Source organism: Mariniflexile aquimaris (assembly GCF_042676825.1).
GTDB classification, from domain to species: domain Bacteria; phylum Bacteroidota; class Bacteroidia; order Flavobacteriales; family Flavobacteriaceae; genus Mariniflexile; species Mariniflexile aquimaris.
Map to the genome: position 1 here is coordinate 1 of NZ_JBHTIB010000028.1, position 57671 is coordinate 57671.

48 protein-coding genes and 1 tRNA gene (1 of these 49 running past the window's edge) are annotated in these 57671 nt (G+C 34.0%); 20 read left to right on the forward strand and 29 right to left on the reverse strand.

Annotation, left to right across the window (positions count from 1 at the left end):
- Positions 1-188 precede the first annotated feature (188 nt).
- The 6 genes from nqrF to ACFQ0I_RS15995 form a co-directional block, all read right to left on the reverse strand.
- Positions 189-1496 (reverse strand): NADH:ubiquinone reductase (Na(+)-transporting) subunit F, encoded by a 1308-nt coding sequence (nqrF, locus tag ACFQ0I_RS15970; RefSeq protein ID WP_379944054.1) that lies wholly within the window; start codon positions 1494-1496, stop codon positions 189-191.
- A gap of 1 nt (position 1497) precedes the next feature.
- Positions 1498-2211 carry an NADH:ubiquinone reductase (Na(+)-transporting) subunit E gene (gene nqrE / locus ACFQ0I_RS15975; protein ID WP_379943960.1) on the reverse strand — a complete coding sequence of 238 codons (714 nt, stop codon included), beginning with the start codon at positions 2209-2211 and terminating at the stop codon, positions 1498-1500.
- A gap of 76 nt (positions 2212-2287) precedes the next feature.
- Positions 2288-2935, reverse strand: a complete 648-nt coding sequence (locus ACFQ0I_RS15980; RefSeq protein ID WP_379943961.1) for an NADH:ubiquinone reductase (Na(+)-transporting) subunit D — start codon at positions 2933-2935, stop codon at positions 2288-2290.
- Positions 2936-2938: 3 nt separating this feature from the next.
- Complete coding sequence (locus ACFQ0I_RS15985) at positions 2939-3688, reverse strand: Na(+)-translocating NADH-quinone reductase subunit C (protein WP_379943962.1); 750 nt, start codon at positions 3686-3688, stop codon at positions 2939-2941.
- Positions 3689-3690: 2 nt separating this feature from the next.
- Positions 3691-4917, reverse strand: a complete 1227-nt coding sequence (locus tag ACFQ0I_RS15990) for an NADH:ubiquinone reductase (Na(+)-transporting) subunit B (protein ID WP_379943963.1) — start codon at positions 4915-4917, stop codon at positions 3691-3693.
- 76 nt (positions 4918-4993) lie between these two features.
- On the reverse strand, positions 4994-6349 hold the full coding sequence (locus tag ACFQ0I_RS15995; RefSeq protein WP_379943964.1) for a Na(+)-translocating NADH-quinone reductase subunit A: 1356 nt from the start codon (positions 6347-6349) through the stop codon (positions 4994-4996).
- 154 nt (positions 6350-6503) lie between these two features.
- Between ACFQ0I_RS15995 and ACFQ0I_RS16000 the strand changes: the two genes are divergently transcribed.
- The 5 genes from ACFQ0I_RS16000 to ACFQ0I_RS16020 all read left to right on the forward strand — a co-directional run bounded on the left by ACFQ0I_RS16000 (position 6504) and on the right by ACFQ0I_RS16020 (position 11839).
- Complete coding sequence (locus ACFQ0I_RS16000; protein ID WP_379943965.1) at positions 6504-7757, forward strand: type IX secretion system plug protein; 1254 nt, start codon at positions 6504-6506, stop codon at positions 7755-7757.
- A 91-nt stretch (positions 7758-7848) separates the two neighbouring features.
- A complete protein-coding gene (apaG, locus tag ACFQ0I_RS16005; protein WP_379943966.1) occupies positions 7849-8235 on the forward strand; it encodes a Co2+/Mg2+ efflux protein ApaG in 387 nt (128 codons plus the stop codon).
- Positions 8236-8667: 432 nt separating this feature from the next.
- Positions 8668-9945, forward strand: a complete 1278-nt coding sequence (locus ACFQ0I_RS16010) for a glycoside hydrolase family 5 protein (protein WP_379943967.1) — start codon at positions 8668-8670, stop codon at positions 9943-9945.
- A 109-nt stretch (positions 9946-10054) separates the two neighbouring features.
- A complete protein-coding gene (locus tag ACFQ0I_RS16015; RefSeq protein ID WP_379943968.1) occupies positions 10055-10468 on the forward strand; it encodes an SRPBCC domain-containing protein in 414 nt (137 codons plus the stop codon).
- Between the two features lie 243 nt (positions 10469-10711).
- Positions 10712-11839, forward strand: a complete 1128-nt coding sequence (locus ACFQ0I_RS16020) for a TolB family protein (protein ID WP_379943969.1) — start codon at positions 10712-10714, stop codon at positions 11837-11839.
- Positions 11840-11925: 86 nt separating this feature from the next.
- On the opposite strand, the gene ACFQ0I_RS16025 is transcribed toward ACFQ0I_RS16020, so the two are convergent.
- A complete protein-coding gene (locus ACFQ0I_RS16025) occupies positions 11926-12918 on the reverse strand; it encodes a DUF6695 family protein (protein WP_379943970.1) in 993 nt (330 codons plus the stop codon).
- Complete coding sequence (locus tag ACFQ0I_RS16030; protein ID WP_379943971.1) at positions 12911-13636, reverse strand: NRDE family protein; 726 nt, start codon at positions 13634-13636, stop codon at positions 12911-12913. The genes ACFQ0I_RS16025 and ACFQ0I_RS16030 overlap by 8 nt, the downstream gene beginning before the upstream one ends.
- A 151-nt stretch (positions 13637-13787) precedes the next feature.
- On the opposite strand from ACFQ0I_RS16030, the gene pruA reads away from it, so the two are divergent.
- Entirely contained in the window at positions 13788-15413 is a 1626-nt protein-coding gene (pruA, locus tag ACFQ0I_RS16035) for an L-glutamate gamma-semialdehyde dehydrogenase (protein WP_379943972.1), read from the forward strand.
- Between the two features lie 125 nt (positions 15414-15538).
- Here pruA and ACFQ0I_RS16040 read toward each other — a convergent pair whose 3' ends face one another.
- A complete protein-coding gene (locus ACFQ0I_RS16040) occupies positions 15539-20533 on the reverse strand; it encodes a LamG-like jellyroll fold domain-containing protein (protein WP_379943973.1) in 4995 nt (1664 codons plus the stop codon).
- Between the two features lie 285 nt (positions 20534-20818).
- Between ACFQ0I_RS16040 and ACFQ0I_RS16045 the strand changes: the two genes are divergently transcribed.
- Entirely contained in the window at positions 20819-21778 is a 960-nt protein-coding gene (locus tag ACFQ0I_RS16045; protein ID WP_379943974.1) for a tetratricopeptide repeat protein, read from the forward strand.
- 16 nt (positions 21779-21794) lie between these two features.
- Here ACFQ0I_RS16045 and rsmG read toward each other — a convergent pair whose 3' ends face one another.
- Positions 21795-22424, reverse strand: coding sequence for a 16S rRNA (guanine(527)-N(7))-methyltransferase RsmG (rsmG, locus tag ACFQ0I_RS16050; RefSeq protein ID WP_379943975.1), 630 nt, complete (start codon positions 22422-22424; stop codon positions 21795-21797).
- A gap of 141 nt (positions 22425-22565) precedes the next feature.
- Here rsmG and ACFQ0I_RS16055 point away from each other — a divergent pair, with 141 nt between their 5' ends.
- Together ACFQ0I_RS16055 and ACFQ0I_RS16060 are read left to right on the forward strand one after the other, a co-directional pair.
- A complete protein-coding gene (locus tag ACFQ0I_RS16055) occupies positions 22566-23666 on the forward strand; it encodes a fatty acid desaturase family protein (protein ID WP_379943976.1) in 1101 nt (366 codons plus the stop codon).
- A 23-nt stretch (positions 23667-23689) separates the two neighbouring features.
- Positions 23690-24874, forward strand: coding sequence for a pyridoxal phosphate-dependent aminotransferase (locus ACFQ0I_RS16060; protein WP_379943977.1), 1185 nt, complete (start codon positions 23690-23692; stop codon positions 24872-24874).
- A gap of 217 nt (positions 24875-25091) precedes the next feature.
- Here ACFQ0I_RS16060 and ACFQ0I_RS16065 read toward each other — a convergent pair whose 3' ends face one another.
- Complete coding sequence (locus ACFQ0I_RS16065) at positions 25092-26585, reverse strand: TrkH family potassium uptake protein (protein ID WP_379943978.1); 1494 nt, start codon at positions 26583-26585, stop codon at positions 25092-25094.
- Between the two features lie 27 nt (positions 26586-26612).
- Positions 26613-27962, reverse strand: coding sequence for a Trk system potassium transporter TrkA (gene trkA, locus ACFQ0I_RS16070; protein WP_379943979.1), 1350 nt, complete (start codon positions 27960-27962; stop codon positions 26613-26615).
- A 175-nt stretch (positions 27963-28137) separates the two neighbouring features.
- Between trkA and ubiE the strand changes: the two genes are divergently transcribed.
- Both ubiE and porT read left to right on the forward strand, forming a co-directional pair.
- Complete coding sequence (gene ubiE / locus ACFQ0I_RS16075; protein ID WP_379943980.1) at positions 28138-28863, forward strand: bifunctional demethylmenaquinone methyltransferase/2-methoxy-6-polyprenyl-1,4-benzoquinol methylase UbiE; 726 nt, start codon at positions 28138-28140, stop codon at positions 28861-28863.
- 4 nt (positions 28864-28867) lie between these two features.
- Positions 28868-29596: a type IX secretion/gliding motility protein PorT/SprT gene (gene porT, locus ACFQ0I_RS16080; protein WP_379943981.1), complete on the forward strand. Its 729-nt coding sequence runs from the start codon at positions 28868-28870 to the stop codon at positions 29594-29596.
- Positions 29597-29705: 109 nt separating this feature from the next.
- Here porT and ACFQ0I_RS16085 read toward each other — a convergent pair whose 3' ends face one another.
- Positions 29706-30428 carry a TrmH family RNA methyltransferase gene (locus tag ACFQ0I_RS16085; RefSeq protein WP_379943982.1) on the reverse strand — a complete coding sequence of 241 codons (723 nt, stop codon included), beginning with the start codon at positions 30426-30428 and terminating at the stop codon, positions 29706-29708.
- A gap of 270 nt (positions 30429-30698) precedes the next feature.
- On the opposite strand from ACFQ0I_RS16085, the gene tamL reads away from it, so the two are divergent.
- The 3 genes from tamL (at position 30699) to accD (ending at position 35566) form a co-directional block, all read left to right on the forward strand.
- Positions 30699-33230 carry a translocation and assembly module lipoprotein TamL gene (gene tamL / locus ACFQ0I_RS16090; protein ID WP_379943983.1) on the forward strand — a complete coding sequence of 844 codons (2532 nt, stop codon included), beginning with the start codon at positions 30699-30701 and terminating at the stop codon, positions 33228-33230.
- Between the two features lie 135 nt (positions 33231-33365).
- Positions 33366-34433: a class II fructose-bisphosphate aldolase gene (gene fbaA, locus ACFQ0I_RS16095; RefSeq protein ID WP_379943984.1), complete on the forward strand. Its 1068-nt coding sequence runs from the start codon at positions 33366-33368 to the stop codon at positions 34431-34433.
- Between the two features lie 275 nt (positions 34434-34708).
- Positions 34709-35566, forward strand: coding sequence for an acetyl-CoA carboxylase, carboxyltransferase subunit beta (gene accD / locus ACFQ0I_RS16100; RefSeq protein WP_379943985.1), 858 nt, complete (start codon positions 34709-34711; stop codon positions 35564-35566).
- A gap of 64 nt (positions 35567-35630) precedes the next feature.
- Here the strand turns inward: accD and ACFQ0I_RS16105 are convergent, their stop codons facing one another.
- A complete protein-coding gene (locus ACFQ0I_RS16105; RefSeq protein ID WP_379943986.1) occupies positions 35631-36740 on the reverse strand; it encodes a sensor histidine kinase in 1110 nt (369 codons plus the stop codon).
- Positions 36741-37058: 318 nt separating this feature from the next.
- Entirely contained in the window at positions 37059-38156 is a 1098-nt protein-coding gene (locus ACFQ0I_RS16110; protein WP_379943987.1) for a sensor histidine kinase, read from the reverse strand.
- Positions 38157-38347: 191 nt separating this feature from the next.
- On the opposite strand from ACFQ0I_RS16110, the gene rpsO reads away from it, so the two are divergent.
- The 6 genes from rpsO (at position 38348) to rpe (ending at position 43937) form a co-directional block, all read left to right on the forward strand.
- Positions 38348-38617, forward strand: a complete 270-nt coding sequence (rpsO, locus tag ACFQ0I_RS16115; RefSeq protein ID WP_379943988.1) for a 30S ribosomal protein S15 — start codon at positions 38348-38350, stop codon at positions 38615-38617.
- 158 nt (positions 38618-38775) lie between these two features.
- A complete protein-coding gene (locus tag ACFQ0I_RS16120) occupies positions 38776-41028 on the forward strand; it encodes a polyribonucleotide nucleotidyltransferase (RefSeq protein WP_379943989.1) in 2253 nt (750 codons plus the stop codon).
- A 120-nt stretch (positions 41029-41148) separates the two neighbouring features.
- Positions 41149-41523: a hypothetical protein gene (locus ACFQ0I_RS16125; RefSeq protein ID WP_379943991.1), complete on the forward strand. Its 375-nt coding sequence runs from the start codon at positions 41149-41151 to the stop codon at positions 41521-41523.
- A gap of 208 nt (positions 41524-41731) precedes the next feature.
- Positions 41732-42595, forward strand: coding sequence for a sigma-70 family RNA polymerase sigma factor (locus ACFQ0I_RS16130; protein WP_072402889.1), 864 nt, complete (start codon positions 41732-41734; stop codon positions 42593-42595).
- Positions 42596-42814: 219 nt separating this feature from the next.
- Positions 42815-43219 (forward strand): BLUF domain-containing protein, encoded by a 405-nt coding sequence (locus tag ACFQ0I_RS16135; RefSeq protein WP_379943992.1) that lies wholly within the window; start codon positions 42815-42817, stop codon positions 43217-43219.
- A gap of 55 nt (positions 43220-43274) precedes the next feature.
- Entirely contained in the window at positions 43275-43937 is a 663-nt protein-coding gene (gene rpe, locus ACFQ0I_RS16140) for a ribulose-phosphate 3-epimerase (protein ID WP_379943994.1), read from the forward strand.
- Here the strand turns inward: rpe and ACFQ0I_RS16145 are convergent.
- The 14 genes from ACFQ0I_RS16145 to ACFQ0I_RS16210 form a co-directional block, all read right to left on the reverse strand.
- Positions 43934-44350: a CBS domain-containing protein gene (locus ACFQ0I_RS16145; RefSeq protein ID WP_379943995.1), complete on the reverse strand. Its 417-nt coding sequence runs from the start codon at positions 44348-44350 to the stop codon at positions 43934-43936. The two genes, rpe and ACFQ0I_RS16145, sit on opposite strands and share 4 nt — an antisense overlap.
- 81 nt (positions 44351-44431) lie before the next feature.
- Positions 44432-44851, reverse strand: coding sequence for a CBS domain-containing protein (locus ACFQ0I_RS16150; protein ID WP_379943996.1), 420 nt, complete (start codon positions 44849-44851; stop codon positions 44432-44434).
- 75 nt (positions 44852-44926) lie between these two features.
- On the reverse strand, positions 44927-45778 hold the full coding sequence (locus ACFQ0I_RS16155) for a zinc-dependent peptidase (protein WP_379943998.1): 852 nt from the start codon (positions 45776-45778) through the stop codon (positions 44927-44929).
- Positions 45779-45887: 109 nt separating this feature from the next.
- Positions 45888-45961 (reverse strand) — tRNA-Arg (locus ACFQ0I_RS16160).
- Positions 45962-45991: 30 nt separating this feature from the next.
- Positions 45992-46441, reverse strand: a complete 450-nt coding sequence (locus ACFQ0I_RS16165) for a GatB/YqeY domain-containing protein (RefSeq protein WP_379943999.1) — start codon at positions 46439-46441, stop codon at positions 45992-45994.
- Positions 46442-46613: 172 nt separating this feature from the next.
- Positions 46614-48596, reverse strand: coding sequence for a cell division protein FtsZ (gene ftsZ, locus ACFQ0I_RS16170; protein WP_379944000.1), 1983 nt, complete (start codon positions 48594-48596; stop codon positions 46614-46616).
- Between the two features lie 63 nt (positions 48597-48659).
- Positions 48660-49973, reverse strand: coding sequence for a cell division protein FtsA (ftsA, locus tag ACFQ0I_RS16175; protein WP_379944002.1), 1314 nt, complete (start codon positions 49971-49973; stop codon positions 48660-48662).
- A 3-nt stretch (positions 49974-49976) separates the two neighbouring features.
- The gene (locus ACFQ0I_RS16180) at positions 49977-50696 is read right to left on the reverse strand and encodes a cell division protein FtsQ/DivIB (protein WP_379944003.1); all 720 of its coding nucleotides are present in this window, start codon (positions 50694-50696) and stop codon (positions 49977-49979) included.
- Positions 50686-52038, reverse strand: coding sequence for a UDP-N-acetylmuramate--L-alanine ligase (murC, locus tag ACFQ0I_RS16185; protein ID WP_379944004.1), 1353 nt, complete (start codon positions 52036-52038; stop codon positions 50686-50688). The genes ACFQ0I_RS16180 and murC overlap by 11 nt, the downstream gene beginning before the upstream one ends.
- Entirely contained in the window at positions 52035-53132 is a 1098-nt protein-coding gene (gene murG, locus ACFQ0I_RS16190) for an undecaprenyldiphospho-muramoylpentapeptide beta-N-acetylglucosaminyltransferase (RefSeq protein ID WP_379944005.1), read from the reverse strand. Before murG ends, murC begins: the two co-directional genes overlap by 4 nt.
- The gene (locus ACFQ0I_RS16195; RefSeq protein WP_379944006.1) at positions 53133-54326 is read right to left on the reverse strand and encodes an FtsW/RodA/SpoVE family cell cycle protein; all 1194 of its coding nucleotides are present in this window, start codon (positions 54324-54326) and stop codon (positions 53133-53135) included. It lies immediately after the preceding gene.
- Between the two features lie 21 nt (positions 54327-54347).
- Positions 54348-55685 (reverse strand): UDP-N-acetylmuramoyl-L-alanine--D-glutamate ligase, encoded by a 1338-nt coding sequence (murD, locus tag ACFQ0I_RS16200; protein WP_379944007.1) that lies wholly within the window; start codon positions 55683-55685, stop codon positions 54348-54350.
- 47 nt (positions 55686-55732) lie between these two features.
- Positions 55733-56974, reverse strand: a complete 1242-nt coding sequence (gene mraY, locus ACFQ0I_RS16205; RefSeq protein ID WP_379944008.1) for a phospho-N-acetylmuramoyl-pentapeptide-transferase — start codon at positions 56972-56974, stop codon at positions 55733-55735.
- Between the two features lie 7 nt (positions 56975-56981).
- Positions 56982-57671 carry the 3' end of a UDP-N-acetylmuramoyl-L-alanyl-D-glutamate--2,6-diaminopimelate ligase gene (locus ACFQ0I_RS16210; protein WP_379944009.1) on the reverse strand. It continues 774 nt past the right edge of the window, so only the last 690 of its 1464 coding nucleotides appear in the window; its start codon lies off the right edge, out of view; its stop codon occupies positions 56982-56984.

A 57671-nucleotide genomic window follows, 5' to 3' on the forward strand; every position in this document is an offset into this window, starting at 1 on the left:
GATTCTTGTGGTTCCATGAATGATTAAGTGTTAAGTGTAACACTATTCTAGGACGGGACAAAATATTGACATAAAAAAACCGACACAAACGTATCGGTTTTTTTTTGTTATTTCTGCAAAAGTAAGACTCTAATAAAGTAGATGCTTCTTTTTGCGATTGACTTACTTTTTTAAACGACGGGTATCGTCTATCCTCCAAAGTCGTCAAATCTAATATTCTCATCTGCTAGACCAAAATCTTCGCCCATTTTTTGAACAGCTTTATTCATTAATGGTGGTCCACAGAAATATAATTCAATATCTTCTGGCGATTCGTGTTTGCTTAAATAATTATCGATAACACAGTTATGAATAAATCCAACAAACCCATCTCCTGGAGAATCAATATCCGCTTTAACTTTCCAGTTATCTTCTGGTAAAGGCTCTGATAACGCTAAAAAGAATCTGAAATTCGGGAAATCTTTTTCTAATTTATAAAAATGATCTAAATAGAATAATTCGCGTTTTGAACGACCTCCGTACCAGTACGTTACTTTTCTTCCTGTTTTTAAAGTTCTGAATAAATGATATAAGTGCGAACGCATTGGTGCCATACCAGCTCCTCCACCTACATATAGCATTTCAGCTTCAGATTCATTAATAAAGAACTCACCGTAAGGACCAGAAATAGTTACTTTATCGCCTTTTTTCTGATTGAAAATATAAGACGAAGCTACCCCTGGATTTACATCCATCCATCCGTTTTTATTTCTATCCCAAGGTGGAGTAGCAATACGAACATTCAACATGATTTCGCGTCCTTCAGCAGGATAAGAAGCCATCGAATAGGCACGCTCAACCGTTTCGGTATTCTTCATTTCTAAGCTCCATAAACCAAATTTATCCCATTCCGCTTTAAATTTGTCTGGAGTTTCATGCTCTTCAGGATGCGCTGTAATATCAATATCAGAATATTTAACAACACATGGTGGTATTTCAATTTGAATATACCCGCCTGCTTTATACCCCATATCTTCAGGAATTTCAACAACAAACTCTTTAATAAAAGAGGCTACGTTATAATTACGTACCACTGTTGCTTCCCATTTTTTAATACCAAAAACCTCTTCTGGTATTGTGATATTCATATCTTGCTTAACCTTTACCTGGCAAGCTAAACGGGCTCCATGTTGTAATTCTTTTCTAGTAAAGTGAGGTGTTTCGGTAGGAAGTGCTTCACCCCCACCAGACAACACGTGACACTCACATTGAATACAAGTTCCACCACCTCCACAGGCAGATGGTAAAAATATTTTTTGATTCCCTAGAGTCGATAATAAACTTCCCCCAGAAGCTACTTCAATTTCCTTTTCACCATTTATAGTAATCTTTACAGGACCTGATGGTGATAATTTCTGCTTAACAACTAATAGTAATGCTACCAATAATAATGTAATAATTAAAAAAGCTATTACTGTTGCTATTACTGTTCCTAATGTACTTGCGGCTAAAATCATATTACTCATTTACTTTTATGTTGTTAGCTAACACTTCTTTTTCTTTTTTCGAATCGACTTTTACGGTAGTTGTTTCTTCTTTTTTAACAGCATCATCACCACCTGTTAACATCCCTCCAAAACTCATAAAACCGATGGCCATTAAACCAGTTATAATAAATGTGATTCCAAGGCCACGTAAGGCTGGTGGTACATTTGAATATCTGATTTTTTCGCGAATGGCAGCAATAGCAAGTATCGCTAAAAACCAACCAATACCAGAACCAATACCATAAGTGGTAGCTAATCCTAACGTAGGAATTTCACGAGATTGCATAAATAAAGACCCTCCTAAAATCGCACAGTTTACTGCAATAAGCGGTAAAAATATCCCTAGCGAATTGTATAAAGAAGGTGAGAATTTCTCAACTACTATTTCTACTAATTGTACCATGGTTGCAATGGTAGCAATAAACATGATGAATGATAAGAAACTTAAATCATACGCTGCATATTCAGCTCCTAACCATGATAAAGCACCCGGTTGTAATAAGTACTGATCTAATAACCAGTTTAAAGGCACTGTAATTGCTAATACAAAAATAACTGCAGCTCCTAAACCAACAGCTGTACTTACTTTTTTAGATACTGCCAGATAAGAGCACATTCCTAAGAATGTAGCAAACACCATGTTATCTATAAATATTGATTTGAAAAATAATTCTAAATGTTCCATATATTTTGGTTTTTAGTTGTTTGTTTTTAGTTTTTGGCGACATACTAGCTGCCAACAACCATCAACTATAAACTATTTAATGATCTTCTATTAATGCTGTATTTCTACTACGTTGAATCCAGATGATGATACCTACAACAATTAATGCCATTGGAGACAATAACATAAATCCGTTATTCTCATAACCTATTGCATATAATCCTGTTTTTTCGATTGGATCTCCAAGAACTTTAAAGCCTAATAAGGTTCCTGAACCTAATAATTCTCTAAAGAATCCTACGATTATAAGTATTAAACCATATCCTGCCGCATTACCAATACCATCTAAAAACGATCTCCAAGGTCCGTTTGCCAATGCAAATGCCTCAAATCGTCCCATAATGATACAATTTGTAATAATAAGCCCTACGAATACCGATAAGGTTTTACTAAGCTCGTAAGAATATGCTTTTAAGACTAAATCTACTATAATAACCAATGCCGCTACAACAACTAATTGCACGATGATTCTTATTTTAGATGGAATTATATTTCGCATTAACGAAATAACCACGTTACCAATTGCTAACACCGCCATTACAGAAATTGACATTACAATAGATGCTTTTAATTCTGCTGTAATTGCCAATGCTGAACAAATTCCTAATACCTGTATGGTAATTGGATTATTATCTGCTAATGGATCTAATATTAATTTGCTGTCTTTTTTAGATAAAAGTCCCATAAATTAATTGTTTTTTAAGTTTTTAAAGAAAGGCTCGTAAAGCTCAATGTCGCTTTTAATCATTGCAGAGACGCCGTTACCAGTAATAGTAGAACCTGCAATCGCATCTACCTCATTGTCCGTTTTGTCTTCATTTTTTGGATCGGCATTGCCTTTTGCAACAGTAATACCTTTAAAGTTTCCTTCGGCATCTAACAAATGCTCACCAATAAAATCATCCATAAAGAAACGTTGTTTAATGTTTGCTCCTAAACCAGGTGTTTCACCTTTATGGTCAAAATAAGCACCTTGTACCACCATGTTTTCATCCATAGCAACATAAGCCCAAATAGCATCCCATAATCCTTTCCCCATAATTGGTGCTATATAAAACGTTTTCCCGTCTTTTTCTCCAATAAACAAAGGCAATCTTCTAATTTTACCTTCTTTAGCTGCTGCTTGTTCTTTTTTCACGTCAATTAAATACGCCTGATCATCTTCAGTTACTTTATCACCTTCAATAATCAATTGCTTTTTAATGTATTTCGCGAATTCTCCAGCAACCTTATTAGTAGCAACAAAATTTGCACTACTCTCATCATTTTCGTTTACGCCCATCGCATACAAAATATTTTGCTGCTTTTCTAAACGTTTATTTTCATCTATGGTAGGTTTCAAAGATTCAGCTGCATATGCTAATACCGCACCTACAATTAATACCATGATAATGGCAAAAATTATGGTATATGAATTTTTATCTGTTTTATTTTCCATCGTTATGCAGTTTTTGCTTTTAGACGTTTCATTCGTTGTTTTACATTACCTTGAACCACATAATGGTCGATAGTTGGTGCAAATACATTCATTAATAAAATGGCTAGCATCACACCTTCTGGGTAGGCTGGATTAAATACGCGAATTAATATTGATATAAATCCGATGAAGAAACCATAATACCATTTTCCTTTATTAGTTTGTGATGCCGTAACAGGATCTGTAGCCATAAACACTACACCAAATGCAAATCCACCAATGATTAAATGTTCCCAAAATGGTGTACTCATTAAACCATAAAACTTACTTCCTTCGGCAATAATTCCCGCATCTACAATTTGGTTAAATATTAACCCCATTACGATAGCTCCTAATGAAGCGGATAACATAATTCTCCAACTTCCAATCTTAGTGAAGATTAAGAATAAACCGCCTAATAAAATTAAAAATGCCGATGTTTCACCAACCGATCCTGGGATAAAACCAAAAAACATATCCCAAGTTGAATAAACGACGTCTTTACCTTGTGCTAATGCACCTAAAACGGTTTCACCTGAAATAGCATCTAAATTTTGTCCTGCAGCAATTGCATTATCTCTAGCTACTGCACCTTCAACCCATACTTTATCTCCAGACATCCAGGTAGGATATGCGAAGAACAAAAAGGCTCTTATAGTTAATGCAGGGTTTAGTATATTCATTCCTGTTCCACCAAATACCTCTTTTCCTATAACAACACCAAATGCTACGGCTACTGCTAGCATCCAAAGTGGAATATCGATAGGCACAATAAGTGGCACTAACATTCCTGTTACAAGATACCCTTCTTCAACTTCGTGTTTCTTAATAATGGCGAATAAAAACTCTATTCCTAAACCAACACCATAAGAAACAATAACTAATGGAATGATTTTCCAGAAACCAATTAAGAAATTATCTAGTGTCCAAAATTCTGAGCTAAAAAAACTTCCAGCTACAGATTGAATATCTCCAATTGCTAAATTATGCTGATACCCAGCATTAAACATTCCGAAAATTAAACATGGAATCATCGCTAAAATAACGGTATTCATGGTACGTTTTAAATCGTCGGCTGCTTTTATGTGCGTTCCATTATGAGTAGTCTCATCTGGCAAGTATAAGAATGTATGAATAGCTCCAAATGCTGGTGCCATTTTAGAACCCCTTAACTTTCTTTTTAAAATATGTAATCGTGTCTTTAAATTCATCTTATATATTTTTCATGTCATTGTCTTCAATGAATAATCTTTTAAAATTTTTCATTTCATTGCACTCAATGAATAATTACCCAATCTCTTTAAGCATTACATCCAATCCTTTTCGTATGATTTCTTGATGTGGTTGTTTAGACACGCAAACAAATTCTGTTAAAGCGAAATCTTCTGGTGCTACTTCATACATTCCTAAAGACTCCATTTCATCTAAATCTTGATACATACAAGCTTTTAGAATTTGCATTGGATAAATATCTAAAGGAAATACTTCTTCATAACCACCGGTAACCACGAAAGCACGGTGTTCGCCATTAGTATTCGTATTTAAATCGTATACTTTATTTGGGTTTAACCATGAGAACGTAAGCGCTCTACTCGTTGAAATTTTATTAAATACAGGTGTAGTCCAACCAAACAATTCATAATCGTCGCCTTCAGGTATCACAGTAATTACGTTACTGTAATAATCTAAACTTCCGTCGAGATTAATTTGTCTTCCACTTAGTACGTTACCAGAAATAATTCGAATATGAGCTCTTTTAGAAATACCATTGGCATTTAACAAAGGTTCAACATCAGCTCCTATTTTGCTAACATAATATTTTGGTTTTTCTATACAAGAACCTGCTAAGGCAATAATGCGTTCTGCATTAAATTTACCAGTTAACAGCAATTCACCAATAATTACTAAATCTTGAGCAGCAACTGTCCAAACCACTTCGCCTTTATTAACTGGGTCTACTTTATTTATTAAAGTGCCTACGTTTCCTGAAGGATGCGGACCAGATACTTTATGCAATGTAATTCCAGACAAACCTGCTAAAGGTGAATTAGAATTCGCGCCTACAGAAACATGCACCTTACCCTCGGTAAGCTTGCTTAATGCCGTTACAGCTGCCTGTAATTCTGCTTCTTTACCTTGAAGCGTAAAATCTAAATCGGCCGCCAAAGGTGCGCTTGCATAACCAGAAATAAAAATAGCTTTTGGCGATTTGTCGGGATTTGCAATCACATCGTACGGACGCTGTTTTACAAATGGCCAACATCCAGAAGCTAAAAGATGAGCCTTTATTTCGGCAGGTTTAGCAGCATCTAAATTAAACTTCCCATAATCATGGTACGTTTGTTCTTTGCTTGCCTGCAATTTAATTGATAATATTTTGCGCTTCTCACCTCGTGCAATTTCTACAACTTCTCCAGCAACTGGCGAAACAAACTTTACGTTTTCATTGGATTTATCGTAAAACACAGGCTCTCCTGCTTTTACTTTCGATCCAACTTTAGAAATCAATTTTGGTATAACGCTATGAAAATCTTGGGGTCTGAGGGTGTAAAAGTCGCTTAATACTGCTTTTTCAAGAGTTTTTTCAGCTTTACCTTTAAGTTTAATGTCGAGACCCTTTTTTATACGAATGTCGTTTGACATATTTTATAATTTGAAATTAGTAGTCAAAAAATCGGGGCAAAAATACAAATTAAATGCACAGTTGCATAAATTTATTGCTATTTTTATTTGTTAAAAATTAATGTCAGAATTCGGTATCATAATTGATTATATTTACAAAAAATTCAAAGTAAAAATGTTTTCAATTAAGTTTGTAAGTGCTTTTTTTATTGTTCTTCTTCCGTTTTCGGGTCTAAGCCAAATTACGGAAGTAAATCCGCCTGACTACATTAAAACCATTATTTTTAAAGGCAACACTCCTGAAACCCAGCTACCCATTTTAAAACTAGGCGAATATGTTGTTTTAGAATTTGATGTACTTAACGGAAACGAAGACGATTATTATTATAAAATAGACCATTTTAATTACGACTGGACACCTTCTGCTTTAATGAAATCTGAGTTTATGGATGGTTTTGATAACCAGCGAATTCGTAATTATCAGAATTCATTTAACACTTATCAAATTTATTCAAACTATCAATTAACCATTCCAAACGATCAAACAAGACGCCTTAAAGTTTCCGGAAATTATTTAATAAGCATTTTTGATAGCGACAATAACTTAGTTTTTTCTAGAAAATTCATGATTAACGAAGACCTTACCGCCGTTGGAGTAGTTATAAAACGAACGCGCGACATTCAATTTATTGAAGAAAAACAGCGGGTTGAAATTAGTGTTACCTCAAATAACAATCAACTAAATAATCCATCACAAACTGTAAAAGCACTTATCGTTCAAAACAACAATTTAAATACAGCCATTTCTAACTTAAAACCACAATACACCCTTGGCAATCAGCTAATTTACAGATACGATTCAGAAAGTAGTTTTTTAGGCGGTAACGAATATTTATTTTTTGAAAACAAAGAAGTTAGAGCAGCAAATACAGGCATACGCGCTATCGATTTAAAAGACATTTACCACAACTACCTGTTTACAAATGTAGAACGTGCCAGCAAACCTTACACTTACAATCCCGATATTAACGGCAACTATCTGGTTACCGCTTTAGATGTAGACAATCCCGATATTGAAGCCGATTATGTTTGGGTCCATTTTTCACTGGTCCCCAACGAATCCTTTAAAAATAAAAACGTGCATGTGTATGGTAATTTTAATAATTACGCCATCGATAACAGCACTAAACTTATTTACGACCAGTCCCGCAACACCCTTTCAAAAGCCATTTTATTAAAGCAAGGGTTTTACAATTACAAATATGTAATAGTAGAAAAAAATGGCGTTTTAAACGAAGGCGCGATAAGCGGTAATTTCTATCAAACCGAAAATAATTACAAAGTTTTAATTTATTACAGAGACCTTGGTGCCCGTTACGACAAAATCATTGGAGTTGGCGAAGGCAGTTCGGTTAACATCTCCAATTAAACGGGTGTTTTACTAAAATTTCTAATTAAGAAGTTAAAATTTACTGTTCTCCTCTTAATATTTAGTAATTTAGCCACCATAAACAATGCATATGGTTCAACAAGTTACATGTGGTATAAAAATATCGGTAGAAACTACCTACGAAGGCTCATTTTATAAAAATTATAAAATACAATACGCCTTTGGTTACACCGTAACTATCGAAAACCAAAGTAAAGACACCGTGCAACTTAACGCACGCCATTGGGAAATTTTAGATGCCTTAAATAATGTAGAAATTGTTTCTGGCGAAGGTGTTATAGGCAAAAAACCCGTATTACAACCAGGAGAATCGCACACTTACACCTCCGGATGCTTGCTCACCTCTCCATTTGGTGCTATGCAAGGGCATTATAACATGGTAAATTTTACCACTACTAAAAACTTTCAAGTTACCATTCCAACATTTAAGTTAAGCGCACCGTTTGCGATAAACTAGAATTAATCTTTTTTATTAAACTATTTACTTGGGCGTTACCACAAGGGTCGGGCTTTACGCTGTATCTTTTGGTTTTATGTTATTTCAACAAAGACAAGTATCTACTACCAAAGTTACAGGAATTCTATTTTAGGTTATTTTCTAATTCAAGAAAAACCAAAAGGATGCCGCTGCAATCCCTAACGCGGGCACTACATACCTCAACAAGCCAAAATAAGCATAGAAAAATCACAAAGCACATAAACTAACTTCAAAAAAAAGGCAGACCAATCTTACTAAATTACTTTATAATTACAGAGAAACCAAACTAATAATTAAAAGCAATAACAACCTCTATATAAAAATAATTGCTATTTTTAACTTGACCCTAATTAGCTACAAAAAGCAAAATACAATTCCGTTATTGCCTAATTAACGGTAAAATCCAAATCGATGAGAAATCTAAAAACAGTAAGACTCCTAATTATAACGCTAAGTGTTGCATTACTTAGTGGCTGCAAAATACCGCAACCACCTACCAATAACAACACAAAAAGTCAAGTTGATGTACCTGCAACTACAAATCCCATGATTCACACAAAAGGAACACTAATTGTCGATGGAAACAATAACCCCATAAAACTACGTGGTGTTTTATTAGAAGGGTGGCTCATGTGGAATGGTACACTTTGGGGAGCTGGTTTAACTTCAGAAACTAAAATTGCTAACAGGTTAGAAAAAATGGCTGGAAAAGAACAAACCGAAACGTTTCGTACCGCAATTTATAACAATTTCATCACAGAAAAAGATATAGAACTTATAGCTAACTTTGGTTTCAATGTGGTTCGCGTACCTTTTAATCATACAATCTTCGAAGACGCCAATCCTTTAGAAAATTACAAAGCACGAGGTTGGTATTACCTTGATAATTTACTCAAATGGTGCGAAAAACACAAGGTATATGTTATTTTAGATTTTCACTCGGTACCCGGTGGCCAAGGCGCATTTGTCTCAGATCCAGACCTTATAAATGTATGGTTTTCGGCAACTAACCAACAACAAACAATAGATATTTGGAAAGCCATAGCCAAACGGTATGCTAACAAGAACATTATTGCAGGCTATGATTTAATTAATGAACCCGATGCACCAACTGGCAAAGCCCTAGTAGATTTTCACCGTCGTATTATAACAGAAATTCGTAAAGTGGACAGTTCACATATGATTATTTTAGAAGGTGGAAATTTCTCGAGCGATTTTACCATGTATACTGAGGCTCTAGATAGTAATATGGCCTACGGATTTCATACTTATAATTTTTTCACAAATGACACGAACCTATCAAACTTGCAAAAACTAACCAAACTAGCAAAATCGCAAAATATCCCACTATTAAATGGTGAATTTGGCGCACATAATGCAACATGGATCAAGGAAGAAATAGAATTATTTGAAGACCCTCAAAATCAAGTTAATGGCTGGATTTTTTGGCCATGGAAACGTGTTTCAGAAAATAACGAAAGATATAGACATCTTGCAGAAATTTCAAAAAACGAAGATTGGAAAAAAGTAACCGAAGGTATTGCTGCTCTATTTGGACCTTCCAAAGACATCACCCCTGAAATAGCAACAAGAGCCATGGCAAAATTTATAGAATCTTCAAAAGCTGAAAACTTAATTTTAGACCAAGAAATATCGGTTATATTAAAAAAGTATTTAAAAAACAATTAGGCATTAACAAGCAAGGAACAAAGTCAGTTAAATTTCCTATAAACTAAACAGCATCAATTGAAGCAATAAGCAACATATAAAAATTTAGAATTTCATAAAACAACAAACAATGAATCTAGAAAAAATCACGGTCCAAGCAACTATAAATGCAGACTCACAAAAAGTCTGGAATTTCTACACCAATCCAGAACATATAACAAAATGGAATTTTGCCGACCCCAGTTGGCACTGTCCTTTTGCAGAAAACAACATGAATATTGGCGGAAAATATCTAGCAAGAATGGAAGCAAAAGATGGGAGTTATGGATTTGACTTCGAAGCTGTATATACTAATATTGTTCATAAGCAACAATTTACTTACAACTTCGGCGAGCGTTATGCCACAGTTAAGTTCAACAAGACTAACAACCAAACCGAAGTAATAATACAATTCGGCCCAGAAAGCGAAAACCCTATAGAACTTCAAAAAAATGGTTGGCAAGCCATATTAAACAACTTTAAAATTTACACGGAATCTAATTAATTAAGACATTAGTGTTTTTATGTTAATGATTTTTTATGGCAAAGGAAATCCCTTAAACGATGCATTAATTAATTACTCATATTGCAGTAATTAATACCCAAGGTAACAAACTTAATTTCAGTTCGTCTCAAAATATAAATGCCATTATAATTATTTATAGGACTTACTTTAGCAACTAGGTGATGAACGACTAAAAAACCCACGAGAAATATAAACATGCAAACAAAAATTAACACTTAAGCTATGACTAAATTTTTTCTAACAACCTTGAGTCTACTATTTCTTGCTGCTGGATGCGTTTCAACAGTTCCGCAAGGCAATAACGCATCTACTGAAGAAGCACAAGTAGTTGGTTCGGTAAAATCAGAACGAAGTCTGGCAAAAAATATCACGATTCTTAAATCTGATGGCGGCAGAGTAGCATGGTCGCCAGACGGGAAAACTATTTATTTAGATAGAAAAGATTCTAAACGATATTTTGATATTTACAAAATGAATCCAGATGGCAGTAACGAGACGTGTTTGACTTGCAATACAAACGATGCTGTTCCAAGTGGTCATAACGGGCAACCTGCAATTCACCCAAATGGAGAATTATTAGTTTTTCAAGCTCAGAAAAAAGAACATGTTGGTAATCCCGGTCGAGATAAAGCGGCTGAACCAGGACTTGGTAGATACCATGATTTATGGTTATTGAATTTAAAAACGAATCATTTTTATCAACTTACTAATTTAGAAGATGCTCACAATACAGGAATCTTACATCCTCATTTTTCAAAAGATGGCAAAAAGCTTACTTGGTCTCAAATGTACAATAGCGAAAAGAATTATTGGACATTGAAAATGGCAGATTTTACAGTTGATAACTTAGGAAAACCACATTTATCAAATATAGAAACTTTTGCTCCTGGGGGTGAAGGATTTTATGAAAACCACGGTCTGTCGAGCGATGGCAAAACAATAATTTTTACTGGAAATTTTGAATTGACTTCGAACCCATTTAGTTTTTTTAAACAAAAAATTTACACCTATGCATTTGAAACTAAAAAATTAGTGGCTTTGGCTACCGAAAGATACAATGAGTCGGCTGAATATTCGCCTATAGGCAATAAAATTGTTTGGTTTACAAGTGTAGGGAACAACAACCGCGGTACCGATTACTGGAGCATGAATTATGATGGGTCGGGAAAAAAGAGGATAACCGATTTTAACAATCCAAAGATCAGCTCTTTTAAAGGCAAAGTAATTACAGCTGCAGATAAAAGTTTTAGTCCAGATGGAAAATATATGGTTGCGTATCTTCAAACAAATTTAATTTCCCAAGACGGGATGACGGTTTTAATAGAATTAGACGATGATTGGTATAAATAATTTGATAATATTTGAAAGACAGTACATTAATTCACAATGCAAAACAAGTCGCTTAAAGAAAATGTGGTCATTAAAGATTTATACACTCACATCTTTCTATCAAACCTAAAAATCTTATTTCGCTGCTTAATATGAAAAAATTTACAGTTGGAGTATTGCACAAATTCATACTCTAAGTCGTATTCAAATCCCTCATCTGTAACTCTAAACACTTCGTGCACATCGATATGCCCATGGGGCGAAATACGTCTAAAATAAAACTCAAGTTGGTGGTCGGTTTTATGTAATTCAAACCAAGCGCCTGCTGCAATTCCAGATAACCATTGTGCTTTTTCGTGTAAACCATCAACGGGTTTAGGGGCTAAAGTCCCAACAAAACTGGGTGTATGGTCTGGCAATTTATCTAAAAAATACCGCATATTTTCACTTTTCTGAGAACCTTTAAATTCAGAAATAACACCTGTTTCTGAAACTTCAAAAGCATGTGCTTCGGTGTTTGCTAAAAGTACATTGCCAACCGTACTGGGTGTAAACCATTTTGATTTTTCTAGATTCTTTTTAATCGTGCTATTGGTAACCGATGCGATTAAAGTATCCGTAACAAAACGCGCACAATTACAAGCGTCTTTAATAAAAGCAGCATACCGAATAAAGTGCCTTTGCTGCATTTTTGTAATATGGGTGCGTGCTTTATTATAATCGACCGCCTTACACACCGATGCCAACATTTTTCCATCACCGTGGGTTATTTTAGGATGGGTTGCTAAAAACTCTAAAATGGCATTTAAATTCGTAATCTTATCATTTTTAATTTCTGCAACTAGCGGAAAATGCAATTCGTTATCCGTTTCGCTACCGCGTACACGTCCCGAAGGTTCTGGGGTGATGTATCTACCAAAATCGTGGTATTCTAAAATACCCGTTTCTTTGTTTATTAAAACCAGCGCCGCGTGACCTGCACGTAAATAGTTCTTCTTTCCAATGCCCGCATATCTTAGTAATGGCGAAAACCATTCTTTAGAAACCATAACAATGGTTTCCGGGTAAGCCAATGTTAAAATAATACCAGTGCTAGTCATTAACTATTTCGGGTAAATGAAACGATTTGCTAGCAATTTTTTTGTTTTGCAGATTTTCGTAATACATCTCAAAAGACTCCCCAAATTTTTCAATTTGGGTAATACTTGTTGTTTTTACAAATCCACGATTCATTACAACGCCGTAATCATCATTACCTTTTCCTGCCGTTTTATGAAACTCCAAGATCGATTGAGCATTTAATTTTTTTTCAGATTTAAATGCTTCAAACCATTGGGCTCGTGCTTGCTTCATTTCACTATTATAAAGCGTAGTAGACGACCATATACTTGCTTGTAATGGTAATTTTTTTAAGTGTTTTTCGGAACCGTCCCAAACCAATTCATACAACTTCAATGCAGTATTCCAATCCAGAATTATCATAGTAAATGGCTGAATGGCATTTAAATCATATCCTTGTATAGTATCTAAAACAACATCAGAAACCATAAAATCTAACGCAACGATGCCACGACTTAATCGGTAATTTTGTTCCGGGTCATGTCTAACAAAACCACCATTCATCACACATACAGCTCTGTTTTTTTCACTTAACCCAATCCAAGTTCCTCCCGACATTTCATCCATAGGGAATAAAAGTTGGGTATTCTTAATTTTATAAACTTCTGGCGGGAGCGACTTTCTATTTGGAGCTTCATCCCTATTAGAAGTTAACACAAAATCATTTTTGCCTTTTGGTATAATTGTTACTGTGCACATAATAATTGTAGTCTGAAAAGGAATTAGCAACTTACAAAAAAATATTAAACTTTAACGTGTTTTTATGAAGCCTTGAATCCTAATTATCATTTAAAAATTCGTAAATTTGCAGCTCATTTACTGATAATTCAATAACAAAAATAGACAAATCATGGGAAAAGGTTTTTTTAATGTACCAATTGCGGTTAACGAACCTGTAAAAAGCTATGCACCAGGCACTCCTGAACGCGATGCCGTACTTCAGGCCTATAACGAAATGTATAACAGCAACATTGATGTACCTTTATATATCAACGGCAAAGACATAAAAACTGGAAACACCAGAACGATGTCGCCACCACACGACCACAAACACATTGTTGGAACCTATCACCTAGCGGAACAAAAACATGTGGAAGAAGCGATTGCAACTGCTCTAGAAGCTAGAAAAACGTGGTCGCAATTACCATGGGAACAACGTGCTGGCATCTTTTTAAAAGCTGCAGAATTAATCGCTGGTCCCTACAGAGCCAAAATAAATGCAGCCACCATGATGGCACAATCTAAAACTATACATCAGGCCGAAATTGATGCTGCCTGCGAGTTTATAGATTTCTTGCGTTACAATGTGCAGTACATGACCGACATTTATGCCGAACAACCAGAAAGCACAAGTGATACCTGGAACAGGGTTGAATACAGACCTTTAGAAGGCTTTACTTATGCTGTAACACCTTTTAATTTTACAGCTATTGCGGGTAATTTACCATCGTGTATGGCATTAATGGGTAATGTCGTGGTTTGGAAACCTAGTGATAGCCAAGTATATTCAGCTAAAGTAATCATGGATGTATTTAAAGAAGCTGGAGTGCCTGATGGTGTAATAAATGTAGTATTTGGCGATCCTGTGATGATTACAAATACCGTATTAGCAAGTCAAGATTTTTCAGGATTACATTTTACAGGTTCTACGTTTATTTTTAAAGAACTTTGGAAACAAATAGGAAACAATATTCATAAGTATAAAACATACCCTCGTATTGTTGGTGAAACAGGAGGTAAAGATTTTATTGTAGCGCATAAAAGTGCAGTTCCTAAGCAAGTTTCTACCGCAATCATAAGAGGCGCTTTTGAATTTCAAGGTCAAAAATGTAGTGCCGCATCAAGAGCTTATATCCCGAAAAGCTTGTGGAGTGACGTGAAAAAATTAGTTATTGAAGACGTGAAATCCTTTAAAATGGGTTCGCCAGCAGATATGAGTAACTTTATAACTGCTGTAATTCACGAAGGCTCTTTCAATAAATTGGCTAAATATATTGACCAGGCCAAAGCAGATACAGATGCCGAAATTATAGTGGGTGGTAATTATGATAAAAGTAAAGGGTATTTTATTGAACCCACAGTTATTGTAACAACCAACCCAAAATACACAACCATGTGTACTGAATTATTCGGACCAGTAATCACCATTTATATTTATGAAGATGCTGCCTATTCTGAAACATTGAAATTGGTTGACGAAACCAGTGAATATGCATTAACAGGTGCCATTTTAGCAACCGACAGATATGCCATTACCGAAGCTACCACCGCGTTGCAAAACAGTGCTGGTAATTTTTATGTAAACGACAAACCTACGGGCGCTGTTGTTGGGCAACAACCATTTGGAGGTGCGCGTGCATCTGGAACCAATGATAAAGCTGGAAGTGCTCAAAACTTATTACGCTGGGTTTCTCCACGTTTAATAAAAGAGACCTTTGTAACTCCAACAGATTATAGATACCCATTTTTAGGATAATAAATGTATTCCTGCAAAGACAGGAACTTTAAACCGAAAATTACTATAAAAAAAGCGTCACTCAATTTAAGTGACGCTTTTTCATTTTTGGTTGGTTGATTTTAATCTATTTTTTTTAAGAATTTCTATTCTATAATAATCTTCTTAGTTACGAGCCCTTTTTCAGTGTTTAATTTAACAATGTATAGTCCTGTATTTGATGACACCGTTAAAGTAACATCCGACTTGGTATTTAACTTTAATGATTTTATTTCGTTACCAAGAATATCATACAATCCCAGATCTTTTATTTTTATTTTATCGTTATTCTGTAATTTTAGTTTTTCTGATTTTGAATTATACCTAATAGTAACCGCACTTTCTTCTACGGTACTTTCAGCCTCAATACTGCTTTCTTCTAACTGTTTAAACATCAGTTTAAATCTGTCATTATAAACGCCCGGTTCTAAATTGATTTCAAATGCCTCGTCATTAATTTTCTTGATTTCACCAGTTAATTCATCTTTTATAAACAAAGGAAGATTGGCATCTATATTCTCCATCGCATCAAGTTTTATTTTTATGGTTCCGCTAGTTTTCACCACTAAACCTAATGAAAATTCTTGAGTCGCATCAAAATTAGCCACACCTTGAATAACAAACTTGCTTTTATTAAAATACCAGTACATATCTTCTTCATTCACATCTACCATAAAAGCATCATAGCCTAAATCAAATCCGTTGGAAGCTTTTTCATTAGCACCCAGAACAATTTGTCTGTGATACCCCTTGGGAGAATCATACATCAATCGAATGATAGATTTTTTCTTTTTAGATGTTTGAGTTTCTGTAACACTAGATTTTTTACTACTTGAAGATTTCATGAACACTGAAACCGGCACGTCTTCAAATTCCTCTAATTCGGTAACAAACACACGTTGCCTATTTTTAAATATTATATTTCCTCCTTCAACGGCAGCTATATTCCCCCCATTATCGTTAGGTAATGTTTCTAATTTTGTAGACACAAAGAAGCCTTGGTTTACTGGAATATATTGCCCTGGCACTTTAGTGCTTGAGGCACCAGAATTGTTAATTCTAACATCGTTTGAAATGGCGGGAGCACCACCGGATAAATTATAAGTGGCATAACCGCCAACATAATCTTTTAAATAATGTGAGTTTTCTTCACCAAAATGATCCCAAAAATAAAGTGCGCCATTAATAACAGTTTGGGAATTATTACCACCTTCGGCAACACTAATATTATCTAATATAAATTCTTCTGCATCAATGGCCGATGGGTATGGATTACCAATTAAGCGCTCTACATCGCCCGAAGTTTTATCTAAAGCAAGCGTAATATCGCCATTATACGGCAAACCTCTAAACACATAATTAAATCTTGTTGCTATTGAAGCCGTTCCTGCTGGTCCTTTCATTGTAAAACCTTCTCCAGCCTGCAAAGGGGTGGTTTTATTTATTTTTGCCCATGCACCATAGTCATCTGCAGCACCATAGAATTTATATAACCAGTAAGTGAAAATTTTTAATAAACCTGGCGAAGTCCCCGATGGTGGTGTAAAATCATATCCAACATCTTCAAATTCCATAGGCATTGGTAATGAAGATTCGTATCCATTATATAAAAAGTTTTCTATCGCTACACTGGAATTTGCACTAGAAGTTCCAGCCGGTATTGGGTCTAATAAGCTTACGTCTACTAATGGGCCCACTGAAGATGACCAGTAATTATAGTTAAAACCATTAGCAGTACCTTGTTGATCACGTTCTAAATAACCACTACTATGCTCATCAATAATACTCCCTTCGGTTTGAATTAATTGCGATTCGCCAACTAAATCTATAACACCATCTAGTTCTAAATAATGGGTTATTATTAATTCCTGACCAGAATTATTTTCATCTTGGTCTTCACCAGGGGCGGCTATTGTTAATGTTCCTGAATTACTAATTAATCCTAATAGTGTAATATCTCTATTTCCTAAAATATTATTTGAAATCTGTACGATGTTCCAATCTATTTCAGTTGTTCCATCTAAACCTATTGAATTTGGTATGGCTTGGTCTGCACTATTACTCCAGGTTGCAGGCGCATCCCAGTCACCATCGGCGGCAGAAAGATAAGGTAATGGTGCTGTTTGCTCACCAACAATCGATTTATTAGGCACTAAATAATTTAATCTTAAACAGTTTGTTGCATCTGTTAAACCTTCTACTGCGGTACCACAAAACGAATTAAAATCATAATAAACGGTAAGTGTACTCCAAGGAATGGAAGCTATTTCGCTGCTTAAAGTAGCACCTGGAATTATTTTACCACTCACATAATCTGTACTGCTAACGTCGAACCGCGCCACTTCTTGATTCATAAGATATCGCACCTGTCGCTCTGTCAATGCCTGATTCCAGATATAAACTTCATCTATTTCGCCTAACAACGGATTGCTTATTGTATTCTTATCTATGTACAATGAACCTATTGATAAATAGTTAAAATTAGGCGTAGGCGCCGCAATATTTTGTTTGGAATGATCTAACACACCATCGATATAAAGAAAAATAGTACCACTGTTGTAAACAAAGGAAACCTGGTGCCAGTTCCCATCAGTTATCGCCATATTAGACGTTATTTTTGCCCCATTGTCATCATCCATCCAAACTTCAACTTGATTAGACTCATTTAAACGCATTTGCAATTTATCTCCTTTGGCTATTATTGTTCTTGGATTGGTGGTACTTGCTGTACTTTTTATCCATGCAGACACTGTAAACGAATTGGGATTTAAATCTAGTAAATACTCGCCTACTAAATGCGTATTTTCATCTATAGTTATAGAACTTTCTTTAGATACTTTAGAAGTTATTCCAAATGAAAAGTATTTTGTGTCATGAAAATCATACCAAGTCTTATACACTTCACTCTCCTCATCGAACTTTAATGGAAGGACATCAATAATATTTGTATCTGCGAAAGCAGGATCGTTGGCCACTATTAATACATATTCTTCGTTCGTGTCTTTTGAGAAAGCAGAGAACGCAGCTTCTGGTATGCTAAGATATACGATTCCAATATCACCCGTACCTTGATTTGATTCAACAATTTTCCATTTTCTATCTATTCTGGTTAAAGTTGTTGATAAAGTAGATTCAATAAGAGTAACTGTATTGGTATCACTTCCATTATAAGTTAAATTATTACATCCCCAAACTAAAAAATCACCATTATCCTCAAACTCATTTACATTAGCACTATTAGTATCAAAAACACCTCCCAAACCAATAGTAACTTCATTAGTTTCATTTATGGTTTTTGATTGCTTTTGATATAGATCGGAATCATCATCTCTACCAATTCCAGCTATGTTGTGGTTATAATCGGCATTTTCTGAAACATCCCAAATTATTCCATCGATTGGACCAAATGAATTAATATAATCCTTTTCCTCTCCTACTTCATATTCCAAAGTAATCCCGTATTTAATAGCTAAATAAGATTCTATTTTTTGTCTATCTAAATCACTTAAGCGAGATGCAAACGTAAAAATTTCAGCTACTCGCCCATTAAGATTTCCTAATGTAGTATTCGCATTTTTTCCAATTAAATAGGGTGTCCCAAAAACATCATCAGGGCTAGGATAGTTATCAATAATATATCCTAAATTTTCAAATACAAAGCCGCTAGATTTAGTGGCATCTGCTGGGTCATCAGCTACCTTAAAAGAATTATATAAAATACTCATTCCATCAGTAACAGTATTGGATTTATTTCGTGCATTAATAATTGCTGCCTTATTGTAAGACCTGCTTGTTGAAGCCAAAAGTGTGTAATAAGGATCTGAAACTGAATTCCCTTGATTATACCAAAGTCTTTCTTCAGGTGAAGAAATACGGCCTGTAAAATTCCCTAATCCTACACCAGAAACATCATTTATATCATTTACATATGTATTAGAATATGTATATGTTGGAGCAGGTGACGACGGATATGCAACCGTTCCAGAAAAAATAGTCATTCCACTTGAAGTAGAAACATCAACATCTGGCTGCATCACAATAAATATTTCCTGACTGTAAAAACCATTATCGGTGTTGTATAAGTATTGACTTTTAGACCCATCATTTTGGAATTTTATAACAGGATTAAAGTTGATATTTGAATTAGCATCATCTACATATAATGGTTGATTAGCCAAAACCGCTTGAGAAGCATTTTTACCATTGGTCCCAATATCAGCCCAATCAGAAACATTATTACTGCCATCTTTGGTAATTCCGCGCGTAGATTTTAACCATAATCTAAAATCGGCTGTAATACCTCCTGGACCCGGAATTGCGAAATTAAACATTTCGGCACTTACTTTAAATGTATAACTTGTATTGGCTGTATTTGCTATGGTAATAGTTGCAGCTTTTGTTCCAGCACCCGCAGGAGGCCCAGTAAAGGTTACGGATAATACTGCGGAAGAACCTGAATTTATGATTGCTGGCAGACTTGTATAAGTATAATCAGATGAAGAACTCGTAAGTCCTGTAATACCTAAAGGACAACTTCCGGTATTAGCGATTATAAAATCTCTTGTAACACTTACGCCTGCATCAACTACTCCAAAATAAGTTCCATTTGTAGCTGTTATAGTGGTCGAACCATTGTTAATATCTGCTAACGGACTTCCACCTAAAACATTTATTGCTGGATTCCCACTTATTGAAAACTCAAATTCAAAGTCAGGATTCTGTTTAACTTCTATAGCGATATCCGTACTAGCCCCACAATTACCACTTTTATTAGTTATTGTAAAATCTACATATTTAGTTTTTCCTTTACAACTTTCGGTATCTACATTTGTTGGAATTTTATCAGATGAAATTGAGAAATCAATAGTATTTGAAACAATAATATCTTCAATTTTGACTTTATCGCAATCATTTCTTGTATTTGTAATCCTAAAAGATATGGTATTACCGGCAGAAAAGGACACTGCACCTCCATTAGAAACAGTGGTGGTACTTCCTAAAATTTTAACCTGTATATCTTGTGTATTACCAATATAAGATGTAAGCAAAAAAACACATACACATGTTATTTGAAAAAAACTGAGGGGCAAAAATCTTCTCATCTAAAATTATTTAGGGCGTTAAATTTGTTGTGAGAGACTAGCAACTGTAAACAATCGCTGTGTAATATTACAAATAAATATCGATATAATACTAATATATTCGTTGTAATGCATAACAAAATATATATTTGTAGGTTTTATATTCTAAAAAAACCTAAATGAAAGATAAATATTACGGGTAAAAATTTTACCACCAAGAAAGTAAATATGATAAATTAAAAAGTTTAAAAAATATCACTAACTTTATTTTTTAAAAATTCTATTAAAAAAACAGCTTTGCCCTATATGAAAAGAACTTTAGCAATCTTAATATTCTTAGTCTTAAATGCCACAAGTTATGGGCAAGCCAACAAGCTTTTAAGACTCGCGTCTAAAACCACAGATTTAAACGAAAAAATAGACCTGTACACAAAAGTTTTAGAATTAGAACCCAAGAATTTAGATGCTTATTTTTACAGAGGTCTTGCAAAAAACGATTTAGGCGATTACTCGGGTGCTATTGTAGATTACTCAAAAATAATTGTTGAAGAGCCCGATGCGGATACCTACTACAACCGAGGAAATGCGCGTTACAGTTTAAAAGATTTTGCCGGTGCAAAAGAAGATTATCAAAGTGCCGTACAGCTAGATGCAAACTTTTTAGACGCCTTGTATAGCCTCGGGTGTGTGAAATACGATTTAGGTGATTTTGAAGGCGCTATTAAAGATTTCACGACTTTGATTATGGCCATCCCCAATCAATCAAAGTTCTATTACCATAGAGCTTTGGCCTATATTGCCTTAGAGAAATATCCATTAGCCTTGAATGACTATTCCTTGGCTATATTAGCAGATTCAAGTGCCGATTCGTATTACAACCGAGGGGTATTTTATTTAGATATTAATTATTACGACAAAGCAATCACCGATTTTTCTATTTCATTAAAATTAAACGAAAACAACAGTTACGCTTATTTTTATCGTGGTACTGGGTTATTATTTCTAGGTAAATATATGGATGCCGTATCAGATTTTAATACTGTTCTTAAATTTGATTCACTAGATTTTGATGCTATGTTGGGTCTGGCAATTTGTTATTATAAACTGAATGATCTTAATAAAGCTAAGTTATATTTTGAAAGAGCAAACTCCATTTTATCAATTGACAAAAGTGCTAAAGACATTGAAAACTACAGAAACACCTATTGGTATCAAAATCAGTTTTTCTTTTTTAAGGAAATATTCAGCGAATTATCTGGACTTTAATTGTTTCATATTACACTTACCCGCGAAATTTTAAAGGTAAATGCACCATTTTTTTAGTTTCAAAAAAATCTTCAGCATAATAATCGCTTAAATTATAAACAGTGGCCGTTTTATAATCTTGAAGTTCTTCGCTTAAATCGCCACCTTTTAAATACAGAATACCATTTTTTAAATCGTGCTTTTGCTCTTTCGCAATTTTTCCCTTAACCCAATGCACAAATGTTGGCATAATAGCAACCGCACGACTTACAATAAAATCGTAAGTATCTGTAAGTTCTTCAACCCGACAATGCGTTGTTTTCACATTGGTTAAACCTAGGCCTTCTACAACCTCATCAACCACTTTTAATTTTTTAGCAATACTGTCTACCAAATGAAACGTACAATTTGGAAACATAATAGCCAATGGAATACCTGGAAAGCCGCCACCTGTACCAACATCTAAAATCTTACTACCATCCTTAAAACTAATTACTTTTGCAATCCCTAAAGAATGCAAAACATGTCTCAAATAAAGTTCGTCTATATCCTTTCTAGAAACCACATTAATTTTCAAGTTCCAGTCTTGATAAAGCGCTTCTAGTCTTTCGAATTTGCTTATTTGATCTTCGGTTAAATTTGTAAAGTATTTTAGTATCAGTTCCATTTAATGTTAAATTTTCAACAAAAATATACTTTTTAAGTACATTTTTTTACAAAAAAACGTTATTACTTGATGTCGTTTATACCTATCTTTGCCCCAAGTATGATTAATAGTTTTTAATATTAATTGTATTAAATTAATAGCATGACAAAACAAACACTTTCATTCTCGAGAACAGATTCTGCAAAGTTTTTTAGAACACTTAACAAACGTGTTAACAATTACTTTAAAGATAACAGTATCAAGCGAACAGGCAATTGGAAATTATGGATTAAAACAATTGTAATGTTTTCCATTTTTTTAACGCCTTACTTTTTAATCTTAACCTTAAGCATTCCTGGTTGGGCACAACTTTTATTAACTATTGTTATGGGAATTGGGATGGCAGGAGTTGGCATGAATGTGATGCACGATGGTAATCATGGGTCTTTTTCTAACAAAGAATGGGTAAACCGCTTAATGGGAAGCAGTATTTATATTCTTGCCGGAAACGTTTATAACTGGCAGGTGCAACACAACGTACTGCATCATACTTATACTAATATTCATGGACATGACGAAGATTTAGAAGCAGGACGCATTTTACGTTTTTCTGAACATTCTGAATGGCATTGGTACCATAAGTTTCAACATTACTACTCGGTATTATTGTATGGTTTATTAACTATAAACTGGGCAATTACTACCGACTTCCAACAAATGAGTCGCTATATGAAGCGCAAATTATCATACGGGAAATTCCCAAATCCTGTTTGGAACTGGAGTAAACTTGTAATTTCAAAAATAATCTACATAGGCATCTGGATTGTAATACCTATGCTTGTGTTAGATATTGCATGGTGGAAAATTTTAATTGGTTTTTTTGTAATGCATTATACTGCAGGCTTAATACTAAGTGTAGTTTTTCAGTTAGCACATGTTATGGAAGAAGCCGAAATGCCAATGCCAGAAAAAGATGGCATGATGAAAAACACTTGGGCTGTACATCAACTTAAAACAACCATTAATTTTAGTACAGACAACCGCATTGTAAACTGGTTTACTGGCGGATTAAACCACCAAGTAGAACACCATATTTTTCCAAATATTAGTCACATCCATTACACAAAAATCTCAAAAATTGTGAGAGATACCGCTAAAGAGTTTAATCTACCTTATAACGAATATAAAACTACCCGTAAAGCCATTATTGCCCATTTTAAGCATTTAAAAGAAATGGGAACAAAACCTGCTTTACACGTCTAACTAACAATTTTATTATTATTTAAATGCAATTACTATCTGATAGAATTTTAAACATGGCGCAGTCTGCTACATTAGCAATGGCTGCAAAAGCAAGAGAGTTAAAAGAAGAAGGCAAAGATATTATAGGTTTGAGTTTGGGTGAACCAGATTTTAACACGCCAGATTTTATAAAAGAAGCCGCTATAAAAGCCATAAACGATAATTACAATTCATATTCTCCGGTTGATGGGTATGGCGATTTAAAACAAGCTATCATCACAAAGTTTAAACGTGACAACGGGTTAACTTATACACCAAACCAAATTGTAGTTTCTACTGGAGCAAAACAATCGTTAGCAAATATTGCTGCGGTTATGACCAACAAAGGTGACGAAGTTATCATGCCTTGTCCGTACTGGGTAAGTTATGCCGATTTAGTTAAATTAAACGATGGTATTCCGGTAGAGGTTAAAACATCGATTGCTACCGATTTTAAAATGACACCAGAACAACTGGAAGCTGCCATTACACCAAAAACTAAAATGATTTGGTTTAGTTCGCCCTGTAACCCAAGTGGTTCTATTTATAGCAAAGAAGAATTACGTGGTTTAGCAGATGTTTTAGTAAAATACCCAAATATTTATGTGGTTTCAGATGAAATTTACGAACACATTAATTATGTTGGTGGTCATGCGAGTATGGCTCAGTTTGAAGACATGTACGATAGAACCATTACGGTAAACGGTGTATCTAAAGCGTTTGCGATGACGGGATGGCGTATTGGTTACATTGGAGCTCCTGAAAAAATAGCCCGTGCCTGCAACAAAATGCAAGGGCAAATTACAAGTGGTGCTAACTGTATTGCACAACGTGCTACCATTACAGCCCTTAACGAATCGCCAAGTCGTGTTCAATACATGATTGACGAATTTAAAGTACGTCGTGATTTAATATTAAGATTGCTAGGTGAGATTGAAGGTTTTAAAACAAACGTTCCTGAGGGAGCTTTTTATGTGTTCCCAAACATTTCTTATTTCTTTGGAAAAACCTTGAAAGGCCATAAAATTAATAATGCCTCTGATTTTTCTATGTTTTTATTAGCAGAAGCATTAGTAGCAACCGTTGACGGTGAATCGTTTGGAAACCCAGATTGTTTAAGAATTTCTTACGCAGCATCTCAAGAACAAATTATTGAAGCTTTAAAACGCATTAAAGAAGCAGTGAGTTAATAACACTTGCTTGAAAATTTATATTTTAAGACCTGTCTTGTTATAAAATGAGACAGGTCTTTTATTTTTAGGTCTATTAGCACTATCATTACAAGTTACTATCTTGAATAATAACGTGAATTGCATTAGGGATAGAAACGGTTAGCTTTTGGCGAGCACGCGCAGCGAGCCAAAACTAGTAGTGTATAGCCCGACCCTTGGGAAATGCCCTAAAAAACTATCGATTTCGCCAGAAGAACGGCGTAAATAAAATAAGTACTGTAAAGAGTTCTAAACGCCCTATTAGCATTAAGAATGACGACCACCATTGCGCTAAAGGTGGCAATGCTGCATAGTTATTTACAGGGCCGAAGCTACCCAATGCGGGCCCGATATTGCCCAAGCTGGAGGCTGATAAACCTACAGAAGATTCAAAATCTAAATTGAACATTGAAAAGACCAAAGCGCCAACAATAAAAGATAGCATGTACAACATAAAAAATGCTAAAACATTAAATACAATAAATCGATTAATGGCTTTTTTATTATACCGCACTGGTACTATAGCACTTGGATGCAGTGTGCGTTTAAACTCTAAAAAACCGTTTTTAATAAGTATTAAATGCCGCACGACTTTTACACCTCCTGAGGTACTGCCCGCAGAACCACCAAGAAACATAAGTCCGAAAAAGAACACCGTTAAAAAGGGTGTCCACAGGGTATAATCTGCCGATATAAATCCGGTGGTCGTGATAACCGTTAATACTTGAAACAAGGCATGCCTAAAAGCACTTTCGCCTTCGCCCCATACCATTTCATGTGTAATAGACGATGCCGAAGGATCTGCGAAAAAGTAAATAATAAGAGCCGCAATAAGAGTAAAAACTGCAACGAATTTAAAGTAAAGTTTAAACTCTTCGTCGTGAATTATTTTTTGAACCTTCCCTTTGAATGCAAAATAACTTAGCACAAAATTGGAGCCTGCCAAAAACATAAACAGGATTACGATGTATTGAATGATGGGTTGATTATTCCAATAGGCTAAACTGGCATTTTTTGTTGAAAACCCTCCAGTTGATAAAGTTGCCATAGAATGATTAATCGCGTCGAAAAAAGACATACCGGCTAGTTTAAGCAAAAGCGTTTCGGCTGCTGTATAGCCAAAATAAATGAGCCATAAACGTTTAGCGGTATCGGTTATTCTAGGATGAAGCTTATCGCCACTTGGCCCTGGAGCTTCGGCCGCAAAAAGTTGCATCCCTCCAATACCTAAGAGTGGCAAAATAGCAATGGCAAGTACAATAATTCCCATACCACCAATCCAATGTGTGGTACTTCGCCAAAACAACACGCCTTCGGGGATAATTTCAATATCATTTAAAATGGATGCTCCCGTAGTAGTGTACCCAGACATGGTTTCGAAAAAAGCATTTGTAAAACTAGGAACGCTTTCTGTTAGCATATACGGCAATGTACCTGATAAAGACATAACAATCCAACCAAAAGTTACTACAATGTAACCTTCGCGCTTATTCATTATTTTTTTATGGTTGCGCGTAAACAGCATGGTTATAACCCCCGCAATTAAAGTTAAAATACCCGCAATAAAAATTTGAAACGTTACACCATCGCTATACAGATAGCTTACTAATGACGATAAAAGCATAAAACCGCCATTAAATAATAACAGTAATCCTAAAAAATGAAAGATGATTTGGTAGTTAAGTTTCAATATTGATACTTTTTAAATTAAAGATTATTATAGAAATAACTTTTCAACGCGTTTGATAGATTGTAATAAAGAGCAGACCACTACCCTATCGCCTTCCTGAATTTTAAAATTTCCAAGGGCAATCATGCCCACGCCATTTCTAATAACGCCTCCAATAATGGCTGTTCGTGGAAAATCGATAGCTTTTATGGTTTTATTACACACTTCGGAAGTGCCTTTTACTTCGAACTCTAATAATTCGGCATTTAAATTACTCAGTTTCGTCATGGCAACTACTTCTCCTTTTCTTATATACCTAAAAATATTATTGGCCGCTAAAATCTTTTTATTAATCAGCGTATCGATGCCAATGGATTGCGATAACACGAAATAATCCATATTTTCAACCAAAGCGATTGTTTTTTTAACCCCTCTAGATTTGGCCACTAAACAGGACATAATATTTGTTTCGGAGTTATCGCCCACGGCAACAAAAGCATCCATATCGCTAATATTTTCTTCGTCTAATAAATCTACGTTGCGGCCATCGCTATTTATCACCAGTACTTTGGTGAGTATCTCCGCAAGTTCGAAAGCGCGATCTCTATTACCTTCAAATAGCTTTACATTAAATCCTTTCTGACTTAAATCTCGAGCCGTTTTATAACCAATTTGGGTTCCACCTAAAATCATGACATTTTTTATATCACGGTTTATTTTACCAGTAAGTCTGCAAAGTTCATCGGCACCACCCTCTGAAGTAATAAAAACAACTGTATCACCACGTTTAAATTTGGTATCGCCTCTTGGAATAATGGTTAATTGCGTACCAAAACGTTGTATTGCAATAGGCACAAAGTGAATTTCCGGGAAAATTTCGGCAGCTTCTTTTACCGTTTTTCCAACAAAGGATGCCGATCGGGAAAGTGTTAAACCAGCCATGGTTAAGGCACCGCCTTCAAATTCGTAATTTTCGTTAAACGATGATTGTTTTAATGATAATTCAATCTCTGCGGCTGCTAAGGCTTCTGGGGAAATTAATTCGTCAATACCAAATTTTGTAAATCCCACTTCATCTTTATGATATATAAACTCGGTATTCGATATTCTGGCAATTGTTTTTTTAGAACCTAATTGTTTAGCAATGACGCTTATGGTAATATTTGTAGTTTCGCTAGACGTTACCGCTATAAATAAATCGCTGTTTTCTACACGAGCTTCCTTTAAGATGGCAATAGAAGTTGCATCGCCTTTTATAACCCTAATATCTAAATGTGTATCTGCGTAAGCTAAACTTGTTTTGTTTGGATCTATTAAAGTAATTTCCTGAGATTCGTAAGACAACAGTTTTGCTAAATGAAATCCTACTTCACCAGCACCAGCAATAATTATTTTCATTATTTTAAAATCATAATAGTAATTCAAATATACCATAAATTATGATTACACACCAAAAACCAGCAAATCACAATTCATTAAAATTTATTGATAATATCCAGTTTCATAAAATAAGAATTTGATTGATTTTTTAAAGTAGAAATAAATTATGTACGTTTGCCAAAAAAACAACACATTGTCGAAAATTAAACCATACAAAAACAGCGATTTAGGTAAAAAAGAGCAAGTAACCAAAATGTTTGATACCATTTCTGGAGATTACGACGGGTTAAATCGTGTAATTTCTTTTGGAATTGATATAAAATGGCGTAAAAAAGTGGTTAAAATTGTTAAAGAAAATAACCCAGACACCATTTTAGATATTGCTACAGGAACCGGCGATTTAGCCATTAACCTTGCCGAAACCAATGCCACAAAAATTATTGGTTTAGATATTAGCAGTGGTATGCTTGAAATTGGGAAAGCAAAAATTAAAAATAAAGCATTGGATTCTAAAATTGAAATGATTTTAGCCGATAGCGAAAATATGCCATTTGAGGACAATACCTTTGATGCGATAACCGTTGCTTTTGGTATTAGAAATTTTGAATCGTTAGAAAACGGCTTGAAAGAAATTTACAGAGTATTAAAACCAAACGGTACTTTTGTAATTTTAGAAACATCGATGCCCACTAAAACGCCCTATTTACAAGGCTACAAATTTTACACGAAAAATATTTTACCGCTTATTGGAAAGTTGTTTTCTAAAGACCGAAGTGCCTATAAATATTTAAGTGAATCTGCATCTGCTTTTCCATATGGTGAGACCTTAAACAATATTTTGCGAAATATTGGGTTTATTAATGTTGAAGATTTTCCACAAACCTTGGGTGTGGCAACAATTTATAAATCATCAAAATAATATTATGAAGCAGTTTTTTGTAATCATCTCAATTTTACTAGTTGCTCAAACATCTCACGCACAACTGTTTAAAAAAGAAAAAATAATTTATGATGCCAATCAAGGTAGAGGCACAACAGATTACAATTTATTGCGTTGGGGTTATTTTTTAGGAATTAACAACTACGATTTTAACTTTGATTACAACGAAGACTTAAGAGATGTTTACGTAAAACGAAGCCCCGGTTTTAGCGTTGGTTTAATTGGGAATTTGCGTATTAATAATTTTATTGATTTACGCTTAGAACCTGGATTATTTATTACAACACGAGAATTGTATTATAGTCAGACTTATTTTCAGGGTTCTACGTTTACAGAAAACGATTTAACCCGCGAAGTAAAATCGACTTACATCCATTTTCCTCTGTTATTGAAAGTTTCGACCAAGCGTGTTAACAACTTTAAACCATTTGTTGTTGGTGGCTTTTCAACCGCTATAAACCTATCCAGTAACGAAACTAACCCAAACGATAACGGCAACGGGCAATTTAGAACTACTTCTAATAACCTGTTCTACGAACTTGGTTTTGGTATCGATTTTTATTTATACAATTTTAAATTTACACCTTCAGTAAGAGGATTGTTTGGCATTAACGATGAGCTTGTAAGAGACGAAGACCCGAATAGCCCATGGACCAGCAACATAAACAGCATGAAAAGTAGAGGTGTTTTTATTAATTTCACCTTTCAGTAGGCTTTAGGCTTTAGGCTTTAGGCTTTAGGCTTTAGGCAAAAATAAACATTCACACATTTTATCGTTATCAATTGTTAATTGTTAATTGTTAATTGATAACTGTAAATTGTTAATTTCTCCGTCTAAACTCACTAAGCAAAATAGCGGTGGCCGTTGCTACATTTAAACTTTCGGTTACTTGTAAATCTCCAAATCTTGGTATGGATATTTTTTCTGTAATTAAGGCTTCCACTTCTTTAGATATTCCATTCGCCTCATTACCCATAACCACAATACCGTTTTCGGGTAATTGTTTTTTATAAACGTTTTCACGTTCCATAAAAGCGCCAAATACAGGTAATTTTGTATCTTTTAAGAAAGGAACCAAATCAACATAAGTAATATTTACACGGGTTAAAGAACCCATAGTAGCCTGTATAACTTTAGGGTTATAACAATCTACGGTATTTAAACTACATATTAACTCTTTAACCCCAAACCAATCGCAAAGTCTTATTATGGTGCCTAAATTTCCTGGGTCGCTAACGGCATCAAGAGCCACTGTAAGTCCGTGTTCGTTTATAGATTTTTGCTTCGGAATTTTAAAAACAGCCAATGCTTTATTAGGTGTTATTAAAAAACTAATACGTTTTAATTCATTTTCGGAAATCAAAACTTCATCTTTGGCATTAATATTGAAGCTTTCGGTTGTATATAAAGCATGGAGCTCTAAATTAGATTCCAAAAGTTCTTTTATTGTTTTAACGCCTTCAACAACAAAAAAACCATATTGCTGTCTAAATTTTTTGTGCTTTAAACTTGTTACTATTTTTATTTGACTTTTAGAGAGCATATAATTATTTTAACATTCGGTTTTTTTAATAAAATAGGTATTATACTCGTTTATGAAACTTAAATGGATATAATATATTTTATTCTGAAAATAACGTATTTTTGAGTCCATAAAGGTCATTATTTTTTTAAACAAATTACTTTACTTTAATCAATATCTAAAATTAATTTAAATTTAAATTGAAATGAGTTATAAAAAACTCTACAAACTAACCCGATTTACACTATGCGAATAGTATTTTACCCATTAAAAAAATACAGAAATTTGCAGATGAGACTACCTTTCTTAAAAATAGTTCTGTTGGTTCTATTTATGAGGCTTTTAACGTCTTGTGATGCCGTAAAGCGAGTTGGCGATAACGAGTATTTGCTTACAAAAACTAATGTGTTAGTTAATGGTAAAAAAAATAACACAGAAACCATCAACAACCTGCTTTTTCAAAAACCTAATAGTAAAATTCCACCTTTTAATATTCCGTTACGACTTCATATCTATAATTTGGCACGCCCAAATATAGATTCTATTTTAGATGACAAAATTTACAGTAATCCTAAAAAAGTAGCAAGGAAAACAAAATTACTTTCTAAAAAGCAATTTGAAAAAGATATCGAATCTAGAAAAGACTTTAATAAATGGTTAAAGAAAACAGGGGAAACACCTGTTATTGTCAATGAAAATAGAACCATCAAATCTGTTAAAAAACTAGAAGATTATTTTATAAATAACGGATGGTTCGACACCAAAGTAACTTACAATATAAATAAAAAAGATACTAAACGTGCAGAGGTTGAATACCTAGTAGAAACAGGTGTTCCGTTTATATTAGATAGTATTACAGAAAAAATAAAATCACCTGTTATAGAAAGCCAGTTCGATAAAATTAAAAGAAACACACTGTTAAAACGCCATGAGCAATATCAATCGTCAAACTTTGTTGCAGAGCGAAGTAGAATAGCCGATGCATTAAGAAACTCTGGTGTTTATTATTTTAATCAAGACTATATCTCTTTTGAAGTCGATACGATTGGCACGAAGAAAAAAGTAAATGTAAGCGTTCAAATTCAAGACCGTGCTATTAGAACTTCTGATTCTGTAAGACATGTACCGTTTAAAATTTACAAAATTAAAGATGTCAATATTATAACCGATGATGCTTTTGAAAACAGAAATAAGCCATTTAAAGATTCTATTTTTTATGCAGGCTATAACATTTATAGCTACGATAAAATTAAATACCGACCTAAAGCATTAACCGATGCTATATTTATTACCCCTGGTGGTGTTTTCAAAGATAATGATAGAACCTTAACTTACAGACACATTAACGAATTACGGACTTTTAAATATCCGAACATAGACATCATTGAAAACAGTAACAATACACTTTCTGACACCATTAGGCTCACTCCTTTAAAAAAATTCGGTTTGAGTTTTGATGCCGATGTTTCTCAAAGTAATATTCAAACATTTGGTTTTTCATTAAATCCAAGTCTATTAATCAGAAATATATTTAGAGGCGCCGAAACCTTAGAAATTTCGGCCATAGGTTCTATTGGCGCTTCAAAAGACAAAAACAACATTACCGATCCGTTTTTCGATATTAATGAATTTGGAGCCGATTTAAAACTAACCATTCCCAGATTCTTTTTTCCTTTTAATACCGGAAATTTAATTCCAAAATACATGTCTCCAAGCACCAGAATTAGTTTAGCCATTACTAGCCAAACAAATGTTGGATTAGACAAACAATCTTTTAGCGGTATTTTTAATTACAACTGGTCGCCGTCTAAAAAAGTCACCAACAGATTAGACGTTTTTAATATTCAATATGTTAGAAATTTGGATCCAAATAATTATTTTGGTGTTTATGAAACGTCTTATAATTCATTAAATTCGATTGCCCAAGATGTTAATTATATAGATTCAGACACAGATTTAGATTATCCAGAAGAGACTGATGCCTTTATATCTTACGCTTTAGCCGATAATACACCAAGTGAAATTTCATCTTCTCAAGTATCAACTATAAGCAGTATTAACGAACGAAAAAACAGGTTAACCGAAAACAACTTAATTATTGCATCCAATTTTAGTTTTATAAATGATGAACGAACTAATTTATTTGATGAAGATTTTTCAATATTCCGTTTTAAAGTAGAGCTCGCAGGTAATTTGCTATCGAGTGCTATGAACCTTTTTGGCGCAGAAAAAAATACCAGTAACAAATACGAACTCTTAGATGTAGCGTATTCACAATATGTGAAAACCGAATTCGACTATATAAAACACTGGAATTTAGGAAGAAAAAACATTTTGGCTGCCAGAACATTTTTAGGTATCGCCATACCTTATGGCAATTCTACTAACATCCCATTTTCTAAAAGTTTCTTTGCTGGAGGCGCCAATGATAATAGAGCGTGGACAGCATATAGTTTAGGCCCGGGAAGTTCAGAATCTAGTAACGAGTTTAACGAAGCCAACTTAAAACTGGCACTTAGCATAGAACAACGCTTTAATATTTTTGAAAAATTAAACGGCGCTGTATTTGTTGATGCTGGTAATATCTGGAATGTGCTAGACGACGTAACCGATGATAATGCCACTTTTTCTAATTTCAAATCGATAAAAGATATTGCTGTAGGTTCAGGATTCGGATTGCGTTACGATTTTAGTTTCTTTGTCTTTAGATTCGATATAGGTTTTAAAACCTACGACCCGTCTTACCAAACTCAAAACAGATGGTTTAACGATTATAATTTTGGTAACGCCGTTTATAACATAGGTATAAATTATCCTTTTTAAGCTGATAATTTATTTCCAAAAACTATAACGTTTTAGTACTATATTACCATTTTCACGTATCAAAAAATGCATTAATTACTTAAAAATTGATTACTTTTGAAACTGATAAACTAAAATTTAAAATTCAAACTAATTATGGGACATAATATAAAACCAGGAGTTGCTACAGGAAAGGAAGTGCAAGCTATTTTTAAACTTGCTAAAGAAAAAGGATTTGCTTTACCAGCGGTAAATGTAATCGGATCGAACACTATAAACGGTGTATTAGAAACTGCGGCAGCGTTAAATGCTCCGGTAATTATTCAGTTTTCTAATGGTGGTGCACAATTTAATGCTGGAAAAGCTTTAAATAACGACGGACAAAAAGCAGCTATTGCAGGTGCTATTGCCGGTGCAAAACATGTACATACACTTTCTGAAGCTTATGGAGTTCCAGTAATTTTACATACAGACCATTGTGCAAAAAAACTATTACCTTGGATTGATGGTTTATTAGATGCAAGTGAAAAACATTTTGCTGAGACTGGAAAATCTCTTTTCAGTTCACACATGATTGATTTATCTGAAGAACCTATTGAAGAAAACATCGAAATATGCAAAACATACCTTAAACGTATGAGCAAAATGGGTATGACTTTAGAAATTGAACTTGGTATAACAGGTGGTGAAGAAGATGGTGTAGACAATAGCGATGTTGATGATTCTAAATTATACACACAACCAGAAGAAGTAGCTTACGCTTATGAAGAATTAAGTAAAGTAAGCGACCAATTTACAATTGCAGCTGCTTTTGGAAACGTACATGGTGTTTACAAACCAGGAAACGTAAAATTAACTCCAAAAATCTTAAAAAATTCTCAAGATTATATCTCTAAAAAATACGGTGTTGGTCATAATCATATCGATTTCGTATTCCACGGTGGATCTGGTTCTACAGTTGAAGAAATTCGCGAAGGGATTAGCTACGGTGTAATTAAAATGAATATCGATACCGATTTACAATACGCATTTATGAGCGGTATCCGTGATTATATGGGTGATAAAAAAGACTATTTAAAAGGTCAAATTGGTAACCCAGACGGTGAAGATTCACCAAACAAAAAATATTACGATCCACGTGTTTGGTTACGTTCTGGAGAAGTTACTTTTGTTGAGCGTTTAAAAAAGGCTTTCGAAGATTTAAACAATGTTAACACTTTATAAATAAAGTAGTTACTTTAAATATTTATAAAAAAATCCTGTATTCACAGGATTTTTTTATATCATCTAATTACAGTCTATTGCAGGTATCTAATGATGCTAAAACAATAAAAATTAACAAAGGGGTACTTCAAAATTAAAATAAAACTTTAATTTTGTGAATTGGTTTTTGCATTCACTTTTCCCATAAATAAAAAAGAATGCTTCTAATCCCTAACTAAAAAATCGTTGTTTAGATAAAATTATCTAACTTCGTATAACTAAAATAGCAAATCAGTATGTCTTGGTTTAAAAGAAAAACAAAAGGAATAACAACAACAACCGAAGAGAAAAAAGACACCCCAAGAGGGTTGTGGTACAAATCTCCTACCGGAAAAATTGTTGATGCCGAAGAATTAGAGAAAAATTTTTACGTAAGTCCAGAAGATGGATATCATGTTCGTATTGGTAGTAAAGAATATTTTGAAATTCTTTTTGATGATAATAAATTTAAAGAATTAGACGCCAACCTAGAATCTAAAGATCCATTAAAGTTTATAGACACTAAAAAATATCCAGACCGTTTAAAATCGGCTCAAGAAAAAACAAAACTTAAAGATGCCATTCGCGTTGCTGTAGGTAAATCTAAAGGTAAAGATTTGGTAGTAGCCTGTATGGATTTTGCTTTTATTGGCGGTTCTATGGGAAGTGTGGTTGGAGAAAAAATTGCAAGAGCAGCAAATTATTCAATAAAACACAATGTTCCTTTAATGGTAATTTCAAAATCTGGTGGTGCAAGAATGATGGAATCGGCATTATCACTTATGCAATTGGCAAAAACTTCGGTTAAATTAGCCCAATTAGCAGAAGCCAACATTCCTTATATTTCGTTATGTACCGATCCTACTACGGGTGGTACAACAGCATCGTTCGCCATGTTAGGCGATATTAATATTGCAGAACCAGGTGCTTTAATAGGATTTGCAGGACCTCGTGTTGTAAAAGACACTACAGGTAAAGATTTACCTGACGGGTTTCAAACCTCAGAATTTTTACTTGAACATGGTTTCTTAGATTTTATTGTTTTACGAAAAGAACTTAAAAACAAAGTAAATAAATATTTAGATTTAATTTTAAATCAGCCATTACGAGCATAGGTTTACAATCTAAACAATTCAATTCAAGCCCTTTTACGTATCATACCTAAAAGGGCTTTTTATTTTAAGCACTTTTTAGGTATATAGCAAATTCACTTCCTACGCCAACTTCACTAGCAACCTTTACTTTACCACCTAAAGATTCTATTTGATTTTTTGTTATAAATAATCCGATTCCAATGGCATCTTCGTTTTTATGAAAAGTTTTATACATCTGAAAAAGTTTATCACCATATTTTTCCATATCAATCCCCATCCCATTATCAATCACCTTAAATACAACATACTCATCTTGAACCTCAGCAGTTAATCTAATTTTGGGTAACCTTTCATCAGATCTATACTTTATGGCATTGGTTAAAAAATTTAAAATAATACTATCTAAATACGCCGGAATCCCTTTGATGCATAAATCTTCATCAATATAGTTAACAATAGTAGTATTGGTATTTTTGGCAATAGCCTTAATGGTATAAATAGCTTTTTCTACATAATCATATAAGTTCAACACTTCAATTTCTTTATCGTCGATCTGCTTAATTTTTGCAACTGCCGTTAAATGAGACACCGTGTCTTCTAAATTCTCTACGGCTTTTTTTAATAAATCGAAATTTTCATTTTCATTTAACCATGAAAATTCTTCTTCTAAAAACTCTGTTAGGGTTGTTAAATTTCCAGAATGCGAACGCAGATTATGTGTAACAATATCGGCAAATGCGGTTAATCGTTCGTTTTGTTCCCTAACAACTTTAAGCATAATCTTCAGTTTGTCTTGATTTCGTTTGCGACTTGTTATATTCGAGAATTGCCAAATCATATTTTTAGGCGAACCATCTTTATTACATATCAAGGAAACCGATATTAACACCCAGATAAGCGATCCGTCTTTATGAAAATAACGCTGCTGTACTCTATACCTGTCTATTTTCCCATGCATCAACCTATCATACTTTGTTTCATGAACCCCCAGATCTTCTCTAAAAACTATGTCAGCTATATTCATATTAAAAAGTTCATGTCGAGTATACCCTAATAAGTTGCAAATACTATCGTTTACCTTTATCCAATCACCATCTAAGGTTAAAATTACAATACCATTGTAGGTATTGTTAAATATTTTCTCGAAGGAATCATAGGTATCAGGAAAGTTTTTATTGGGGAACATATTTTTCATAACTACACATTATAAATTAACATTATAACATTGATTATTAATACATTAAAAAACAAAAAAACTATTAATATATCAATAAAAGTTACAAAAAAAACATAGAAAAGCAAAATCTAAGCAGAAGTAGTTCCCGACGGCTTTATATTAGGCAACAATTATTTACGACAATATGAGCTTGTTTTTAGACTTTAATTTTGCTTTTAGAGTACATAAAAAACTAATAGTTCTCTTTAAAAAAGGAAGCATTTATAGATGCATATCAAAAGACCAAGCAACACTTTATGTCGGAGCTGCCTAAATTATATTTAACCGAAGAAAACCTTAGGCCGCTTTTAAAAATACAGAAAATGTAGTTCCAGAGTCCACTCTGCTTTTAACTTCAACATGTCCTCCTATAGATTCAATATGATTTTTAGTTATAAAAAGCCCAATGCCTATAGCATCCTTATTTCTATGAAAGGTTTTATACATTTGAAAAATTTTATCTCCAAACTTTTCTAAATCAATTCCAAGTCCGTTATCTTCAACATGAAAAACAACAAAATCGTCCTTAACTTCACTACTTAATTTAATAACGGCATCTCTATTGGGAGAACGATATTTCATGGCGTTAGTGATAAAATTTAAAATGATGCTATCTAAAAAAGCAGGAATCCCTTTTACACGAGCCGAAACATCTACTTGATTAATAATAGTACAATTAATGTTTTTGGCTAAAGCGCTCACATTATAAATAGCTCGTGTAACAAAATCACTTAAATTAAGCGCTTCGATTTTACTTTCTTCTACCGATTTTATCTTTGCCACTTCGGTGAGATGCGTAACTGTTTCGTTTAAATTAAAAATAGACTCTTTTAATAGTTCGAAGTTTTCATCTTTTACCAAGGAGTGCGATTCTTCTTCAAGAAACTCAAACAATATCATTAAATTTGAAGAATGAGTGCGCAAATTGTGGGTAATTATCTCGGCAAAACTTGCTAATCTGCTATTTTGCTCCTTAGCAACGTTTAGCATTACCCGTAATTGATCTCGATCTGTTTTTTGTTTAGAAATATCATGAATTTGAGATATAAAATACATTGGAAGTCCTTGTTCGTCCCTTACCAATGATACCGATAATAATGCCCAAATAATGTCGCCATTTTTATGAAAATAACGTTTTTCTATCTCATAATTTTCAATCTTACCTTGCACAAGCAATCGCATATTTTCTAAATCGATATCTAAATCATCTTTATGAGTAATATCTTGAAATGAAATTTTATAGAGCTCTTCCTCAGAATAGCCTAATTGTTTTACGATACTATCATTTACTTTTATCCATTCTCCTCGCATTCCTACTATGGCAATTCCTCCTTTGGCATAGTTAAAAATGTTTTCAAATAATTTATCCTTTACTAAGCTTATATTTTTTGGCATACCTTAAATTGTTTGAAATTCAAATTTTTTAAATATAGTATATTTTTTCTTATAACAATTAAATTTTATAAGATAAATAGTACCTTAAAAAGAATCGCAATAAAATATTATTAACATGAATTTATTCATTATATTTGCCGCTCGAAAGAAAGACTTTCGTTTACATAACAATTATTTACAATAATATTAGCATGTATTTAGATCAAAAAGAAAAAGAAGCAATCTTTACAAAACACGGTAAAGATGCAAAAGACACAGGTTCTGCAGAAGGACAAATTGCATTATTCACTTACAGAATAAATCACTTAACTGAGCATTTAAAAAACAATCGTAAAGATTTTAATACTGAGCGTTCTTTAGTGAAATTAGTAGGTAAGCGTCGTGCTTTACTAGATTACTTAACTAAGAAAGATATCTTAAGATATCGTGCGATAGTAAAAGAATTAGGATTAAGAAAATAAAAAAAAAGAGGCTTTTTAGCCTCTTTTTTGTTTTAAATATAACTCTGCGCAGAGTCTAAACCCGTATTGAAGAAGCTTATTATAGTTTTTCATTGGTCACACAACAACTACACACACAACAACACAACGACCATTGTTTAATTAGAATTAAAAAATTTATGATTCCAAAAGTTTTTAAAGAGGTCATAGACCTTGGTGATGGAAGAGAAATCTCCATTGAAACCGGAAAATTAGCAAAACAGGCACATGGGTCTGTTGTTGTGCAATCTGGAAAATGTATGTTGTTATGTACAGTTGTTTCCAACTACCAACAAAGTGATGTTGACTTTTTACCTTTAACGGTAGATTACCGTGAAAAATTTGCTGCTGCAGGAAGATACCCTGGTGGTTTCTTTAAAAGAGAAGCAAGACCAAGTGATGGCGAAGTTTTAACGATGCGTTTAGTAGACCGCGTTTTACGTCCGTTATTCCCAAAAGATTATCATGCTGAAACACAAGTAATGATTCAGTTAATGTCTCATGATGAAGAAGTTATGCCAGATGCTTTGGCAGGTTTAGCAGCTTCAACAGCGATTCAATTAAGTGATATTCCTTTTGAAACGCCAATTTCTGAAGTACGCGTTGGTAGAATTGATGGTAAATTTATCATCAACCCAACACAATCTCAATTATTAGAATCTGATATCGATATGGTTATTGGCGCATCTGCTGATTCTGTGATGATGGTTGAAGGTGAGATGAAAGAGATTTCTGAAGAAGAAATGGTTGACGCTATTAAGTTTGCACACGATGCTATTAAAGTACAATGTGCTGCACAAGTAAAATTAGCTGAAGCTTTTGGTAAAAAAGAAACTCGTGAGTATGAACCAGAACGCGAAGATGAAGCTTTAGCTAAAAAAGTTCATGATTTAACTTACGATAAAGTATATGCTGTAGCTAGAGCTGCATCGGCAAAACACGAACGTAGCGCTGCTTTTGAAGCTATTAAAGAAGAAGTGAAAGCAACGTTTACCGAAGAAGAATTAGCCGATTTTGGTAGTTTAGTTTCTAAATATTTCTACAAAGCTGAGAAAAAAGCGGTTAGAGATTTAACTTTAAATGAAGGTTTACGTTTAGATGGACGTAAAACAACCGACATCAGACCAATTTGGTGTGAAGTTGATTATTTACCATCAACACACGGTTCTTCAATTTTTACTCGTGGAGAAACGCAAGCCTTAGCAACCGTAACTTTAGGTACTTCTAGAGAAGCAAACCAAATAGATATGCCATCTTTTGAAGGTGAAGAGCGTTTCTATTTACATTATAACTTCCCTCCTTTTTCAACTGGTGAAGCGCGCCCACTTAGAGGAACGTCTCGTCGTGAAGTAGGACACGGAAACTTAGCGCAACGTGCTTTAAAAGGTATGGTGCCACTTGATTGCCCATACACTGTAAGAGTAGTATCTGAAGTATTAGAATCTAACGGTTCGTCTTCTATGGCAACTGTTTGTGCTGGTACTATGGCCTTAATGGATGCTGGTGTTCAAATGAAAAAACCAGTTTCTGGTATTGCTATGGGATTAATCTCGGATGCTGAAACAGGAAAATATGCCGTGCTTTCTGATATTTTAGGTGATGAAGACCACTTAGGTGATATGGACTTTAAAGTAACTGGTACTGCCGATGGTATTACCGCTTGCCAAATGGACATTAAAGTAAAAGGTCTTTCGTATGAAATTTTAGTAAATGCTTTAAAACAAGCGCAAGCTGGACGTTTACATATTTTAGGTAAGTTAGTGGAAACTATTGCTGCACCAAATGCAGACGTGAAGCCACATGCGCCTAAAATGATTACAAGAGTGATTCCTAACGAATTCATTGGAGCCTTAATTGGACCAGGTGGAAAAGTAATTCAGGAATTACAAAAAGCGACTAAAACAACGATTGTTATTAACGAAGATCCAATTACTGAAGAAGGTATTGTTGAAATTTTAGGAACTGGTCAAGCAGGTATTGATGCTGTTTTAGCTAAAATTGATTCGTTAATGTTCAAACCAGAAGTTGGCGGTACTTATGAAGTAAAAGTAATTAAGATGTTAGATTTTGGTGCGGTTGTAGAATATACACAAGCCCCAGGAAACGAAGTTTTATTACACGTAAGCGAATTAGCTTGGGAACGTACAGAAAATGTAACGGATGTGGTTAATATGGGTGACGTTTTTAATGTGAAATATTTTGGTGTAGATCCAAAAACACGCAAAGAAAAAGTATCTCGTAAAGCCTTATTAGAAAAACCAGAAGGTTATGTAGCTCGACCACCAAGAGACAATAACGACCGTGGTGGACGTGATAACAGAGGTAGAGATAATCGTGGACGCGATAACCGCAGAGACGATAGAAAACCAAGAGGAGACAGAAAAGACGATTAAGTTTTTTTACCTTATATTTAAAAACCCTCATAAGTTTAAAACTTGTGAGGGTTTTGTTATTTCAAACGTTAAACCCTGTTAAATATTTGCTTTTCTCCTCATTTTCATTATATTATAAGAATGATTCAAGAAGACAAAGCAAAATATTCAGACATTTTAGAAAACTCCATTACCTACTTAGAAAAACGAGGTTTTGAAAACATTAAAGCAGATATTGATGGCTACGAAACCCCAAAATCTTACTTAAAAGCAGGAAGCGATGTGAGTATTACTCCAGACATTGTTGCCGAAAAAGAAGGTAGAAAACATTATTTCGACATAAGTTTGAAATCAGAAAAACCAAATCTTTTAAAATCCAAATGGCTATTTCTTAATAGGTTGAGCAACTTAAAATCGTCGAGATTTAGACTAATTACCACCAAAGGGCATTATGCCTTTACACAAGAAATGTTAGACGCCACCAACCTTACCAATAAAACATTGATAAAAATTTAAAGCGTTTATTGTATTCAGCAATAAGCTAAGAAGATTAGTAAACGGTACCCGATTAAGCAGGTAAAAAATACATGTAACTTTCGATAGATTTTAGGGTCTAAATAGTAAAGCCAAAAAATAAATTAAAATTTTTGTAACAAAATTTGATATATATACGTATAACCACTGAATAACAAAATTCATTTTAAAACTTACAGGAGAACTTTAGATGAGACAACTTAAAATTACGAAACAGGTTACCAACAGAGAAACCGCATCGTTAGACAAATATCTACAAGAAATTGGAAAAGTTGACTTAATTACCGCAGACGAAGAAGTAGAATTAGCACAACGCATTAAAGCTGGCGATCAGTTAGCTTTAGAAAAATTGACGAAAGCTAATTTACGTTTCGTAGTATCGGTAGCTAAGCAATACCAAAACCAAGGTTTAACATTACCCGATTTAATAAATGAAGGTAATTTAGGCTTAATTAAGGCAGCACAACGTTTTGATGAAACACGTGGTTTTAAATTTATATCATATGCTGTTTGGTGGATTCGTCAATCGATTCTTCAGGCATTAGCTGAACAATCGCGTATTGTACGTTTACCATTAAACAAAATTGGTTCTATTAATAAAATCAATAAAACATTTGCCTTTTTAGAGCAAAGCCATGAGCGTCCGCCTTCTGCTGAAGAAATCGCGAAAGAATTAGACATGACTATTAACGATGTTAAAGAGTCTATGAAAAATTCTGGTCGCCACGTAAGTATGGATGCGCCTTTAGTTGAAGGTGAAGATTCTAACTTATACGACGTATTAAATAGTGGCGAATCTCCAAACCCGGATAGAGAGTTATTACATGAATCTTTACGTACCGAAATTGAGCGCGCTTTAGAAACGCTTACACCTCGTGAAGCCGATGTAATTCGTTTATACTTTGGTTTAGGAAATCAACACCCAATGACTTTAGAAGAAATTGGAGAGACTTTCGATTTAACGCGTGAACGTGTTCGTCAAATTAAAGAGAAAGCAATTAGAAGACTAAAACACACGTCAAGAAGTAAAATATTAAAAACCTATTTAGGATAGTAATCTTATAAAATTACGACTAAATAACAGTAACAAACAGTTACAAAACATAACTGTTCGTTTTTTGATTGATGAAAGAACCCTCGGCTGATTACCGAGGGTTCATTTTTTTTATAGCACTATTTAATAACTTCAGATAAAGGCCAATAATCAAATTATTAATTACTTTTGCATCGCCAACCAAAAGACATTTAAAAGCTGTCTGATAAGTACAATAAGATGCTTAAAACTATTTGCTATATAAGCGATTCTAGAATAAATAAATCGATTACTGATTTTAATAATTTAATTCGCACTGCCAAAACTAATAATGCTAAAAACAACATTACGGGTATTTTAGTTTACAAAAACAATAACTTTTTACAAGTGTTTGAAGGCGCCCCAGAAACCGTCGATACTATTTTTGATAAAATCCGTATGGACCAGAGACATCAAAACATTTTTAAAATAATAGATACTTCTATAGACCAGCGTATTTTTGAAGAATACAAATTTGGTTTTACCGTGGTTAGTGATAAACATGCTTTACAAAACTTATCAGACTATTTAGAATGGTTACGAAATGCCGATAACATGATTGCCAACGAAATCGTGACTATGGTTGAAAATTTTATCAATCAATAATACCAGAAGTAGATCTAAAAAGTTATTTTTGGCAAAATCAATATTTTAAATAAAAATGAGTACAAAGTTAATAGCACCATCTTTACTAGCGGCAGATTTCGCCAATTTACAACGTGACATCGAAATGGTGAATCAAAGTGATGCCGACTGGTTTCACATCGACATTATGGATGGGGTTTTTGTACCTAATATATCTTTTGGAATGCCTGTGCTTGCAGCTATTTCTAAGCACACCAAAAAAACTTTAGACGTTCATTTAATGATTGTAGACCCAGACCGATACATTAAAACATTTGCCGATTTAGGAAGTGATATTTTAACGGTTCATTATGAAGCTTGTCCTCATTTACACAGAACATTACAAGCCATAAAAGCAGAAGGTATGAAGGCGGGCGTTTCGTTAAATCCGCATACTAGCATTAATCTTTTAGAAGATACCATTAACGACATTGATTTGGTACTAATTATGAGTGTAAACCCAGGATTTGGCGGTCAAAGTTTTATTGAAAACACTTACACTAAAGTAAAACAACTTAAAGAATTAATTACACGCAAAGGCGCATCTACCATAATAGAAATTGATGGCGGTGTAACAACTAAAAATGCAAAAGCACTTGCTGATGCTGGCGCCGATGTGTTAGTAGCGGGTAGTTTTGTGTTTAAAAGTAATAATCAGCTAGAAACTATTAAAGAATTAAGAGCAGTTGCCAATTCTTAATACTGATTAACAAAATAGTTTAACAAATCGGTAGTTGTTATAATCCCTATTAAAATGCCTTGATCTACAACAGGTAAGGCATGAAATTCTTGTTTGGCCAAAATTTCGGCAGCTTCTTTAATTGAAGTATTACTACCAATGCTGGTAACGTTTTTACTCATTACTTGTTCAATAGTAAACATATCAAAAACTACGGAATCGATATTATTTTCATCATCTGAAACCTCAGAAAAACTTATTCTAAGCAAATCGGAATAACTCAACATCCCTATCACAGTTTCATCTTGAACCACTGGAATATGTCTAATTTTATGACGTTTAAATAGCTTTTCTGCACGTTCCAAATTATCTTCACGTGTAAGTGCAATAATATTTTTACTCATTATTTCAGAAACTGGCGCTGTACGTATCATTTTCAAGAATTAAGTATTAATATTAAGGATAAACAAGTACTTATTTTAAGAACAAAATCAATCTGAACTCCAAAAATAAAACTAAAATTGTTTTAATAAATATTTTATTAAATCGGTGGTCGTTATGATGCCAACAAGTTTATTATTACTTACAACGGGTAAGGCGTGAAACTCTTTTGTTGCTAAAATTTCTGCTACCTCTTTTATGGAATTTGATGCAGATACAGAAATAACATTTTTTTTCATCACTTGTTTAATAGTGAACATATTGTACACCATCGCATCAGCATCGGCATCGGCACTATCGGTTACGTCTGCAAAACTAAGTCGTAACAAATCTGTATAGCTTAACATTCCAACTACCTCATCATCAGAAACCACTGGAATATGCCTAATGTGATGTTTTTTAAAAAGCATTTCTGCCTTTTCTAAACTATCTTGTTTTTTTAATGTAATGACAGGCGAAGTCATTATCATCGAGATTGGTGCTTTTCGTATCATGACATTTATTTTAAAACTTGACTATGACTAAAGTTATAAAACAATCACTTTAAAAAGTATGATAAAAGTCATGACCTAATAGCCTGCAACAGAAAAGTTAAGCATTTGCTTTACTTTGCTATAAAGTACAGGAAACTGATTTTTAAAGGTTTGAGGTGTTTCTATGAAGTTTTCTATAACAACCGCTAAAAATTCAAATTGATTGGTAAAGGCATATCTCCTAAAATAATCAGATTCTAATAGCCTTAGTTTTAGCGATTCGTTTGTATTTAATAATTCGGAAAGTTCGGTGAATGAATCGCTAAATATGGTTGAACTCACATCGCGCTCCTTTAAACTATTAATATGAATAGCATGTGTAAACTCATGAATTCCCAGATTTATGTTGTCGCTTTCATTAAAAAAACCCTTTTTAAAATCTTCCCAGGATAACACCAAAGCTGCCAACTTAGGATTGAATTCTCCTTTATGATATTGTTGATTTGTGCTAGAAAAAAAGGCACTTGGGTAAACTACAATTTTAGAAATTAAGCCTATATAATAATCTCGAAAACCAAATGTAAGCATAACAGCAGTTGCCGAAATTAATACGCGAACCTCATCGGAAATTATAAGACCATCTCTACCAATAAAATCTTTATCTAAAATGAAAGAGGCTACACGATGTTCAAAATAGCGTTTTTCTTTCTTAGTAAGCTTATTATAAAACGAAAACTGTTGTATTAAAACAGTTTTTTGGTTCGTATTTAATCGGCGTAAATAATAATAAAAATGATGATACAGTGGTTTTTTCCGCTTTAAAACATACCCCATTTCTATCATTCTAAACAAGTAGTACAATATAATATAGCCCAAAACCGCAAATAGAATACCTAATAGTATGGTACTACTCATATTAAAATCTTTAGCATTTAAAATAACCGGCATGAAGTAACAACGTTTGTTTTAAAATTTAATTACACTTTAATTGATTAAAAATACAAAACCTGAATATAAATTCAACTTAATTAAATTTATATTCAGGTTTAATGAGTAGTGACCGCGAAGGGATTCGAACCCCCAACCCTCAGAGCCGAAATCTGATATTCTATCCAATTGAACTACGCAGCCATAATTACTGTAAAACAGGAATCTATTTTTTTAAGACAATTTCGCCTTTACTATATTAGAAATGGTTTTACCATCTGCTTTTCCGGCAAGTTCTTGACTAACAATACCCATTACCTTGCCCATATCTTTCATACCCGATGCACCAACTTTATTTATGGTCTCTAAAACAACTTTTGTTACTTCTTCGTCGCTTAAGGCTTCTGGTAAAAACTGGCTAATTACGTCTGCTTCAGCTAATTCTGGTGCTGCCAAATCTTCTCGACCTTGATCTATATAAATAGCAGCACTATCTTTTCGTTGCTTTACCAGTTTTTGAAGCATTTTAAGCTCTTGCTCTTCTGTTAATTCTTCTTTTGCACCACTTTCTGTTTGCGCTAATAAAATCGCTGATTTTACCGCTCTTAAAGCTGTTAAGGCCGTTTGATCTTTAGATTTCATTGCCTCTTTTAGAGCTGTCATGATGTTTTCTTGTAAACTCATTGTAATGTTTTATTTGAATGCGAAGATAAAAAATAGAATCTTATTTGACAGGTATTTTGTGAATACGTTTTTATGAAAAATTTGCGATTCTCACTTCCGTGGAAAATAAAAACCCGAAAAGCTGAGGGAAACTTTTCGGGCTCATAAATAAATAAGTAAGGCTAGTATATTTTTAATCTACATTATCGTGTAGAAACGAATTGTTGCTTCGTATTTGAATGTCATCATTATCATCGATTCCAATACTAGATCTAGACATATCTGTTTCAGAAGAATGCTTTGCTTCATCTAAATTAATACCCTGACGTTTGTATGCTGGTACTTTTTCTATATCGTCAATTTTTGCATTGTTGAATTTATAGTTAAAGTCTTTCATTTTGCGTCTTCTTTCTTCGGCACGTTCTTTAAGCATTTCTGAAATAGGACTGTTTAACGGATCTACTTCTTCATCTTTAACTCGTTCTACTTCGGAAATTTTGGATATTTTCTTTTCAAAAACTATTTCTTGATCGAATTCTTCAATTAATTCTGCGGTTTCCTTTTGCTTCTTGTTCATTGACGATTCAACCTCAATATAATCTTCTAAAGCATAACGAATATCGCCTTTTTCATTTGTTTCACTAACAGGAATAAGCTCAACATAATCATTGACTGTAATTTTCTTAATCTTATCATCCATTTCAAATGACAACAAATCATCTTCTTTTTCAGATTTTTGACTTGCCGAAAGCGGTAAATCGAATGTTAATGTAATTTGTTGTTCTTCTTCCATATAATCAGAAACCACTTCAATATCAGAAATATTTTTATCTGATTTCGACATTTTGGTAACTGGTTTAATGATAAAATCTTCGTCTTCTTTTACTGTCGATTTTACTTCCTGGTAAACTACTTTAAGATTTTTAATATATTCTGAAGTTGGAATTAAATCATTATTCGCTTCAGGTTTCGTAGGTTTTTCATTTGCTACACTACTCTTCTTAGGAAAATCTAACTCATCAGCATCAAAATCTAAAGTATGTTTTACTATAGGTGTTTCTTTCTTTTCCTTTAATTCTATGGTTGGTGCAATTATAACCGGTTCTTTATCTTTAGGTGATAAATCTAAATCTTCACTAACTAACGAATGCACAACTTTTTTAGTTTCGGTGTTAGAAATTTCATTTTGTTGTTCTACATCGAAACCAGTGGCAATAATAGTTACTGCGATAGATTCTTCTAATGTTTCATCTTCGCCAACACCCATAATAATGTTAGCACCATGACCTGCTTCGTTTTGAATATGGTCGTTTATTTCACCAATTTCATCAATAGTAATTTCGTGAGATCCTGAAACTATAAGCAGCAATACATTTTTAGCTCCAGTAATTTTATTATCGTTTAATAAAGGCGAATCTAAGGCTTTACGAATCGCATCTTGAGCACGATTTTCGCCAGAAGCTAATGCAGAACCCATAATAGCCGTTCCACTATTACTTAATACGGTTTTAGCATCGCGTAAATCGATATTTTGAGTATAGTGATGTGTAATAACTTCGGCTATACCACGAGCAGCTGTAGATAGCACTTCGTCTGCTTTAGAGAATCCTGCTTTAAAACCAAGATTTCCGTACACTTCGCGAAGTTTGTTGTTATTAATTACAATTAAAGAATCTACTACTTCTCTTAAGTTTTCAATACCAATTTGCGCTTGTTCGATACGCATTTTGCCTTCAAATTGAAATGGCATCGTTACGATTCCTACGGTTAAAATGTCTAAATCTTTAGCCATTTTAGCTATAATTGGCGCAGCGCCTGTACCAGTACCACCACCCATTCCGGCAGTTATGAACACCATTTTAGTGTTTGAATCGAGCATATTTGAAATATCCTCGAAACTTTCAACCGCAGATTGCTCGCCTACTTGAGGGTTTGCGCCAGCCCCTAATCCTTCGGTTAAATTTACACCTAACTGTATTTTATTAGGAACTCCGCTGTTTTGGAGTGCTTGTGCGTCTGTATTACAAATGTAAAAGTCGACTCCTTTAATGCCTTGCTGGAACATGTGATTTATAGCGTTACTGCCACCACCGCCAACACCAATAACTTTAATGACATTTGATTGATTTTTTGGTAAATCAAATGCGATACTTGCGAATTCTTTCTTGCTGCTCATAAATTCTGTTTTACTGGTATTATACTTTAATTATTACTTTTATTGCTCTTTGGATTATTTGAACTATTCTGCATTATCTAAAAAATCTTTAACCCGATCGGTTAACTTATCCAGAAACGAACGGCGTTCTTTTGCTGGTTTTTCTTTAATTTCTTCAGTGGGTTTTGGTTCTTCACTTATGGCCTGATTTTTAACCTGTAGCTCTATTTTTTTGCGCTCATGTCTTTTTAAACCATCTAAAACCAATCCTACTGCCGTGGCATATAACGGACTTGTGATATCCTCATCACTATCGCCAGCTAGATGCTCGTTCGGATACCCTATTCTGGTATCCATACCTGTAATGTACTCTACTAATTGCTTAAGGTGTTTAAGTTGCGCACCACCACCGGTTAACACAATACCGGCAATCAGTTTTTTCTTTTGCTCTTCGTGCCCGTAGTTTTTAATTTCGACATAAACTTGTTCTATAATTTCAACAATACGAGCATGAATTATCTTCGAGAGATTTTTAAGGGTTATCTCTTTTGGTTCTCTACCTCGCAACCCAGGTATTGAAACGATTTCATTATCTTTATTTTCACCTGGCCATGCAGAACCGAATTTAATTTTTAATAATTCGGCTTGCTTTTCTATAATAGAACAGCCTTCTTTTATATCTTCTGTAATAACGTTGCCTCCAAACGGTATTACCGCGGTGTGACGAATAATGCCATCTCTAAAAATGGCTAAATCTGTGGTTCCACCACCTATATCAATCAACGCAACGCCCGCTTCTTTTTCTTCCTGACTTAATACGGCATTCGCAGATGCTAATGGCTCTAAAGTAATCCCTTCTAAATTCAATCCAGAACTCTGTACGCAACGACCAATATTCCTAATTGAAGATACTTGACCTACTACTACATGAAAATTCGCTTCTAAACGACCACCATACATTCCAATAGGCTCTTTTATTTCGCCTTGCCCATCAACTTTATATTCTTGTGGTAATACATGAATAATTTCTTCACCAGGAAGCATCACTAACTTGTGAACTTGGTTTATAAGTCTATCGATATCATCTTCATCAATTACCGTTTCAGAATTTGCTCTGGTTATGTAATCGCTGTGTTGCAGACTTCTAATATGCTGACCTGCAATACCTACTGTAACGCCTTCAATTTTTATATCTGATGCTAATTCCGCTTCTTGAACTGCTTGCTGAATAGACTGAATTGTTTGAGTAATATTGTTTACCACACCACGATGCACGCCTAAGCTTTTAGACTTTCCGATGCCTAAAATTTCAACTTTTCCATATTCATTCTTACGACCAATCATAGCCACAATTTTTGTGGTTCCTATGTCTAATCCTACTGCTAAATTATGCTCCATGGTTTATATTTTGGTACATACTACTTGGTTATCGAATTGTAAATTCACCTTACTGTAATTATCCAATGCGTTTTCTTTAAGACATTGCTGATAGAACGCCTTTAAGTTGTTAATTTTCTTATCTAAAGACGTAACATCTCCTAATTGAACTAAAAAGTTACTTTGTCTTAATTTTAAATAAATCATATTATCTATTCCCTTATGAATTTCTATAACATGCTTTTTTAAAAATTCATCTTCATTTATTTTTTTTGCAACTATATAGATGCTTTTTAAATTATTTTTTTCAATATAACCGGTTACCAGAGGTACTCTGGCGGTAAAAACGCTTGACAAAGGCATGTAAAAACCGTCGCCATCAATATAATATGATGCGTTAGTACTTACTCTTGCAATAGGTGTTTTCTGTTCTATTTTAGCGTTAAGTGTACCATTTACAGCAACATACACTTCTGCGGTTTTAATCATTGGGTTAGATTTTAGGGCATTTTCTAACTCATTCAAATCTAAAGTTTCTTTGGGTACTTTTTCAAGACCACGATAACTTTGTATTAACAATTTACTAACATTTTCGTTTGTTATAAACATATTGCTTTCACCCACAAAATTTATGTTAGGACTAGATACAATTCTTACATTATTTCTTTTTGCAGAAAATGCAAATAGAAACCCAACCAACAGTAGTACGAAACTTATTTTTATGTAATTCCAGTTAATTCGCAACGTTAAATTCTTTTTTAATATGTTTAACTTCTTCTCCAATATCTCCTGCACCAATTGTTAGTACAATCTGAGCATTACTTTCGTGTATTTTTTTAAGCAAATCTTGTTTACTGACTAATTGTTTGTTCTTATTAGCAATTTTACTTAATAACCAAGCCGAAGTAACACCTTCTATAGGCAATTCTCTAGCCGGATATATATCTAAGAGCAATAACTCATCAAACTGTGATAAACTTTTTGCAAAATCGTCAATAAAATCGCGTGTTCTACTAAATAAATGTGGCTGAAAAACTGCTAACACCTTTTTATTAGGATACATTTCTCTTACTGCCTGGTGCACCGCATTGATTTCTTCCGGATGATGTGCATAATCATCTATATACACGAAATTGTCGGTTTTTATCTGATAGGTAAATCGTCGTTTTACGCCTTTAAAAGACGCTAAAGCATTGGCGAGCTGCCGGTGAGGGCAACCATATTCTACAGCCATCGCCAAGGCTATTAGTGCATTAGACAGATTATGTCTACCAGGTAGGTTAAATTGTAAATTTTCAAGCAGAGTTTTTGGTGTTTTTACATCAAAAACATAACTGCCATTTTCTATTTTTATGTTTTGAACCGAATAATCGGAATCGTCCTCTATACCATAAGTAATACCATCGATAGGCAAACCGTTTCGAACAAATAGTTTTCCGTTAGGTTTTACTCTTTTTGAAAAATCGACGAATGATTTTTTTAATTCTGAAGCATCTCCATAAATATCTAAATGATCTGCATCCATGGAAGTAATACAGGCTAAATCTGGCGATAATGTTAAAAATGAACGGTCGAATTCATCGGCTTCCACTACCGAAACTTCCGTACCATTTAATATGAGATTAGAATTGTAATTTTCGCAAATACCTCCTAAAAAAGCAGTTAAAGGCACATCACATTCATTAAGCAAATGCCCTAAAATACTCGATGTAGTTGTTTTTCCATGTGTTCCAGCAACCGCCAAACAAAAAGTGTTTTCGGTTATTAATCCTAAAATTTGAGAACGTTTTAAGATCTTAAAATTATTGTTTTTAAAATATTCAAACTCTAAATGGCCTTGCGGAATTGCTGGCGTATAAACAACTAATGTCGATTCAGAATTTAAGCACGATTTAGGTATAGATGAAACAGCATCTTCAAAATGAACCTCTACGCCTAAAGCTCGCAGACTATCGGTAATTTCAGAAGGCGTTTTATCGTAGCCAGCAACCAATTTACCATTTGCTACAAAGTAACGCGCTAAAGCACTCATACCGATGCCTCCGATACCAATAAAATAAACGTTATGTATGCTGTTTAAATTCATTTGTTTTTTAAAAGTTTTTCAACCTCATCGGCTATTTGGTTAGTTGCATTAACCAATGCTAAATTTTTTATTTTTTTCCCAAGTTTTTGTTGCTTCTCTGGCGACGCTATAAGTTGTGAAAACTTATTTTCGAAATCAGTATCTAAATCCTCTTCCTTAATTATCATGGCCGCATCTTTTTCCACAATAGCCATGGCATTTTTGGTTTGATGGTCTTCTGCCACATTTGGCGATGGCACAAAAATGACTGGTTTTCCAACAATGCATAGTTCGGATACCGAACTGGCGCCTGCGCGCGAAATAATAATATCTGCGGCAGCGTAGGCAAAATCCATATTGTTTAAAAACTCATAAACTTGCACGTTGTTAGTGTTGTTATAAATTTTATACTTACTGTAATACAACTTACCACATTGCCAAATAATTTGAACATTTTGAGAATCTAAATAGTCCAATTCCTTTTCAAGAAGCTGGTTGATTCTTTTAGACCCCAAACTTCCACCAAGCACCAATAAGGTATATTTACCATGCTTTAATTTGAAAAAATTCTTTGCTTCAATGGTTTTGCTGTCGATATCTAACAAGCCTTTTCGAACCGGGTTTCCCGTTTTTATAATTTTTTCTTTTGGAAAAAACCGTTCTAATCCATCATAAGCCACACAAATTTTATGTGCCTTTTTAGCTAATAATTTATTCGTTATTCCGGGAAACGAATTTTGCTCCTGAATTAAACTAGGTATATTATTTGCTGCTGCCACATACAACAACGGACCACTGGCAAAGCCACCAGTACCTACAACCACATCTGGTTTAAACGATTTTATTATTTTTCGAGCGTTCCACAAACTGCTTATAAGTTTTAATGGAAACATTAAATTTTTTAAAGTTAGTTGACGTTGGATACCTGATATCCAAAGTCCTTTAATGTCGTATCCAGCCTGAGGAACTTTCTCCATTTCCATTCTATCATTGGCGCCTACAAACAAAAATTCTGCATCTGGGTAACGAGATTTTAACTCGTTAGCAATAGCTATTGCAGGATAAATATGCCCTCCTGTTCCGCCACCAGATAATATGATTTTATAATTACTCATTTATAATGCTTCACTTAATATTTCAAGTGGATTTTCTTCAACACTTTCTTGTTCCTTAATTTCTTCTCGTTTTGCGCTAACGCTTAAAATAATTCCAATAGCTAAACAGGTCATCCATATAGAGGTTCCACCACTACTAATTAATGGTAAGGTTTGACCTGTAACCGGAAACAATTCAACTGCTACCGCCATGTTTATTAAAGCCTGAAACACAATAGGCAACCCGACACCGAGTACTATTAATTTGCCAAAATCTGTGTCGGCTTTCTGTGCCACAATTACGATTCTAAACAAAAACCACAAATAAAGTATCATAATAAAAACACCTCCCAAGATGCCATATTCTTCGATGATGATTGCATAAATAAAATCGGATGAGGATTGTGGCAAAAAGTTTTTTTGAATACTTTTTCCAGGACCCAAGCCTTTAATCCCTCCAGTAGCAATGGCAATTTTTGCTTTCTCTATTTGATAATCGGCCTCTGTATCTTCGTTATTTGAATAGTTTATAATTCGATTCTCCCACGTTTCAACTTTTACACTTAACGGACCGGTGCTAAGTTTTGCCATCAATATAAAAAACGCCAACCCTAACAAACCTAGTCCCAATATTATTCCAATATATCGCAATGGGTAACCTCCCAAAAACACGAGCACCAAAACCATTAAAAACATAATGGCCGTAGTTGAAAAATTTGAAGGAAGAATTAACCCTAAAACTAAGAATACAGGAATCCATAGTGGTAAAATAGAACTTCTAAAGGTTATTGCTACGTCTTTTATTTTAGACATATATCGAGCCACATAAACCATCAAAACAACCGACGCGAACGTAGATGTTTGAAATGAAACACCTACCACAGGAATTTCTATCCATCTACTCGCATTAGCCCCTTCTATAGTAGTTCCTTGAAGCATAGTAATTACCAACAAGACCACAACTATAGGAATCATGACAAGAGACAATCCTTTAAAATAACGGTACGGGATTTTATGAATTCCATACATTATGCCGAACCCTAATAACAAGTGCACAAAATGTTTAATAAAAAACGTAAAGGTATTTCCGCCACCTGATCTATATGCCAAATTACTTGCGGCACTATAAACAGGCAAGAACGACAAGATTGCTAATAGTGCAACAATGGCCCATATTAACCGATCTCCCTTTATGTTATTAAATAGTGTTTGCACCTATCTACCTTTTAAAATTGATTATAAATTCCTAACTGCTTCTTTAAATTGTCGACCTCTGTCTTCGTAGTTTTCAAATAAATCGAAACTTGCACAGGCTGGAGACAATAGTACATTATCGCCCGCTTCGGCAATTTTGTAAGCTATTTTCACAGCTTCACTCATATGTTTTGTTTCAATAATTGTGTCAACCATATTGCCGAATGCTTTCAATAGCTTCTCATTATCAACACCTAAGCAGATTATTGCTTTAACTTTTTCGTTTACGAAAGAATATAATTCCTCGTAATTATTGCCTTTATCTACACCTCCAACAATCCAAACTGTTGGCGCGTCCATACTTTCTAGAGCATAATATGTCGCATTGACATTGGTTGCTTTAGAATCGTTTATATATTGAACTTTATTAATTTTAAGCACCTGCTCCAATCGATGCTCTACACCTTGAAAATTCTCTAAACTTTCGCGTATGGTTTGTTTTCTAATTTTTAATAAATGCGCTACAGTAGAAGCTGCCATTGCATTTTTAATGTTATGATTTCCTTCTAAAGTTAGACTTGTTGTCGGCATAATTATTTGGTTGTTATCTATTGTTATTATTATATTTTTATCTTTTAAATAAGCGCCATTTTCTATGGTTTTAACCAATGAAAAAGGCAATAATGTGGATTGAACCGGGTGTTCTTGCAACCATTTTGTTAGTATGTCATCATCGGCATCGTAAATCAAATAATCATCTTTTGTTTGATTTTCTGCAATTCTGAATTTTGATGCGATATAATTTTCTAATTTATAATCGTATCTATCTAAATGGTCGGGTGTTATGTTTGTAATTACGGCGATATGCGGTTTAAATTTTACGATGTCATCTAACTGAAAACTGCTGATTTCCAAAACGTAATTTGGGTAATCTTTTTCCAGAATCTGTTTCGCAAAACTGTCGCCAATATTACCCGCTAAACCAACTGCCAATTCCTGTTTTAAAATATGATGCGTTAAAGTGGCGGTTGTTGTTTTACCATTGCTGCCGGTAATACCAACAATAGTTGCACTAGTATAATTTACAGCAAATTCAATTTCAGAAACCACTAAAATTCCACTTTCACGAATCTGTTTTACCAATGGCACTTTATCAGGAATTCCAGGGCTTTTCATAACGATGTTGGCATTCAGAATTTTTTCTTCAGAATGATTTTCATCTTCCCAGTCAATCTCATTATGTATAAGAACTTCTTTGTATTTATCTTTTATTTTTCCCTTATCAGAAACAAAAACTTCGTAGCCTTTCGCTTTTCCTAAAAGCGCTGTTCCAACACCACTTTCGCCTCCTCCTAATATGACTAATCTTTGTTTTGACATTTCATTTTCATTTCATAAGATTCCTTCCTTCGTGGGAAAGACATTTATTATCTAATTTTTAAGGTTACTATTGAAAGGATTGCCAACAAAATACCCACAATCCAAAATCGCGTTACAATCTTACTTTCATGATATCCCTTCTTTTGATAATGATGATGCAACGGCGACATTAAAAAAATACGTCGTCCTTCACCATATTTCTTCTTGGTATATTTAAACCAACTCACTTGCATAACTACCGATAGGTTTTCGGCTAAAAAAATACCGCATAGCACCGGAATTAACCATTCTTTACGAACTGCAATCGCTATAACTGCTATAATTCCTCCAATTGTTAAACTACCCGTATCGCCCATAAAAACCTTCGCAGGGTAGGCGTTATACCATAAAAACCCGATTAGCGCACCCACAAAAGCCGTGATATAAATTGTGATTTCTTCGACTCTCGGGATGTACATAATATTGAGGTAATCTGAGAATATAATGTTACCAGATACCCACGCAAAAATTCCCAAGGTTAACACGATAATCGCCGAGGTACCAGCGGCTAATCCATCTATACCATCGGTAAGATTAGCGCCATTTGACACTGCTGTAATTATAAATATTGAAATTAAAATGAATATTACCCAGCCATACTCATTCAGTTTTGGACTAATCCAAGTAATTATATCGGCATAGTCAAATTCATTCCCTTTCACGAAAGGAATCGTTGTTTTTGTGGATTTTGATTCCTCTTTAAAAAGCTTAGTTTGTGAAATATTAGGATTTTCAACAAGCATTTGCTGACGCACTTCAACTGGCAATTTCTCTTTTATGGTCACATACGGATTAAAATATAAAGTAGCACCTACAATGATTCCCAACCCGACTTGTCCGAGCACTTTAAAACGCCCTTTCAAGCCTTCTTTATCTTGTTTAAACTTTTTAATATAATCGTCTATAAACCCTATGGTTCCCATCCATAAAGTTGTTATTATTAAAAGTATGATATAAACATTACCTAATTTAGACAGCAACAATACAGGAATTAATGTAGCAAGAATGATGATTATACCACCCATAGTTGGTGTACCCGCTTTTTCATTTTGTCCTTCAAGACCTAAATCTCTAATGGTTTCTCCCATTTGCTTTTTCTGCAAAAAAAGTATGATGCGTTTTCCATAGATTGTAGAAATTAACAACGACAAAATCATGGCTAATGCCGCTCTAAAGGTTATAAAACCAAAGAGAGACGCTCCTGGAATTTGGAATTGTTTTTCTAAATAATCAAAAAGATAATACAGCATATGTTGGTTATTTATTTAACTGGTTTAAAAATTCTTGTACTATTTTAAAATCATCAAAATCGGATCGAATACCTTTTATTTCCTGATAGGTTTCATGACCTTTTCCTGCAATTAGGATGATATCATTTGGCTGTGCCATTTGGCAAGCTGTTTTAATAGCCTGTGCCCGATCGCTAATAGTTAATGTTTTTTTGAAATTTTGAGGCTCGACACCTTTTTCTATTTCCTTTAATATGGTTTCTGGATCTTCACTTCTCGGGTTATCGCTGGTAAAAATTACTTTGGTACTTAACACCGTGGCAATATGCCCCATTTTTGGACGTTTGGTTTTATCTCTATCGCCACCACAACCAACTACAGTGATTAATTCTTCATTTTTAGTACGAATACTGTTTATGGTTTCAAGCACATTTTTAAGGGCATCTGGTGTATGAGCATAATCAACAATCGCCGTGATTTTACTATTAGAAATAATGTATTGAAATCGTCCACTTACACTTTCCAATTCACTTATTAAACGGAGTACTTCTACCTTTTCAAGACCTAACAATTCAGCGGCACCATAAATAGCTAAAATGTTGTAAGCATTAAAATTACCAATAAGGCGTGTCCAAACTTCGCTGTCATTAATTTTCAATAAAAGTCCTCCAAACTGGTTTTCTAATATTTGAGATTTATAATCGGCATAGCCTTTTAA

Coding starts and splice junctions, on each gene's coding strand:
- ACFQ0I_RS16105 (WP_379943986.1), bottom strand. CDS start 36,740: ATGAAAAATATGTTCCCCAATAAAAACTTTCCTGATACCTATGATTCC.
- ftsA (WP_379944002.1), bottom strand. CDS start 49,973: ATGGAGCATAATTTAGCAGTAGGATTAGACATAGGAACCACAAAAATT.
- pruA (WP_379943972.1), top strand. CDS start 13,788: ATGGGAAAAGGTTTTTTTAATGTACCAATTGCGGTTAACGAACCTGTA.
- murC (WP_379944004.1), bottom strand. CDS start 52,038: ATGAATTTAAACAGCATACATAACGTTTATTTTATTGGTATCGGAGGC.
- ACFQ0I_RS16120 (WP_379943989.1), top strand. CDS start 38,776: ATGATTCCAAAAGTTTTTAAAGAGGTCATAGACCTTGGTGATGGAAGA.
- ACFQ0I_RS16110 (WP_379943987.1), bottom strand. CDS start 38,156: ATGCCAAAAAATATAAGCTTAGTAAAGGATAAATTATTTGAAAACATT.
- ACFQ0I_RS15995 (WP_379943964.1), bottom strand. CDS start 6,349: ATGTCAAACGACATTCGTATAAAAAAGGGTCTCGACATTAAACTTAAA.
- ACFQ0I_RS16060 (WP_379943977.1), top strand. CDS start 23,690: ATGCAATTACTATCTGATAGAATTTTAAACATGGCGCAGTCTGCTACA.
- murD (WP_379944007.1), bottom strand. CDS start 55,685: ATGTCAAAACAAAGATTAGTCATATTAGGAGGAGGCGAAAGTGGTGTT.
- ACFQ0I_RS16055 (WP_379943976.1), top strand. CDS start 22,566: ATGACAAAACAAACACTTTCATTCTCGAGAACAGATTCTGCAAAGTTT.
- nqrF (WP_379944054.1), bottom strand. CDS start 1,496: ATGATTTTAGCCGCAAGTACATTAGGAACAGTAATAGCAACAGTAATA.
- ACFQ0I_RS16045 (WP_379943974.1), top strand. CDS start 20,819: ATGAAAAGAACTTTAGCAATCTTAATATTCTTAGTCTTAAATGCCACA.
- ACFQ0I_RS16010 (WP_379943967.1), top strand. CDS start 8,668: ATGAGAAATCTAAAAACAGTAAGACTCCTAATTATAACGCTAAGTGTT.
- ACFQ0I_RS16020 (WP_379943969.1), top strand. CDS start 10,712: ATGACTAAATTTTTTCTAACAACCTTGAGTCTACTATTTCTTGCTGCT.
- rsmG (WP_379943975.1), bottom strand. CDS start 22,424: ATGGAACTGATACTAAAATACTTTACAAATTTAACCGAAGATCAAATA.
- ACFQ0I_RS16150 (WP_379943996.1), bottom strand. CDS start 44,851: ATGATACGAAAAGCACCAATCTCGATGATAATGACTTCGCCTGTCATT.
- ftsZ (WP_379944000.1), bottom strand. CDS start 48,596: ATGAGCAGCAAGAAAGAATTCGCAAGTATCGCATTTGATTTACCAAAA.
- mraY (WP_379944008.1), bottom strand. CDS start 56,974: ATGCTGTATTATCTTTTTGATTATTTAGAAAAACAATTCCAAATTCCA.
- ACFQ0I_RS16085 (WP_379943982.1), bottom strand. CDS start 30,428: ATGCTCTCTAAAAGTCAAATAAAAATAGTAACAAGTTTAAAGCACAAA.
- ACFQ0I_RS16165 (WP_379943999.1), bottom strand. CDS start 46,441: ATGAGTTTACAAGAAAACATCATGACAGCTCTAAAAGAGGCAATGAAA.
- ACFQ0I_RS15980 (WP_379943961.1), bottom strand. CDS start 2,935: ATGGGACTTTTATCTAAAAAAGACAGCAAATTAATATTAGATCCATTA.
- ACFQ0I_RS16145 (WP_379943995.1), bottom strand. CDS start 44,350: ATGATACGTACAGCGCCAGTTTCTGAAATAATGAGTAAAAATATTATT.
- ACFQ0I_RS16130 (WP_072402889.1), top strand. CDS start 41,732: ATGAGACAACTTAAAATTACGAAACAGGTTACCAACAGAGAAACCGCA.
- ACFQ0I_RS16025 (WP_379943970.1), bottom strand. CDS start 12,918: ATGACTAGCACTGGTATTATTTTAACATTGGCTTACCCGGAAACCATT.
- rpe (WP_379943994.1), top strand. CDS start 43,275: ATGAGTACAAAGTTAATAGCACCATCTTTACTAGCGGCAGATTTCGCC.
- ACFQ0I_RS16000 (WP_379943965.1), top strand. CDS start 6,504: ATGTTTTCAATTAAGTTTGTAAGTGCTTTTTTTATTGTTCTTCTTCCG.
- ACFQ0I_RS16030 (WP_379943971.1), bottom strand. CDS start 13,636: ATGTGCACAGTAACAATTATACCAAAAGGCAAAAATGATTTTGTGTTA.
- ACFQ0I_RS15985 (WP_379943962.1), bottom strand. CDS start 3,688: ATGGAAAATAAAACAGATAAAAATTCATATACCATAATTTTTGCCATT.
- rpsO (WP_379943988.1), top strand. CDS start 38,348: ATGTATTTAGATCAAAAAGAAAAAGAAGCAATCTTTACAAAACACGGT.
- murG (WP_379944005.1), bottom strand. CDS start 53,132: ATGAGTAATTATAAAATCATATTATCTGGTGGCGGAACAGGAGGGCAT.
- tamL (WP_379943983.1), top strand. CDS start 30,699: ATGAGACTACCTTTCTTAAAAATAGTTCTGTTGGTTCTATTTATGAGG.
- fbaA (WP_379943984.1), top strand. CDS start 33,366: ATGGGACATAATATAAAACCAGGAGTTGCTACAGGAAAGGAAGTGCAA.
- ACFQ0I_RS15990 (WP_379943963.1), bottom strand. CDS start 4,917: ATGAATTTAAAGACACGATTACATATTTTAAAAAGAAAGTTAAGGGGT.
- apaG (WP_379943966.1), top strand. CDS start 7,849: ATGGTTCAACAAGTTACATGTGGTATAAAAATATCGGTAGAAACTACC.
- ACFQ0I_RS16040 (WP_379943973.1), bottom strand. CDS start 20,533: ATGAGAAGATTTTTGCCCCTCAGTTTTTTTCAAATAACATGTGTATGT.
- trkA (WP_379943979.1), bottom strand. CDS start 27,962: ATGAAAATAATTATTGCTGGTGCTGGTGAAGTAGGATTTCATTTAGCA.
- accD (WP_379943985.1), top strand. CDS start 34,709: ATGTCTTGGTTTAAAAGAAAAACAAAAGGAATAACAACAACAACCGAA.
- porT (WP_379943981.1), top strand. CDS start 28,868: ATGAAGCAGTTTTTTGTAATCATCTCAATTTTACTAGTTGCTCAAACA.
- ACFQ0I_RS16015 (WP_379943968.1), top strand. CDS start 10,055: ATGAATCTAGAAAAAATCACGGTCCAAGCAACTATAAATGCAGACTCA.
- ACFQ0I_RS16125 (WP_379943991.1), top strand. CDS start 41,149: ATGATTCAAGAAGACAAAGCAAAATATTCAGACATTTTAGAAAACTCC.
- ACFQ0I_RS16155 (WP_379943998.1), bottom strand. CDS start 45,778: ATGCCGGTTATTTTAAATGCTAAAGATTTTAATATGAGTAGTACCATA.
- ACFQ0I_RS16135 (WP_379943992.1), top strand. CDS start 42,815: ATGCTTAAAACTATTTGCTATATAAGCGATTCTAGAATAAATAAATCG.
- nqrE (WP_379943960.1), bottom strand. CDS start 2,211: ATGGAACATTTAGAATTATTTTTCAAATCAATATTTATAGATAACATG.